The sequence below is a fragment of the Serratia sp. BNK-17 genome, assembly GCF_048684935.1.
Classification (GTDB): Bacteria; Pseudomonadota; Gammaproteobacteria; order Enterobacterales; family Enterobacteriaceae; genus Serratia; species Serratia nematodiphila.
The window spans coordinates 170389-225678 of the sequence record NZ_JBLQTR010000001.1; the positions used below are offsets into that span (position 1 = coordinate 170389).

The window sequence follows — 55290 nt, forward strand, 5'->3', positions numbered from 1 at the left end:
TACAGCGCCATGATCGGCAGCAGAATGCCGAAGGCCCAACGCCAGGCGTGCAGCTCGGCAAAAATGCCGCCCACCGCCGGCCCCACCAGGGTGGCGATGCCCCACATCGCCGAGATAAGCGCCATGGCGCGCGGCCACAATCGCTGCTCGAACACCAGGTTGATCATCGCGTAGGAGAGCGCAAAGATCAGCCCGCCGCCGAAGCCCTGCACCGTGCGGCCGATCAGCATCACCGGCATGCTCGGCGCCAGCGCGCACAGCGCCGCCCCGACAATAAAGAACAGCGAAGCCACCAGATAGGCGCTGCGTGCGCCATAGCCGCTGAGCAACCGGGCCGACAGCGCGGAGCCGAGGATCGACGCCACCACGAACAGCGTGGTGTTCCAGGCATAGAGATCCAGCCCGCCGATATCCTGCACCACCGAGGGCAGAATGGTGGTGGCGACCAGAATATTGATGGCATGCAGCGCCACGCCGAGCGAAAGCGCGATCGCACTGGCCGCATTTTTGCCGGAGAAAAGGTCGCTCCAGCGGCTGTCGTCATGGGTTATCACGGTTGTCGTCCTGTTTTCAGAGGAATGGCATTGAGTTGGTCATAAGATTGCGTTAAATTTAACAAGAGTTATCTTGGAATAAGTTAGGGCGAGGCGGAGAAATATGTCAAGAATAAACTTGGAAAATAGCGGCAGCACCGCACAATCGGTCAGTGACCGCTTGCTGACGTTATTGAAAACCCGCGGCCCGCAGCTAGCTTCTGACGCAGGAAAAGTGCTCGGCACCACCGGTGAGGCGGCACGCCAGCAGTTCGTCAAGCTGGCGAAAGAGGGGTTGGTCGAAGCGGTGGCGGAAACGCGCGGCGTGGGCCGCCCGGTGCAGCTGTGGCATTTGACCTCTGCCGGGAACGCGCGCTTTCCCGATACCCATGCGGATCTGACGGTGCAGCTGCTGCGCACCGTGCGCGACAAGTTGGGCGAACAAGCGATCGACGTGCTGATCGAGACCCGCGAGCAGGAAAACCGCATCAACTACAAGCAGGCGATGATCGGCGCCACCGAGCTGCGCGAACGCGTGGCGCGCCTGACCGAGATCCGCTGCCGCGAAGGGTATATGGCCGAATGGCGCCAGGAGGAGGACGGTTCCTATCTGCTGGTGGAAAACCACTGCCCGATCTGCGCCGCCGCCACCGTCTGCCAGGGCTTCTGCCGGGCGGAATTAAGCATCTTCACCGAAGTGCTGCAGGCGCAGGTGGAGCGCGCCGAACACATTCTGGCCGGCTCGCGCCGCTGCGCCTACCGGATTTCCCGCCTGTAATACCGGTTTTTGCCCACGTTTTCAACCGGTACAGATTATTCTGCTTGTGCACCCCGCACCTTCCCTTCTAAGGTTGAACTAACGAACATTCAGGCAAACAGCGGGCCTCGCGCCCGCTCTGGCAAATCCGTCGGCGCTTGGCGCAGCGGCAGAGTAACCCCACGGGAGTTGAACGATGAAGAAGCCGCATGCCGGATTCTGGCTGGCGACGCTGGGACTGGGCGTTTGCTGGCTGCTGGCGCTGCTGACTCGCGATCGGCTCAACGGCATACTGCTGGCCGGCGCGGCGCTGGCGCTGATCTTTACCCCTGCAGCCCGCCGCAAAGGCGCGGCCCTGGCCGCCCTGGGCGGTATCGGCATGGATGGGCTGTGGAGCTACAGCGGCGTGCTGCACTACAGCGGGCAACACGGCCTGCCGCTCTGGACCATCGCGCTGTGGATCGGCTTCGGCTGCTGGTGGTATTGGTTGCTGGACGTGGTCAGAGCGGCCCCCTGGCCGCTGGCGGTGTTGGGCGCCGCCGTCGGCCCCTTCGCCTACGCCGTGTCCTGGAAGCTGGACGCCTTGTTGCCCGGCGTGCCGCCCGAGTTCATGCTGCTGCTGCTGGCCGTCGGCTGGTCGATTTACCTGCCGGCCGTCAGCTGGCTGCAGTGGAAACAGCAAGGCCATTGAACGGCTTTCAGCAGCCGGAAAAATAATGCCGAAGGCCATTGCTTATCGGTTGCCCGATCGGGTTTACTGAGCGTTCTAATAATAATCATTCCCGCAAAATACAATCCTATGCTTAGCCAACAAAGCCGTAGCGTCCTGCCGTTGATCGGGGCGTTGTTCACGTTATATATCGTTTGGGGTTCCACCTATTTCGTCATTCGCCTCGGCGTCGCGCAGTGGCCGCCGCTGATGATGGCCGGCATTCGCTTTCTGACAGCCGGCATCGTGCTGTTCAGTTTCCTGGCCTGGCGCGGCCACGCCCTGCCGACGCTGAAGCAGTGGCTGGCCGCCGGCGCCATCGGCATTCTGCTGCTGGCGGTGGGCAACGGCCTGGTGACGGTGGCGGAACACCAACATGTGCCCTCCGGCATCGCCGCGGTGATGGTGGCGACGGTGCCGCTGTTCACCCTCTGCTTCAGCCTGCTGTGGGGCATGCGCAACACCAAACTGGAATGGGCCGGCATCGCGCTCGGGTTGGTGGGCATCGTGCTGCTCAACACCGGCAACAACCTGGTGGGCAACCCGACCGGCGCGCTGCTGATTTTGCTGGCTTCGGCCAGCTGGGCCTTTGGGTCGGTGTTGGGATCGCGCATCTCGCTGCCGGCCGGGCCGATGGCCGGCGCGGCGGAGATGCTGGTCGCCGGCGTGGTGTTATTGGCAGCCAGCCAGCTGAGCGGCGAGCGCCTCACTCAGATGCCGAGCACCGGCGGCTTTCTGGCGCTGGGCTATCTGATCGTCTTCGGTTCGATGCTGGCGATCAGCGCCTATATGTTCTTGTTGAAGAACGTGCGCCCGGCGGTCGCCACCAGTTACGCCTACGTCAATCCGGTGGTGGCGGTGCTGCTCGGCATCGGTTTTGCCGGCGAATCGCTGGCGCCGCGCGAGTGGCTGGCGCTGGTGATCATCGTGGCGGCGGTGGTGCTGGTGACGCTGGGAAAATACCTGTTCGCCCGCCCGGCCAACGTGCAGGCCATCGACTGCGAACGGCGATGATCACAAAGGGCGGTCTGCGGGCCGCCGTTAAAAACGATTCTTGTTTCACCCGGCGAAGGGGCTATAATTCCCGCTGTTCCAAGCAACCTGCGAAATTATTCCTATGCTGAAAAAAGCGTTCGTCATCGTCATCGCCCTGTGCGCCTTCGGTTCTCTGGGCGGCGTATTCCTCGCCGGGCTGAACATCTACACCCGTTCCACCACCCCGCACGAAGAAAGCGCGCCTGCCGGGGATACCGCCGCTACGCCGGCGCAAACCGAAACTCTTCAGGCCAAGTGATCGTCCATCCAGCGCTGGCAGCGCTGCTGTAAAAAGCGCTGCAGTTGCCTGACGCGCTCCGACACCTGCGAACGATGCGGGCAGACCAGATTGATCGGCACCGCGTCGCTGCGCCATTCCGGCAACAGCTGCACCAACCGCCCGGCGCGAATATCCGCCGCCACGTCGATCGCCGACTTGCGCACCACGCCGTGCCCGGCCAGCGCCCAGCGCCGCGCCACCTCACCGTCATCGGTAAAATAGCTGCCGTTCAGCGGCAGCTCGACCAGCTCCTCACCGCGCCACAGCCGCCATTCCACCTGCCGTTTGCCGCTGGGCTGATACACCAGAATGCTGTGCCGAACCAGATCGGCCGGCGTTTGTGGCGCGCCATGCCGCCGCAGATAATCCGGGCTGGCGCAGATCAGCCGCCGATGCTGCGGCAGGATCGGCAGCGCCACCAGCGAAGAGTCGGCCAGCGGCCCGAAGCGCAACGCCACATCCACCGGTTCGCGGAACAGATCCGCCTGCCGATCGTTGATCAGAAGCTGCAGCTGAATGTGGGGATGCTGTTGCCGAAACTCGTCCAGCCAGCCGAGCAGCAGATTGCGGCCAAAATCCGACGGCGCGGAAATCTGCAGCACTCCGGACAGCCCCTGATGCTTCTCGCGGATCGCCTGCTCTCCTTCGGCCAACGCCCCCAGCGCCAGGCGCGCGCTGTCGAGATAGCGCGCCCCCTCCTCCGTTAACCTCAGGCTGCGGGTGGAGCGCACCAGCAGCCGCGCGCCCAACTGCTGCTCCAGCCTTTTCACCGCAATGCTGGCCGCCGCCGGAGTGATATCCAGCGCGCGCGCCGCGGCGGAAAAACTGCCGCCGTCCACCGTGCGGACAAACACCTCGAGATCGACAAATGAGGTCATGTATTTCCCTTCTTAGAGAGCCGGATTCATGGCGTATCGGATTGACGATAAAACGCCCAATAGTTATGATTAGATCATAATAAATGAAGCTTTGATCAATGGATGAACACAACGGACTGGACTACATCCTTAGCCTGCATGGCACGCGGGTCAATCGTGAGGATGGCTATTGGTGGAAAATCGAGGCCTGGACGGTGACCCAAACGGCCTTTATCCCTCACGGCATCCGTTACAATTTGACCTTGCATGATAACCACAATACCCGGGTTTTTGGCATAGATAACGCGCATGCCATTAAAACACCCCGCAAAGGTAAATTTTCAGGCCGCGTCGTTTATGATCACCAACATGACTCCCCGACGGACAAAGGCTCACCCTACGAGTTTCATTCCGCCTATCAGTTGGTGGAAGATTTTTTTACCCGGATAGACGAAGTCATACGCAAGAGAGAAAACCGAGGTTGATGATGAAAGCACTGATTGGCGTGATGCCTGAAGAACTGATTCGCAAGCGCACACTGGCGATCGCAAAAGGGGAATACCAGCCACAGGAACGTGAGCCCAAAGTGTGGTTTACGTCGATGATTGCGCTGGCCCAGGTGCTCAGCAACGAGAATATTGCCCTGCTGCGTCTGATCGACACTGCCCGCCCCGAGACCATCAGCCAGTTGGCCGAACTGTCGGGGCGCCAGGTCAGCAATCTGTCCACCACGCTGAAAACGCTGAGCGGGCACGGCCTGGTGGCACTGGAAAAACAGGGGCGTTCAGTGAAACCCCGGGCGCTGTTTACCGATTTCGAAATCATCGTGGATCAGAAGCTAAACGCCCGCTTTAGCGCGGCATGATCTTTAATATTTATTAATAAGTGTTTATCAATAAGGCCGATTGTTAGGTCATTTTCAATCAGGAAAGATAGATCCCGTTGAAACTTACCTAAAAAGAGGCCTTAACATGACGATTCCCGACTCCCCCCTGAAACGACAAAAGCTGGTGATCCTGGGCGGCACCAGCGGCATTGGCGCCGCGGTGGCCTACGCGGCGGCGGCGCGCGGCGCTGAAGTGGTGCTGGCTTCGCGTCGTCTCCCTCACGCCGGGGAGAAGAATGACGCGCTGCGCCTGATGCAGGCCGATCTGACCGATGAGGCGTCGCTGCGCGCGCTGTTCGCCGCCGTCGGCGCTTTCGACCATTTGGTGATCACCGCCGGGCCATTGGTGGACGCGAAGCCGCTGGCGGAGACCGCCCTTGAACAGGCGCTGGCCGACTTCAACGTCAAATTCTGGGGAAGTTTGCGCGCGGTGCAGGCGGCGCTGCCGACGCTGGCGCCGCAGGGCTCGATCACCCTGACCTCCGGCCAGCTGTCGCGCAAATACCTCGGCGGTCAGTTGATCAAAACCGCCATCAACGCCGCGCTGGAAGCGGTCGGCAAACAGCTGGCGAAGGAACTGGCGCCGCGGCGGGTGAACGTGGTCAGCCCCGGCATCACCGCCACCGAAGCCTACGACGGCATGAGCGCCGCACAGCGTCAGGCGCTGTTCGAACGGGTTGGCGTCAGCCTGCCGGTCGGCAGGGTCGGGCAGGCGGCCGACGTCGCGGCGGGGTATCTGCTGGCGATGGAGAATGGCTTCGTCACCGGCAGCGTGATCGACATCGACGGCGGCGGCCTGCTGTAACGGCGGCTAGAGCGCCGTCACGCCCTGCGCGGCGGCCTGCTGTTCCAGCACGGTGATAATCTGGTAGGCCGAACGCGGCACCAGGCTGAAATCGCCGATCAGCAGGCGGTCGCTGACCGCCTCATCCAGCATCGCTCGGGCGCCGGCGCGCAGGATTTCCACCTGTTCCGGCGGCGTGCCGGCTGCGGTGATCAACGGCAGGCCCGGCACCGCCGCCGTGCGGCCGATGATTTTTAGCCCCTCCAGCGCCTGCGGTTGCGCGCGGCGCAGCAGTTCCATGCTGATCGAATCGATGGCGGCGATATCCGCCTGCCCGCTGCGGATCAGCTGCAGCGACTGATAATGCGCGCCGGAGGCGATAGCCGCACCGAAGAATTTCCCGTCCTGCGCCAGCGGCGCGATCAGCGCGCGCAGGCCGTTGTAGCCGGACTGGGAATCGGTGCTGTTATACGCCGCCGTTCGGCCGCGAAAATCCGCCAGCCGCTCGCCGGGGTCGTCCGCGCGCACCACCAGCCAGCTGCGGTAATTCGGCCCGTCGCACCCTTCCACCCGATAATGATAGGTTCCGATCAGCTGCACCTGCGGCAGGCTGCTGACCAACGGATAACCGCAGGTTTGGCTGAGCAAGAGATCCTCGCGTCGCCAGTGCTGCGCCAAATCGTCCGGCCAGCTGAGCCGTTCCGGCGCCGCCGGCAGCCCCAGCCGCAGCAGCTTGTCGCGCAACACCTGCCAGAAGGATTCGGCCTGCTCCCGGCCAACGCCGTACATCGGTAGAGACACCTGCATCATTTCCCCCTTACCCCGCCGGAGTGGCCGCCAGCGTCTGCTGACGCCAGGCGGTGAGATAACGCACCCAACGTTCGAACAGCATATCGGTGATAATAGCCAACAACGCCACAACCGCCGCGCCCTGGATCACATAGGCGGTGTTAAACCCGGTCAGGCCGATAATGATCGGCGAGCCGAGCGTCTTGGTGCCGACGGTAGAAGCGATGGCCGCCGTGCCGATGTTGATGATTACCGAGGTGCGGATCCCGGCGACGATCACCGGCGCCGCCAGCGGCAGTTCAACCCGCCACAGAATTTGCCAGGCGCTCATCCCCACGCCGCGGGCGATCTCGCGCGTGGCGGGCGGCACCGATTCGATGCCCGCCAGCGTGCCCTGCAGGATCGGCAGCAAGCCATACAACACCAGCGCGATGATCGCCGGCTGCTCGCTGAAGCCCATCACCGGCACCGCCACCGCCAACACCGCCACCGGCGGGAAGGTCTGCCCCACCGCCACCACCGTTTCCAGCAGCGAACGAAACTCCCGGCCGCCGCGTCGGGTCACGGCGACGCCCGCCGCCACGCCGAGAGCCACCGCAATCAGGCTGGAGATCGCCACCAGCGACAGGTGCGCCCCCACCAGCGCGATAAAGCTGTCCTGCTGATAAATGGGCCGCTCCAGATCGGGGAACCAGGCGGCGAACAGGCCGCGCAGATGATCCATGCCGAACACCAGCGCCAACAGCAGCGCCAGCGTCCAGGGCAAAGGATCGCGCAGCAGGCGCCCGATGCGCCCGCTCATGACAGCGCCTGCCCGGCGATCAGATCGTGGAAGTGCAACACCCCCAACGCTTCGCCCCGTTCATCCACCACCGGCAGGCAGTCGCTGCCGCGCGCCACGAACACCGACAGCGCCTCGCGCAGGCTCATGGCGGCGGCGATCGGCTCGCCCCCGGCGACACCGGGCCGCACCCGCTCCGCCACCGTCCCCAGCGACAGCAGCTTGATGCCGCGATCGCTGCGCCCGAAGAAATCACGCACGAAATCGTTGGCCGGGGCGGTCAACAGCGTCAGCGGCGTGCCCTGCTGCACCACCCGCCCCTGATCGAGCAGCACCAGACGATCCGCCAGGCCCAGCGCTTCGTCGATGTCGTGCGTCACCAGCACGATAGTGCGGCCGGAGAGCTGATGGATGCGCGCGATCTCCGCCTGCAGCGCCGCGCGGGTGACCGGATCCAGCGCGCCGAACGGTTCGTCCATCAGCAACACCTCGGGATCGGCAGCCAGTGCGCGCGCCACCCCCACCCGCTGCTGCTGCCCGCCGGACAGTTGGTGCGGATAGCGGCGGCGAAACAGATCCGGCTCCAGATGCAGCAGCTCCAACAGTTCGGTCACCCGATCGCGAATGCGCGCGCGCGGCCATTTCAGCAGCTGCGGCACGGTGGCGATATTCTCCTCCACCGTCCAGTGCGGAAACAGGCCGATCGATTGGATCGCATAGCCCATGCGCCGCCGCAGATCCTGCGGTTTGAACGACTGGATCTCTTCGCCGGCAAAGAGAATCTTGCCCTGATCGTGTTCGATCAGGCGATTGATCATTTTTAACGTCGTGGACTTACCGGAACCCGAGGTGCCGATCAACACGGTGAATTCGCCCTCGGCGATGTGCAGCGTGAGATCATCGACCGCCGGCTTGCCCTGAAAAATTTTGCTGACTTGCTCAAAGTGAATCATCGGCGCGATACGTCCAGGATTGAAACCCAAAATTTAAACAGCGAATCGACGATGACCGCCATCATGACCACCGGGATCACCCCCAGCAGAACCAGATCCAGCGCGCTGCTGAGCAGCCCCTGAAATACGATGGCGCCAAAACCGCCGGCGCCGATCAGCGCCGCCACCACCGCCATGCCGACGGTCTGCACCGCCAGAATGCGCACGCCGGTCAGGAACAGCGGCAGCGCCAACGGCAGCTGCACGCGCAGGAAGATCTGCCCGCGCGTCAACCCCATGCCGGTGGCGGACTCAATCACGCCGGCCGGCACGCTTTGCAGCCCCGCCACCACGCTGCGCACCAGCGGCAACAGCGCGTACAGCACCAGCGCCACGATCGCCGGCGCCATGCCGATACCGCTGACGCCGTGTTCCGCCAGCCAGGGCACCGCCACCGCCAACCCCGCCAGCGGCGCGATCAGCAGGCCGAACAGCGCGATCGACGGCACGGTCTGGATAATGTTCAACACGGAGAAGATCGGCCGCTGCCAGCGCTCGGAACGAAAGCACAGCACCCCGAGCGGCACACCGATCGCCAGCGCCGGCGCCATCGTCGCCAGCAGAATGGTCAGGTGCTGCAGCAGCGCGGCGTCAAACACCTCCTGCCGATTATGGTACTCCTTCAGCAGCGACAGCTGATCGAGCTGATGGCCGAACAGCAGCAGCGCCGGCGGCACCAGCACCAGCGCGTTGCCGAGCATCCGCCGCAGGTGCGACGCGGTGAGACGCGCCATGGCGTCGGCGGCGATCAGCAGGCTCAGCGCCATGGTCAACCAGCAGCCGCTGCCCCAGGAGGTGCGTGCCAGGCGCGATCCCTCCTGCGCCAGACGCCCGGCGGCCTGCCCGCTGATCCAGAACGCCAGCGTCAGCACCCCGCAGGCGGCCAGCGCCGCCAGCAGCGCCCGCCCCCGCGTCGGCGGCAGCAGGCTGAGGATCGCCAATGCCGCCAGCGGCAACAGCAGCCACAGCGCCGGGCCGTGCAGCAGGGAGAACAAGGAGAGGCTTTTGCCCGACAACAGGCGATTGGGGGCATAACTGAGGAACGGCAGGCCGAACGCGGCCAGCAGCAACAGCATGAACAGCGTCAACAAGACGCGATGTTTTACGGCGATAGTCAAAGAAACGCTCCGGCTCCCTCGGTTTACCCCCTCTCCCGACGGCAAAGGGGGCACCTCGGCATTATCCCTTAACAAACCCTTTCTCTTTCAGGTAAGCGGCCGCCACCTGTTTGGCGTCCTGGCCTTCCACAGCGATCTGCGCGTTGAGTTTTTGCAGCGTCGGCCCGTCCAGCGAGGCGAACACCGGCTTCAGCAGCTCAGGCAGATTAGCGTGCGCCTTCAGCGCTGCTTCGCGCACGATCGGCGCCGGCGCGTAGATCGGCTGTACGCCTTTCGGATCCGCCAGCGTCTGCAGCCCCAGTGCCGCCACCGGGCCATCGGTGCCGTAGGCCATCGCCGCGTTGACGCCGGAGGTCTGCTCCGCCGCCGCCTTGATGGTCACCGCCGTATCGCCGCCAGCCAGGGACAGCAGCTGATCCTGATTCAGCTTGAAGCCGTAGGCATTCTGGAACGCCGGCAGCGCATCCGGCCGCTCGATAAATTCCGCCGAGGCCGCCAGCTTGAACTTGCCGCCGCCGTTGATCCACTTGCCGAGATCCGCCAGCGTTTTGAGATGGTTGGCGTCCGCCACGTCCTGACGAATGGCGATGGTCCAGGTGTTGTTGGCCGGCGCCGCATCGAGCCAGACGATTTTGTTTTTGTCGTAGTCGAGCTGCTTCACCTTCTCGAAGCCGGCCTGGGCGTTCTTCCACGCCGGGTCTTTCTCATCGGAGAAGAAAAATGCGCCGTTGCCGGTGTATTCCGGGTAGATGTCGATCTCGCCGGAAGTGATGGCGCCACGCAGCACCTTGGTGGTGCCGAGCTGCAGCTTGTTGGTGGTCTTGATGCCGTTGGCTTCCAGCACCTGCACGATGATGTTGCCGAGCAGCGAACCTTCGGTATCGATCTTGGAGCCGACGCGCACCGAGTCGGCCGCCTGCGCCAGACCGCCGACGGCCAGCAGAGCCAGCGCGACGGCAAAGGAACGTCCGCGTGATAAGGTGATTGCCATACTTTTCCTCTGGTTATATGTTTTCCGGCTCATGGGCCAGTTCGGTTGGAAAATCCTGAGAAACGCGCTTCCAGCGCGCAATAAGTTTTTTCTTCGGCAGGACATCGCGTTCCTCCCGCCGCTCGCCGGCGCTCAGCGGATGCACGCCGACGTCGATCGGCGTCAGCGCGTAATCGCGCAGCCACTCGCCATAACCCTGCGCGACGAATCCCTGGCTGCGGCGCTGATACGCCTCGCGTTCCGCCAGATAGACTTCGCGCAGGCCATACCAGGGCAGGCCGGGCAAATCGTGATGCACTAAATGGTAGTTCAGATTGAGAAACAGCAGCCGCCACGGCCAGCCCGCCTCATTAATAATAGAACGTGCCTGCGGTGCGTCCACGGCGCGATGCTCAAAAAACGATCTTACCTTGGTCAGCGCCAGCGCCGGGTAGCTGATGGCCAACAGGTAAAACGCCGTGCCGATGCCCTGCATCTGCAGCCAGTGCAGCAGCGCCGCCAGCAGCGACAGATGCGCCAGCCACATCGCCCAGGCGCGCAGATCGCCCGCTGCAAGCGTCTTCACTGCGCCGAACAGCGTGGTGACGATATCCAGCGCCGGGCCGAGGAGCACCCGGCCGATCAGCGTATTGCGCACCGCGGCCAGCCGCGGCAGCAGGCGGGGATAACGCCGCCACTGCGCGGCGCTGAAGTAGTAACTTTCGGGATCTTCATGCGGATCGGTCAGGTGGTCGTTGCGGTGGTGGCGCAGATGCGAATCCCGATACAGCCCGTAGGGATACCACACCGCCAGCGGCAACAGGCCGAATAGCTGATTGACGCGCGGCCAGCGCGTCGGATGGCCGTGGATCAGCTCGTGTTGCAGCGACATATACCCGGTGGTCAGCAGGATCAGCAGCGGCGCGCCAAGCCACGGGCCCAGCGCCTGCCAATAATGCGCCACGCCGAACCAGCCGCCGTACACTGCCGCCATGATCCCCCAGGTGGGCAACTCCAGCCGCCAGTGCCAGCGCCGATGAAGCCGCCGGATGCGGTCGCGTTGTTCAGGGTGCAAATAGTGGGCGTGGGACATGCTGCGGCTCGCGGTTGGGGATTTTCCCCCAGTATCCGTGAGCCGTACCGGCGTTCAAAATAACGAAAATGGCAAAGCTAAGTGAAAATTCAGCGGGTTGCGTACTCGGCCTGCGGTTCGCACGCCACCGGGAAATTCACCGAGTTGGCGATAAAGCACAGGTGATGTGCCTGCTCGTGCAGCTGTTGCGCCAGCTGCAGATCGTCGCCGTCGCGCACCGTGACCTGCGGCCGCAGCGTCACCGAGGTGAAAAAGCCACCGCGCGCCGCATCTTCGCGCATCACCCCGACGGCGTTGTCCTGATAGGCCAGTACGGAAATGCCCGAGGTAGCGCATAAATGCAGATACCATAATTTGTGACAGGCGCTGAGCGAAGCCACCAGCAAATCCTCCGGGTTCCAACGCGTCGCATCACCGCGAAAGGCCGGATCGGCTGAACCGGCGATGTCTGCCTTGCCCACCGCGCCGATCAGGTGATCGCGCCCATAGGCGCGGTAATCCTCGGTGCCTGCCCCCAAATTCCCCTGCCAGGTGACCGCCACCTGATAATGATGCTCACCTTTCATGCCTTTTTCTCCCGTTGGCCGGCCAATGAAAAATCGCCTTGCTGCATGCCCGGAGAACACTATTGGCGGAAAAGCGCGAAGATGCAAACGGCGAAACGAGAAAAAACGGGCCGCGCAAGCGGCCCGTCGATCACATGCTTTCAGGGAACGAAATCGAGCACCACGGCGTTGAACAGCGCGTATTCGGTAGCGCTGGCCATCGGCGGAAACTGCGCGCGCTGCACCGCAGCGCTCGCCGCTGCGCACAGGGGCGCATCGCCTCTTACGATCTTGCTGCTCGCCAGCTTGCCGTCCGGCTGCAAACGGATAGCAAGGGTGCAACGCTGACCGTGCGCATGTTCCGGCAAGCGCAGCTCACGGCTCACCGCGTTATGCACCCGCTCCGGGTAACTGAGCTGCGCTGCGGCCAATGCCGGGGCCTGCGGCAACGGTATGCCGGCCTCACGCCCGGCGCCGCAGCCGCTCAGCAGCAACAACGCCAACAGGCTTAGTGTCTTTTTCATTCCCGATGTCCTTATTGGGGGATTTATCCTTATCGAGCGGCCCTCACTGCGCCGCCGGGTAGGCCTCGCCGTCGTCCGCGTAGCGCTGCAGCCGTTCGCGCCACCATTTGGCCGCCAGGCCGCTGGCGCTTTCCCGCCAACCGAAATAAGCGATGTCGCTGCAGCGTTCCGATTCAACGCGTTTCGCCACCAGTTCGCCGCTGTTCAGGTAAGGTTCCGCCAAAGAACGCGGCAGATAGCCGCAGCCCAGCCCGGCCAGCTGCGCCTGCAGCTTGGCGTCGAAACCGAAGACCGTCAGCGTATCCTGCTCTTCCAGCAGATTCAGGCTCTGCGGCGCGTTGACGCGCGAAGTGTCGCGCACCACCACCGCCCGGTGCTGACGGATTTCGTCCTTCGGCAAGGGTTCCGGCAATGCCGCCAGCGGATGCTGCGGCGCGACGGCGAACACGTAATCCAGCTGCCCCAGCCTGCTGAACGCATAGCCCACCCGTGACGGCGGCTCGCAGATGGCGCCGATGATAATGTCGGCGCAACCGTAGACCAGCGACTCCCAGGAGCCGGCCAGCACTTCGTGGCTGAAACGCAGCCGGGTATGGTGATGCTGTTGGTAGAACTCTTCTATCAGCGGCAACAGGCGGGCAAACGGGAAGGAGGCGTCAATCCCGAGCGTGATCTCGCTTTCCCAGCCGTTTTCGACATAGCGCGCCTGCTGTTCCAGATCCTGCGCCGCGCGCAGCAGCACCCGCCCTTTTTCCAGCATCAGCTTGCCGGTATCGGTGAACTTCGCCCGATGGCCGGAGCGATCGAGCAGGGTGATGTCGAGATCGTTCTCCAGCTTTTGCACCATATAGCTCAGTGCCGAAGGGGTTTTAAACAGTGCGGCGGCCGCGGCGGCGAAAGATCCGTGCCGGTCCAGCGCGTCCAAAATCAGCAGCGCTTCCAGGTTTAATCTCATGCTTTCTCCCGTGTATAAAAAAACTCAACAAGTCGGCAAAAATTCTGCGGTATCTTTGAAATCGCCCTCTGCCTACCATGGGTTTTATCGGCGTTACACTCATCAGATGTTCAACCGAAATATCACTGGGAAGGTAAATTATGTCCAAGTTTCAACTGCTTGATAAAGACAATTCCGCACTGATTTTTATCGATCATCAACCACAAATGGCCTTCGGCGTGGCTAATATTGATCGTCAGCAACTGAAAAACAACGTTGTTGGTTTGGCGAAGGCAGGCAAGATTTTCAACGTTCCCACCCTTTTCACCTCGGTCGAAACCGAAAGCTTCAGCGGCTATATCTGGCCGGAACTGCTGGCGGTACACCCTGAAATCACCCCGATTGAACGCACCTCGATGAACTCCTGGGAAGACGCGGCCTTCGTTAAAGCCGTGGAAGCCACCGGCCGTAAAAAGCTGGTGATCTCCGCGCTGTGGACCGAGGTGTGCCTGACCTTCCCGGCGCTGATGGCGCTGGAAGCCGGCTATGAAGTGTATGTGGTGACCGACACCTCCGGCGGCACCTCCGTCGATGCGCACGAACGTTCGATCGACCGCATGGTGCAGGCCGGCGCCGTACCGGTGACCTGGCAGCAGGTGCTGCTGGAGTACCAACGCGACTGGGCGCGCAAAGATACCTACGACGCGGTGATGGCGCTGGTGCGCGAACACAGCGGCGCGTACGGCATGGGCGTCGACTACGCTTACACCATGGTGCACCACGCACCGGCCCGCACGGTGAAATAATTCCCCTTGCCCCGGCCTCGCCCGGGGTATTTTCAGGAGTCGGTTTTATGGCCCATCCGCAGCATGTCACGCTGGTGATCACCCACCGTTTGGCGCCGGGGAACGAACAGGCCTATGAGGCCTGGCTGAACCGCATCATGCCCGACGCCGCGGGCTTCACCGGCCATTTAGGCGTCAACGTGATTCGCCCTTCCGGCGACGAACAGGCCTATACGGTGCTGGTCCGCTTCGACAATCTCGACAATCTCTACCGCTGGCTCAACTCGCCGCAGCGCAAGCAATACATCGAAGAAGTCACTCCGCTGTTGCTGGAGAACGACCATATCGAGATCCGCCCCGGCGCAGAGTTCTGGTTTACCCCGCCCAACCCCAGCGTGCGCCAGCCGCCCCAGTGGAAACAATTCATCATTACCCTGCTGGTGATCTTTCCATCCACCAATCTGGTGCCCTGGTTTTGGGGACGGGTGCTGCCGCAGCTGGACGGCTCGCTGCTCGGCCATTTTCTCAATGACGCCACCGTGGTCGCCCTGGTGGTGTACCTGTGGATGCCTATCGTGACTCGCGTTTTTCATCAATGGCTGACCCGCCGCTAGGCGGTTCGCCGGGAGAATGTTATGAACCACCACGCTTCATTGATCATCACCAACGGCAAGTTTCACACCGTCGATCGCCAACACCCCACCGCGCAAGCGGTCGCCATCCGCGACGGCAAGTTTCTGGCGGTCGGCAGCGAAAGCGAAGTCATGCAGCACGCCGGGCCGGAAACCCAGGTGATCGATCTGCACGGCCACACCGCCATTCCGGGCCTGAACGACTCGCACCTGCACCTGATCCGCGGCGGCCTGAACTATAACCTGGAGCTGCGCTGGGAAGGCGTGCCCTCGCTGGCCGACGCGCTGCGCATGTTGAAAGAACAGGCGCTGCGCACCCCGAGCCCGCAATGGGTGCGGGTGGTCGGCGGCTGGACCGAATTCCAGTTCGCCGAGCGCCGCATGCCGACGCTGGACGAAATCAACCAGGCGGCGCCGGACACGCCGGTATTTATTCTGCATCTCTACGATCGCGCGCTGCTCAACCGCGCGGCGTTGAAGGTGGTCGGCTACACCAAAGACACGCCGAACCCGCCGGGCGGCGAGATCCAGCGCGACGCCAACGGCAACCCGACCGGCATGCTGATCGCCAAACCCAACGCCATGATCCTGTACGCCACGCTGGCGAAAGGGCCGAAGCTGCCGCTGGAGCAGCAGGTCAACTCCACCCGCCAGTTCATGCGTGAGCTGAACCGCCTCGGTCTCACCAGCGCCATCGACGCCGGCGGCGGCTTCCAGAACTACCCGGAAGATTATCAGGTGATCGCCGAGCTGCACGAGAAAAAGCAGCTGACCATCCGCATCGCCTATAACCTGTTCACCCAGCGGCCTAAACAGGAGCTGGAAGACTTCGAGCTGTGGACCGATATGCTCAAACCGGGCCAGGGCACCGACTTCTATCGCCACAACGGCGCCGGCGAGATGCTGGTGTTTTCCGCCGCCGACTTCGAAGACTTCCTGCAGCCGCGCCCGGATCTGCCGCCGGGCACCGAAGACGAACTGGAGCGGGTGGTGCACCATCTGGTCGAGCACCGCTGGCCGTTCCGCCTGCACGCCACCTATGACGAATCCATCAGCCGCATGCTGGACGTGTTCGAGAAGGTGAACCGCGACATTCCGTTCAACGGCCTGCACTGGCTGTTCGACCACGCCGAAACCATTACCGAGCGCAATATCGAGCGCGTCAAGGCGCTGGGCGGCGGCATTGCGGTGCAGCACCGCATGGCGTTCCAGGGGGAGTATTTCGCCGACCGTTACGGCATCGAAGCCACCAAACATACGCCGCCGGTGGCGAAAATGCTGGCGGCCGAGCTGCCGGTCGGGCTGGGCACCGACGCCACCCGCGTCGCCAGCTACAACCCGTGGACGGCGCTGTACTGGCTGGTCTCCGGCCGCACCGTCGGCGGCATGGCGATGTACGACGACAGCGCGCGGCTGGATCGAGAAACGGCGCTGATGCTGTGGACGCAAGGCAGCGCCTGGTTCTCCACCGAGCAGGGCAAGAAAGGCCAGATCAAGGTCGGCCAACTGGCGGATTTGGCGGTGCTGTCGCAGGACTATTTCAGCGTGCCGGAAGAGCAGATCAAAGGCATCGAGTCGGTGATGACGGTGGTGGACGGCAAAGTGGTCTACGCCGCCGGCAGCTTCTCGCCGCTGGCGCCGCCGCCGCTGCCGGTGCTGCCGGAGTGGTCGCCGGTCACCCAGGTGCCGGGCCATTACCGCTCAGCACCGCCGTCGGCGGCGGCCCGCGTCGGGGTAGTGAGCCAGGCGCATCAATGCTGCGGCCCGTGCGGCGTGCACGTACACCAGCATGACATCGCGCGCCGCTCCAGCATCCCGGTGTCGGACGAGAATGCCTTCTGGGGCGCGTTCGGCTGTTCGTGTTTCTCGTTCTAAGTTATCAAGCCAATAACTTATTATAAAGTTAACTCAATAAGCTATTAAGCTGGCAACATAATAAATTAATGGCGCTGTCCACGGGAGAGCGCCATTTCATTTTCAATCGCGGTTGATCTCCAGCCAGCGCCGCTGTTCGGCGGAGGCGGCTATCGCGTCCAGCACGCACGACACCTTCCAGCCCTCTTCAAAGTCCGGCCACATGCGATCGCCCGCGGCGATGCCGTTGACCAGATCGCGGATCTCCACCGTCTTCTGATCGTTAAAACCAATGCCGTGCCCGGCGCTGATGCAAAACGCCGCATAGTCCGGGTGCTTCGGCCCCACCAGCAACGTCTTGAACCCCTGCCGCTCCGCCGGTTCATCGTGCCGATACAGCTTCAGCTCCGCCATCCGTTCCTGGGTATAACTCAGCGTGCCTTTGGTGCCGGTAACCACATAGGTCAACCCCATCTTGCGCCCGCAGGCAATGCGCGACGTTTCGATAGTGCCCATCGCGCCGCCGGCGAAACGCAGCAACGCACTGGCCTGATCTTCGTTTTCCACCGGGTGCAGGCGCGTCGGGTCTTGCGGATCCGGGCGCTGTTTGATCACGGTCTGCATATCGCCGGAAACCGCCACGATATCGCCCACCAGGTAGTGCGCCATATTGACGATGTGCGCCGCCAGATCCCCGAGCGCGCCCAGCCCGGCGCTGGCGCGGCGACAGTGCCAGTCGATCGGCGTGCGCGGATCGGCCAGATAATCCTCATTGTGGGTACCGTAAAAATGCACCACCTCGCCGATTTCGCCGTTGGCGATAATTTCGCGCGCCAGTTGGCTGGTGGGGTTTTTCATGTAGTTAAAACCGACCAGCGTTTTCACCCCCTTAGCGCGCGCGGCCTGCACCATCTCCGCCGCGTCGGCGGCGTCCAGCGCCAGCGGCTTTTCCGAATACACGTGCTTGCCGTGGCGGATCGCCGCCAGCGCCATCTCTTTGTGCAAAAAGTTGGGGGCGCAGATGTCCACCACATCGATCGCCGGATCGGCCACCAGCTGCCGCCAGTCGCCGGTCGAGCGCGCAAAGCCGAATTCGGCGGCGCGCTGCGCCGCCAGCTCGGGCGTCACTTCCGCCAGCATCTCCAGCACCAGCTCCCCTTTCAGAGGAAAGACCGTGGCGGCCTGCGCATAGGCGATAGCGTGACAACGCCCGATATAACCGGTGCCGATTAACCCAACGCGTACCTGTTTCATCATTTTCTCCCGTGACCAAAACTCTGCGTAGAACCAGGCGTCGCTCAATGAAACGCGCCGGTTGATAACGGGTTTATATGGAATATAAATTTCAATAACAAGCACACAGGAAAATAAAGTTCATATTCGTGATGCCGTTCATGAAACGTTGACGGGATGATGTAATGAGGAAAGTCCGGACACGGCGGGGCGTATCCGGACAAGATGAAATGAACCGTTTATTTCATATCACGGTAAACCGTTAGCACCGTGCTGCACGTAGCCAGGGCGTTGCAGCAGGCGCTGCTGATAGGCCGCCAGCGCCGCATAATGCGGCCGCTCGAACGGCGTCATCAGCCAACGGTTCAGCGACAGCCCCAGCACCACGTCCGCCAGCGTGAAGGCGGCGCCGGCGGCATAAGGGCCGTGCTGCGCCAGATGTGCGTCCAACAAGCCCATCAGCCGGTTCCATTCGCGCTCGGCGGCTGCCAGGCTGGCGGCATCCTGATAATCCGCATGCCCACGCACCCGCGACATAAACACGTAGCGCCAGGCTCCGTTCAGATCGGTGGCCTGCCAGTCCATCCACATCTCCACCGCCGCGCGCGCGCCGGGTGCCTGCGGCAGCAGATCTTGCCGCCCTTCCCGCCCCGCCAGATAGCGGCAAATGGTATTCGACTCCCACAGCACCCGTGCGCCGTCGATCAGCACCGGCACCAGGCCGTTGGGATTCAGCGCCAAAAACGCCGGCTCCTGCGTGGAGCGATAACCGCTGCCCCAGTCCTCCCGTTCCAGCGTCAGCCCCAACTCCTGACAGGTCCATAACACCTTGCGCACGTTGATCGATGAGGCTTTACCCAATAATTTCAGCATTGACTTTCCTTATTCTCTCCAGAACGGTTTATACCCTTCCCTCCAGGCCTCCGCCCGCGTCAGGCCGATATCCGCCAGCTGCCTGTCGTTCAGCAGCAGTAACTCTCTGCGCGTTCTGCGACGCAACAAATACCAACGCCAGCGTGACCAGCCTACCCGTCGCCACATCGTCATGCCATCAAACAGAGCCATCTTATTATCCCCCCTGATGTTTTCGCCTGGTAGTGATGATGCGCGCCAGGCAAAAAACAATACAGATTCACGCTGGCGCTATTTTTTTCATACAGCTGCGCCAAAAAACCCGCTGAATGGTTTATTTTGAACGTATCTGTACCGGTTTTTTAATCCTGACCACCGATGAGAGGCCTCTGTATGACACGCTACGCCACGCTGGCCGCCATTCTCAGCCAACGCATTCAGCAAGGGTTGTATCCGGCCGGCCATCGCCTGCCTTCGGTGCGCGCGTTGAGCCAGGAGCACGGCGTCAGCATCAGCACGGTGCAGCAAGCCTACCGGTTGCTCGAGGAACAGCGCCTGGTGGAAGCGCGGCCGAAGTCGGGCTACTTCGTGCATACGCGGCGCGCGCAGGCCGAGCTGCCCGCCATGACGGCGCCGGTGCAGCGGCCGGTGGACATTTCGCAATGGGAGCAGGTGCTGGAACTGGTGCGCAGCCGGCCGCGCGAAGGCCTGATCCAGCTGGGGCGCGGCATGCCGGATATCGCCGAACCGACGATGAAACCGCTGATCGTCGCCCTGCGCAACGCCGCCCGCCACGGCGACCTGCGCAGCCTGTATTACGACAGCATTCAGGGCGTGGCCGCGCTGCGCGAACAGGTCGCCCGTCTGCTGCTGGACTCCGGCTGCCAAATCGGCCCCGATCAGCTGCTGATCACCACCGGTTGTCAGGAAGCAATCTCCGCCGGGCTGCGCGCCGTTTGCCAACCCGGCGACATCGTGGCGGTCGATTCGCCCTGCTTCCACGGCACCATGCAGACGCTGAAGGGTCTGGGCATCAAGGCGCTGGAAATCCCCACCGATCCGCTCACCGGCGTCAGCCTGGCCGCGCTGGAGATGGCGCTGGAACAGTGGCCGGTCAAGGCCATCCTGCTGACGCCCAACTGCAATAATCCGCTGGGCTACATCATGCCCGACGCCCACAAACAGCGGCTGCTGACGCTGGCGCAGCGTCACGACGCGGCGATCATCGAAGACGATGTCTACGGCGACATCGCCTATCACTACCCGCGGCCGCGCACCATCAAGTCATTCGACGACGACGGCCGCGTGCTGCTGTGCAGCTCGTTTTCCAAAACGCTGGCGCCGGGGCTGCGCGTGGGCTGGATCGCGCCCGGCCGCTACCTGGAACGGGTGCTGCACATGAAGTTCATCGGCTCCGGCGCCACCGCCACCCAGCCGCAGCTGGCGATCGCCGAATTTATCCGCGGCGGGCATTACCTGCAGCACCTGCGGCGCATGCGCGCACGCTACCAGCAGAACCGCGATCGCATGACCGATCTTATCCTGAAACACTTTCCGGACGGCACCCGCGTCAGCCGGCCACGCGGCGGTTTTATGCTGTGGATCGAACTGGACGAAGCGTTCGACACCCTGCGGCTGAACCGCCATCTTGAACAGCAAGGCATACAAATCGCCGTCGGCAGCATCTTTTCCGCCGCCGGCAAGTACCGCAACTGCCTGCGCATCAACTATGCGCCGACGCTGACGACAGAGATCGAGCTGGCAGTACAGAAGGTCGGCGCCACCATCCAGCGGCTGATGCCGGCCGACAGTTTGGCGCAATCGGATTAAATCTTGACGCGATCGGATTATCGCTGCGCTGCCCGGCGCTCTAAAGTGGCATCACACCCACTCGCAATCAGGAAGGTCATGATGTCTCAGTCACAGGTATGGTTAATCACCGGCAGTTCCCGCGGCCTGGGCCAACAGCTGGCGCAGGCGGTGTTGGCCGCCGGGCACCGTCTGGTCGCCACCGCCCGTCAGCCGCAACAGCTGCAGCCGCTGGTGGAACGCTACGGCGATCGGGTCGCCACGATCGCGCTCGACGTCACCGACGCCGCTGCCGCCGAACGCGCGGTGCGCACGGCGATTGAACGCTTCGGTCGGCTGGACGTGCTGGTCAACAACGCCGGCTACGGCAATATCGCACCGGTGGAGGAAGCCGATGAAGCCGATTTTCGCGCGCAGCTCGAAACCAACTTCTTCGGCGTGTTCAACGTCACCCGCGCGGCGCTGCCGATATTACGCCTGCAGGGCAGCGGCCATATCATCCAGATCGCCACCATCGGCGCTCGCCTCGGCATTGCCGGCCTCAGCGCCTACCATACCGCCAAGTGGGCGGTCGAAGGGTTCTCCGAATCATTGGCCAAAGAGATGGCCCCCTTCGGCGTCAAGGTGACGATGGTCGAACCCGGCGGCTTCCGCACCGACTGGGCCGGTTCTTCAATGACCATTGCGCCGATCGGCGAAGCCTATCAGCCGACGCTGGGGCCAATGCTGGCCTTCCTGCAGCAGCATAACGGCAGCCAAACCGGCGATCCGGCCAAGGCGGCGCAGGCGATCCTGCAGCTGGCGGCGCTGGAAGCCCCTCCGCTACGCCTGCTGCTCGGCAGCGACGCAGTGCATATGGCGGCGCAGGTGTTGGCAGAACGCCAGGCGGAGGACGCCGCGTTTCGCACTCTCAGCCTGAGCACCGACCACGACGACAGCTCGCCGGATCACGCCGCGATGGCGGCGGTGGTGACGGGAAAACCCTAAGGAGCCCGCATTGAGCAGCGATCAAATCCCGGTTTCCGGCGCACTGGCGGTACACCTGGCGGCGCAGGGCGTCGATATCGAGCAGCTCGGCCACCTGGCCGGGCTACCTGCCGGCCTGTTCGGCGCGCGGCGCGACAAGATTAAACTCACCACGCAACAATTCTTCTCTCTTTGGCGCAGTCTGCCGCAGCTGACTGACGATCCCGCCTTCGGCCTGCGCCTGGGCGGCGAGGCGGCGCCGGAACACTATGACATTGCGTTGGTCGCCGCGTTGCATTCCGCCACGCTGGGCGAGGCGTTGCAAAAGGTGGCGCGCTATAAACGACTGGTTTGCCCGGAAGAGCTGATGCTGGAAGAAGACGGCGACAGCATGCGCTTGCATACGCGCTGGACCATGAGCGAAGCCCCTGCGCCGGCGCTGCTGATCGACGCCATGTTCGCCGCCATCACGGCCCTGTGTCGGCGCGGCACCGGCTTGCCCCTGCAGCCGCAGGCGATCGAATTGACCCGGCGGCCGGACGCCGCCTCGCCGCTGGCGCACTATTTCGGCTGCCCGGTGACATTCAACGCCCCGCTGGACGTGCTGGTGTTCGATCGCGCGTTGATGCGTCAACCCTTCGTCACCTACAACCAGGCCATGCTGGCGGTGCTGCTGCCGGGGCTGGAGGCGGAGCTGGCCAAATCGCAGTCGGCGCACGATCTGCCCACGCAGGTGATGGCGATCCTCAGCCGCAGCATGCGCGGCCAGCGCCCCAGCGTCAACAGCGTGGCCGCTGAACTCTATCTCAGCCCGCGCACGCTGCAGCGCCGCTTGCAACAGCACGGCTACAGCTACCAGCAATTGTTGGACAAAACCCGCCACCGCACCGCCTGCCGGCTGTTGGCGGAAACCGACCTTGAACCGGGCGAAATCGCCTTTGTGCTGGGATTCGAAGAGCTGAATTCGTTCAGCCGCGCCTTTATTCAGTGGGAAACGCTGACGCCCAGCCGCTGGCGCACGCAGCGCGCCGCCGGCCAGTGGGAGAACAGAGCATGAAAGTGATTATTTTCGGCGCCAGCGGCATGGTGGGCCAGGGCGCGCTGCGAGAATGCCTGCGCGATCCGCGCGTCAGCGCAGTGCTCAGCATCGGCCGAAGCCCGTTGGCCCAGAGCCACGCCAAACTGCGCCAGCTTTCTGTGCCCGATCTGCGTGATCTGTCGGCGCTGGAGCCGCAGCTCGCTGGCTACGACGCCTGCTTCTTCTGCCTGGGGATTTCGTCCTCCGGCCTGAGTGAAGCTGAATATCGCGCGGTGACTTACGATCTGACGCTGGCCGCCGCCCGCCCGTTGGCGACGCTGAATCCGTCGATGGTCTTCGTCTACGTCTCCGGCCTCGGCACCGACAGCAGCGAACGCGGCCGCAGCATGTGGGCCAGGGTCAAGGGCGCCACCGAAAACGCGCTGCTGGCGCTGCCGTTCCACGCGGTGATGTTCCGCCCCGGCGCCATTGTGCCGCTGCACGGCATTCGCTCCAAAACCCGCCTCTACGATCTGGCCTATCGGCTGTTCAAGCCGCTGTGGCTCGGCGCATTGCGGCTGTTTCCCGCCCGGGTAAGCAGCACCGAACGAATCGGGCGGGCGATGCTGGCGGTGGCGCGACGGGAAAGCGCGCTGCGCATCATCGAACCGGCGCAGATCAACCGGCTGGCGGCATCCTGAACAACGGGGTTAACCGCCCTGCCGCCAATACTCCGCCACCCGGCGGCGCAGGTGTTCGATACCCTGCGGATGGTGAATAAACTGCTCCGCCGGCATCATCCGCCAACGCTGCCCCTCGTCGCCGAAACGTATGGCGGCGATCTGCACCGGAGTGATCATCCCGGCCATGAACCAGGTCGGCGGATAGCCGGGCAAAATGCCGTCGTAGCGCCGCCGCCAGACAACCTGACGTTCGGCGATCGCCACGCCGAACTCTTCCTGCGTCTCCCGCTGCACGCACTGCAGCGGCGTTTCGCCGTTTTCCCGCCCGCCGCCGGGCAGATCCCACAGGCCGGGCCACGGAATGCCCGGTTTATCGTCCCGTTGGTAAACCAGCAGGAAACCATCGCACAGCAGCGCGATCTTGGCCCCGCCAAACGCCTCGTCCGTCATGATTTTTCCGCTCCCTGCCCATTGCCTTTGACTGAACATCATACTTCATCCCCGCGCGGCCTGGTGTATAGTGAAAATCCGTTTTCACAACAGGCGAACAATAACGATGAACTCTCCGTTTCTGGTGACCCCTCAATGGCTTGCGCAACATATCAACGATGAAAATCTGGTGGTGATCGACGTCCGGATGTCGCCGGTGGGGCTAACGCCGAAAAAGGACATGCTTGCCGAGTTCGAACGCGGCCATATCCCCGGCGCGGTCTATTTCGACATCGACGAAGTGGCGGACAAAAACACCGCGCTGCCGCACATGCTGCCGACGGCGGCGGAGTTTGGCGCGGCGGTGGGCAAACTGGGCATCAGCGAGCGCGATACCCTGGTAATTTACGATGAGGGTAACCAGTTCTCCGCGCCGCGCGGCTGGTGGACCTTCCGCAATTTCGGCGCCCAGCATGTTTACGTACTGGACGAAGGGCTGAACGGCTGGACAGCGCAGGGCCAGGCGCTGGCCACCGGCCCGGCGCAGCCTGAACCGCAGGCGTTCAACGCCCGGTTCAACGCCGACGCGGTGGTGGATATGCGGCAAGTGGAACAGGCGTTAGGCACACCGGTGCAAATTCTCGACGCGCGCGCCGCGCCGCGCTTTTATGCCGAAGCGCCGGAGCCGCGCCCCGGCCTGCACCGCGGCCACATTCCCGGCAGCATCAACATTCCGTACGGCGAGCTGCTGGAAAACGGCCGCTTCAAATCGCTGGAGGCGCTGCGCCAAACCTTCAGCGACAAGGGCGTGGATATCAACGGCCCGATCATCACCAGCTGCGGCTCCGGCGTGACGGCGGCGGTGCTGGCGTTCGGCCTGCTGTCGCTCGGCGCCCCGCAGGTCAAGCTGTATGACGGCGCCTGGAGCGAATGGGGCCAGCTGAGCGGCAAACAGCCCATCGCCAAAGATTAGGTTTCGATCCGCTCGACCACGATCTGCGCCAGCCGCTGCACGGCCGCCGAGGGCTGATCCTCGGCGCGGTGCAGCACCACGCCGAGCTGGCCGAGAACGGGCAGCAGTTCGGGCGCCAACGGTGACAGGCCGGGCGGCAAACCCGCCGCCGTGCGCACCGTGACGCCCAACCCGGCGCTCACCGCCGCCCAAACGCCGTTCAGGCTGCGGCTGCTAAAGGCGATGCGCCAGGGAATGCCGGCGCGATCCAGCGCCTGCGTCGCCGCGCTGCGCATCAGGCAGGGCACGTCGAACATCACCAACGGCAAGGGTTCGTCCCCTTCTCGCCACGGCGCCAGCGCGAAGCCGGGCGACGCGATCCAGTGCAACTGCCGCTGCCCCAGCGCCTGATGAAACGGCGTGCTCAAACCGCCGTCCCACGCCAGCGACAGATCCAGCTGGCCTTTCAGCACCCAGTCGATCAGCTCGGCATTGCGGGCGATGCGCGCCTCGATGCGCACCTTCGGATTGGCGCGCGCGAAGCTGCCCAACACCTGCGGCAGAAACGTCTCGCCGAAATCTTCCTGCAGCCCCAGCCGCACCGTGCCCTGCAGATCCAACCCGCGCACCGCGGCGGCGGCTTCGTCATTGAGCTCCAGCAGGCGGCGCGCGTAACCGAGCAGGGTTTCCCCCGCCTCGGTCATCACCATGCCGCGTCCGGCCTTGCGCAGGATCGGCGCGCCGACCTGCTGCTCCAGCTTTTTCAGGTGAGCGCTGACCGCCGACGTCGAACGCCCCAGCCGTTCCGCCGCCTTGGCGAAGCTGCCCAGCTCGACGCCGGTGACGAAGCTGCGCAAATCCTCGAGATCGAACGTGATTCGCCCCATGCTGACCATCCTGATTTTCTGAACCATCAATCAAAATAATACCGATTTTACTGATAAAGATGGCGTGTCACGCTCTCCCGGTCAATGTCTTTGCGGAGAATCCTTATGCTCGCGATGCAATACCGTTTCACCCTGCCCGCCGATTACGACATGGCGATCGTCCGCCGCCGCATCGCCGATTTCGGCCATCGGCTCGACGCCTGCCCGCAGCTGATCGTCAAAGCCTATCTGTACGCGCAGCGCAGCGAAGGCAGCGCCGAAAATCTCTACGCTCCCTTCTACCTGTGGAACAGCAGCGCCGGCATGAACGATTTCCTGGCCGGCGAAGGTTTCAGAGGCCTCAGCCAGGCGTTCGGCTGGCCGCGCGTCAATCATTGGCTGCCGTGGCTGACGCATTTCGATCGCCCTCATCTGGCCGAGGCCGCCTGGGCAACCTGTCAGGAACAGGCCATCATCCCCTACAGCGATCTCCCTGCGCTGCGTCGGCAACAGCAGGCGGCGCCCGGCGCGCTGGCCTCCATCGTGGCGTTCGACCCCGCCGAGTGGCGGTTAGTGCGGCTGGATTTATGGCGTGAACCGCCGCAGGCACGGCCGCAAAACGGCCAGCTGTTCCGCGTCGGCCATCTGTCCATCCCCTTTGACCACACTGCGCCGCGGGTTGACAGTCAAACTTGATATTGATAATCATTATCAACATCAAACATTCACTTGCGGCTCGCGGGATGCGTGCCGCTCTCCGGGGTCAACCGTCATGCCGTCATCACCGATCACACCTTACGCCACCACCTGCTGCATCGTGGGGGGCGGCCCCGCCGGGCTGATGCTCGGCTATCTGCTGGCGCGGGCGGGGATCGACGTGACGGTACTGGAGAAGCACGCCGACTTTCTGCGTGATTTTCGCGGTGACACCATTCACCCGTCGACGCTGGAAGTCATGCATCAGCTGGGTCTGCTCGACGAACTGCTGACGTTGCCGCACCAACGCGCGGAATCCCTGCATGCCGAAGTCGCCGGCCGCGACATCAAGCTGGCGGATTTCAGCCGCCTGCCGACGCGCTGCAAATTTATCGCCTTTATGCCGCAGTGGGAGTTCCTCAACTTTTTGGCGCAGCAGGCCGCCGCCTTCCCCCATTTCAGGCTGCTCACCTCGACGCAGGTTCATGAGCTGCTGTATGACCGCGGCCAGGTGTGCGGCGTGCTGGCCGACGCGCCGGAGGGTCCGATCCGCGTGCGCAGCCGGCTGGTGATCGGCACCGACGGCCGCAACTCGGTGGTGCGCGAGCAGGCGGCGCTCAGCAGCCGCTCCTTCGGCGCCCCGCGCGACGTCTTGTGGATGAAGCTCAGCAAGCAGCCGGGCGATCCGGCCTGGTCGATGGGCCACACCGGGCCGAAGCAAAACTTCATCATGATCGATCGCGGCGACTACTGGCAGTGCGGCTATTCGATCGACAAAGGTAGCTTCGACGCGATCCGCCGCAGCGGGCTGGAGAAATTTTTGCTGCACCTCGCCGAGGTGGCGCCATTCCAGGACGATCGCCTGCAGGAGATCGTCGAGTGGGATCAGGTAAAACTGCTGAGCATTCGCATCGATCGTCTGGATCGCTGGGCCAAACCGGGCGTGCTGTGCATCGGCGACGCCGCGCACGCCATGTCGCCGATCGGCGGCGTGGGCGTCAACCTGGCGATTCAGGACGCGGTGGCCGCCGCCAACGCCCTGATCCCGCCGCTGCGCCAGCATCGTCTGCAGCTGAAGCATCTGCTGAGCGTGCAGCGCCGGCGCGAATTTCCCACCCGGGCCATCCAGTTTTTGCAGATCAAAATGAGTCAGCGTAAGCCGGGTCAGCGCCGCGCCGCCGCCGGCTCGCGCCTGATCGCCCGCGTCGGCAACAGCCGCTGGCTGCCGCGCCTGTTCGGCCGCATCATCGGCCTGGGCTTTCGCCGCGAAACGCCGCGGCATCTTGAAAATTAACCCGCTATACTCATCGGTTCTCGCTTCGATGAGGTTCACTCATGTTCACCGTCCGTCAGGCATTGCTGGAAGATTTAACCCTGGTGCGCGATATCGGCATCCGCACCTATCGCGCCCACTTCGGTGAGCTGTGGCGCTACCCGCACGAGCTGGAGGCCTTTCTGGCGGAGGATTTTTCCGTCTCCGCGCTGGAACAGACGCTGCGCCAGCCAGACGTGTGCTGGCTGTTGGCCTATGAGGATGACGCCCTGGTCGGCTATGCGCGGGTGAACTTCGACAGCCTGCTGGCACCAACCGAACAAATCGGCGCAGAGCTGCAGAAAATCTATTTCCTGCCGGGCCATGCCGGCAACGGCTATGGCCAGCGCCTGTTCGAACAGGTGCAGCAGCGGGCCATCGAGCGCCAGCAGAAGACGCTGTGGCTGGAGGTGCTGCAACGCAACACCGGCGCCCAACGTTTTTATCAGCGCCAGGGATTGAGCATGTGTGGCGAGACCTGCTACACCAGCGCCCAGGGCTCGATAGGCATCTGGTATATGAGCAAGGCGCTGTAACCGCGCCCCGCTCCGCCGCCGTTTAACGCGGCTCCCGCTGCAGCATCAGGAACAGCAAGGCAAACGCATTGGGCGCCAGGTAGATCAGCGCCCCCAGCTGCACCGCCAGCGGGTTCTCTTTGGCCTGCCAGGCCATAAACCAGTCGCCGGCGACCACCATAAAGCCGACGCCCCACACCGTTATCGCGCAAAGCGCCCCCAGCATCGCCCAGGCTTTGCCCTTGGCGAAAGCGGCGTAAGGGCCTTTCAATCGCCCGATCATCAGCACCACGCCCGCGGCCGCGAATAGGCCGGCCAGCGTTTCCAGCGCGGTGATGACCGCCAACCCCAACATGCAGGCCCAGTCGGCGCGGATCGCGCGCCACATCAGCCCCGGCGTTTGATAGGTATCCTGCATGGCAAGCAGCGGCCCGACCGCATTGCGCGCGGTGCCGGCGAAATCCGCCGTATTGTTCAACAGGCTGAACAGCCCCCACAGGGCCGGAAACAGAGACAGGACGATGCAACCGAGGCGTGACACAGTGATTTCGTTCATGATGATGTTAGCTATCCATGGCAAGGGATTAATAAAGAACGTCTTTTAGATTAATCCATAACATCAGCAAGGAAAAACAACGGCACGACTTTCAGACATGCGGCTCCCATTTTTTCGTTCAAATCGCCACCAGCCCGCGTACGCCGTCCTGTTCCATATTGCTGCCGGCGCCGCGCTGCACGATGCTGCCGCGCGACATCACCAGATAGCTGTCCGCCAGATCGGCGGCGAAGTCATAGAACTGCTCCACCAGCAGGATCGCCATATCGCCGCGCGCCGCCAGCTGTTTGACCACTGCGCCAATCTCCTTGATCACCGAAGGTTGGATCCCTTCCGTCGGTTCGTCGAGGATCAACAGCTGCGGCCGGCAGGCCAGCGCCCGACCGATCGCCAGCTGCTGTTGCTGCCCGCCGGAAAGATCGCCGCCGCGCCGATCCTTCATTTGCCGCAGCACCGGAAACAAATCATAGATCGGATCCGGCACCGCGCGCGCGTCGGCGCCGGAAAAGCGCGCCAGCCCCATCAGCAGATTTTCCTCCACCGTCAGGCGCGGGAAAATCTCCCGCCCCTGCGGCACATAGGCGATGCCCGCCTGCACCCGCTGATGCGGCTTTTTACCGGTGATGGTTTCGCCCTGCCAACGGACGCTGCCGCTGCGCGCCGGGATCAGCCCCATCAGGCATTTCAGCAGCGTGGTCTTGCCCACGCCGTTGCGCCCCAGCAGGCAGGTCACCTCGCCGATGCGCGCCTCGAACGACAGGCCGCGCAGAATGTGGCTGCCGCCGTAATACTGATTCAATTCTTCTACCTGCAGCATGATTACGCCTCCTCAGCGCCCCAGATATACCTCAATCACCCGTTCATCGGCCTGAACCTGCGCCAGCGATCCTTCCGCCAGCACCTGTCCCTGATGCAGCACCGTCACGCGATCGGCAATGGTTTCCACAAACCCCATGTCGTGCTCCACCACCATCAGCGAATGCTTGCCCGCCAGCTCGCGGAACAGTTCGGCGGTGTAGTCGGTTTCGGCGTCGGTCATGCCGGCCGCCGGTTCGTCCAGCAGCAGCAGGTGCGGCTCCTGCACCAGCAGCATGCCGATCTCGAGAAACTGTTTCTGCCCGTGGGACAGCAACCCGGCGGGCCGGTGGCGCTCATGCCCCAGCCGCAGGGTCTTCAGCATCTCGTCGATGCGGTCGCGCTGCTCGCTGCTCAGGCGAGCGCGCAGGCAGGCCCACACCGACTTGCGGGTTTTCTGGGCGATCTCCAGATTTTCGAACACCGTCAGCGCCTCGAACACCGTCGGTTTTTGAAACTTGCGGCCAATGCCGGCGTGGGCGATCTGCATCGGCGCCAGCCGGGTCAGATCGACGGTCTGATCGTAAAACACCCTGCCGCTGTCCGGCCGGGTTTTGCCGGTGATCACATCCATCAGCGTGGTCTTGCCGGCGCCGTTGGGGCCGATCACGCAGCGCAGTTCGCCGACGCCAATGCGCAGCGACAGATCGGTCAGCGCGCGAAAACCGTCGAAGCTGACGTTGACGTTGTCGAGCTGCAGCACCGGATCGGTTTGCTGCCGGTATTTGTCCGCCGGCAGCGGATGGGTAAACAGTTCGTCGGTCACTTGCATCGCCTTCATAAGCTTTTCCTCCGCCGCAGCAGGCCGATCACCCCTTTCGGGAGAAACAGCGTGACGACGATAAACATCAGGCCGAGGAAGAACTGCCAGTATTCGGGAATGGCCATGGTGAACCAGCTCTTGGCGCCGTTGACGATGCCGGCGCCGAGCAGCGGCCCCACCAGCGTGCCGCGCCCGCCGAGGGCTACCCAAATGGCGGCCTCGATCGAGTTGGTCGGCGACATTTCGCCGGGGTTGATGATGCCGACCTGCGGCACATAGAGCGCGCCGGCCAGCCCGCACAGCACCGCCGACAGCGTCCAGACGAACAGCTTGAAGCCCTTCGGGTCGTAGCCGCAGAAGGTCAGGCGGTTTTCCGCATCGCGCACCGCGGTCAGCACCCGGCCGAACTTGCTGCGCGCCAGGGCAAAGCCGATGGCCAGGCTGGCGGCCAGCAGCAGCACCGTCGCCAGGAACAGCGCCACCCGCGTGCCGGCGGCGGTGATGGGAAAGCCGAGCAGCGTGGTGAAACCGGTAAAGCCGTTATTGCCGCCGAAGCCGGTTTCGTTGCGAAAGAACAGCAGCATGCCGGCATAGGTCAGCGCCTGGGTCATGATCGAGAAATACACCCCTTTGATTTTCGAGCGAAAGGCGAAGTAGCCGAACAGAAAGGCCAGCAGGCCCGGCACCAGCACGATCAGACACAGCGCCCAGGCGAAATGCTGGGTGCCGCTCCAGAACCACGGCAGCTCAGTCCAGGAAAGGAACGCCATAAACGCCGGCAGCCCGTCGCCCGCCGCCTGCCGCATCAGGTACATGCCCATGGCGTAGCCGCCGAGCGCGAAGAACAGCCCGTGGCCGAGCGACAGCAGCCCGGCATAGCCCCACACCAGATCGAGCGCCACCGCCACCACCGCGTAGCACAGGATCTTGCCCGCCAGCGTCAGGGTATAGGTGGACACCGCCAGCGGATGATCCGCCGGCAACAGCGTCATGAACGGCATCACCAGCAGCGCCAGCAACGCCAACCCGCCGATGCTCAACGCCAGCCGGGGCGCTTTCTGCACGCCGGTTACGGTCAATGGTTGGCTCATCAGTCAATCACCCTGCCCTTAAGGGCGAACAGCCCCTGCGGACGCTTTTGAATAAACAGAACGATCAGCACCAGGATCAGGATCTTGCCCAGCACGGCGCCGATCTGCGGTTCGAGGATCTTATTGACGATGCCGAGGCCAAAGGCCGCCGCCACCGTCCCCGCCAGCTGGCCGACGCCGCCGAGCACCACCACCAGGAACGAGTCGATGATGTAACCTTGCCCCAGCTCCGGCCCGACGTTGCCCAACTGCGACAGCGCCACCCCGCCGAGCCCGGCGATGCCGGATCCCAGCCCGAAGGCCAGCATGTCCACCCGGCCGGTGGGCACGCCGCAGCAGGCGGCCATCGCGCGGTTTTGCGTCACCGCGCGCACGTTCATGCCGAGCCGGGTCTTGTTCAGCAACAGCCAGGTCAACGCCAGCACCAGCAGCACGAACGCGATCACCGCGATGCGGTTCCACGGCAACACCAGATTCGGCAACAGCTGCACGCCACCCGACAGCCACGCCGGGTTGGCGACCTCGACGTTCTGCGCGCCGAACAGCACCCGCACCAGCTGGATCAGCACCAGGCTGATGCCCCAGGTGGCCAGCAGGGTTTCCAGCGGCCGGCCGTACAGGTGACGGATCACCGTGCGCTCCAGCGCCATGCCGATCCCGGCGGTGATGGCGAACGCCACCGGCAGCGCCGCCAGCGGATAGAGCGCCAGCCACTGCGGCGCAAACTGTTGAAACAGCCCCTGCACCAGATAGGCCGAATAGGCGCCGAGCATCAGCATTTCGCCGTGCGCCATATTGATGACGCCGAGCAAGCCGTAGGTGATCGCCAGACCGAGCGCCGCCAGCAGCAGGATCGAACCGAGCGACAGGCCGCTGAACGCCTGGCCGAGCAGATCGCCGATCATCAGGCGGTGCTGCACGCGCTGCAGGCTGCGTTGCGCCTCGGCGCGCACCGCGGCGTCCGGCTCATTGGCCGCGTCGGTCAACGCTTGCAGGCGCGCGCGGGTTTCCGGCTCGCCCGATCCCCCCAGCAGCCGCACCGCATTGAAGCGCACCTGCGGGCTGGCGTCGGCCAATTGCAGGTTCGCCAGCGCAATGCTCAGCGCGTCACGTACCTGCGGGTCTTTCTCCTGCGCCAGCCGCCGGGTCAACAGCGGCAGCTGCTCGGCCTGCGCCTCGCGCTGCAGTGAGGTCGCCGCCTGCAGCCGCACCGCCGCGTCCGCGCTGACCAACCGCTGCGCCGACAATGCGTTGGCGATCAGAATGCGCAGCCGGTTGTTCAGCCACACCCTCTTCGGTTCGCCAACCGGGGCCGCCTCACCTTCAAGCGGCAGATAGCGATCGCCCTGGCGGATAAAGGCGCGCTTCGCCCCGTCGATCGCCACGGTTTCCTGCTGCAGCCCCTGCAGCAACGGCAGACGCGCAGGATCCGGCTCGGTCGCCCACGCCTGCAGCAGTTTGGCCTGCTGCGCGCGAGTGGCCGCCGCGAACTCATCGGCCGGCCCGGCCTGCGCCAGCAGGGGCCAGGCGCACAGCAACCACAGCCCGGCGCGCAGAGAGGATAAAAACGGAGATTGCATCAGCTGCCTCTTCTGTTGGGCCGGCGGGCGTTGGGCCGCGCCGGCGCTGAGTGACGTTACTTGCCGCCTTTCACCGGGTAATCCGGTTTTTTGTCGTTACCGGCGATATAGGGACTCCACGGCTGCGCGCGCACCGGCGCTTCGGTCTGCCACACCACGTTGAACTGGCCGTTGCCCTCGATTTCACCAATCATCACCGGTTTGTGCAGGTGGTGATTGGTCTTGTCCATGGTCAGCGTGAAGCCCGACGGCGCGGCGAAGGTTTGCCCGGCCATCGCGGCGCGCACCTTATCGACGTCGGTGGTGCCGGCTTTTTCCACCGCCTGCGCCCACATGTGGAGGCCGACGTAAGTGGCTTCCATCGGATCGTTGGTCACCGCGGTGGCGTAATTCGGCAGATTGTGCGCCTTGGCGTAGGCTTTCCACTGGCTGACAAACTGTTTATTGGTCGGGTTATCCAGCGATTCGAAGTAGTTCCAGGCCGCCAGGTTGCCCACCAGCGGTTTGGTGTCGATGCCGCGCAGCTCTTCCTCGCCGACCGAGAAGGCGATCACCGGCACGTCGGTGGCCTTGACGCCCTGGTTGGCCAGCTCTTTGTAGAACGGCACGTTGGAATCGCCGTTGATGGTGGAGATCACCGCGGTGTTGCCGCCGGCGGCGAACTTCTTGATGTTGGCGACGATGGTCTGGTAATCGCTGTAGCCGAACGGCGTATAGACCTCTTCGATATCCTTGTCCTGCACGCCTTTGCTGTGCAGGAAGGCGCGCAGGATCTTGTTGGTGGTGCGCGGATAGACGTAATCGGTGCCCAACAGGAAGAAGCGCTTGGCGCCGCCGCCGTCCTCGCTCAGCAGGTATTCCACCGCCGGGATCGCCTGCTGGTTCGGCGCCGCGCCGGTGTAGAACACGTTCGGCGACATCTCTTCGCCTTCGTATTGCACCGGGTAGAACAGCAGCCCGTTCAGCTCCTCAAACACCGGCAGCACCGACTTGCGCGACACCGACGTCCAGCAGCCGAACACCGCCGCCACCTTGTCCTGGCTCAGCAGCTGACGCGCCTTTTCGGCGAACAGCGGCCAGTTGGAGGCCGGATCCACCACCACCGGCTCCAGCTTTTTGCCGAGCACCCCGCCTTTGGCGTTGATCTCGTCGATGGTCATCAGCGCCACATCCTTCAGCGGCGTCTCGGAAATCGCCATGGTGCCGGAGAGCGAACTCAGAATGCCGACCTTGATGGTGTCGGCGGCCTGCGCGCTCCAGGCCAGGCCCATGCCGATCGCGGCGGCGGACAGCGCAAAAGCTTTGATAAAACGACGACGTTGCATAGTTCAAACTCCTGATGTGTGTGAAATCAAAATCGTTACGCCGAGCGCGCAGGCTGCTGAGCCCGCGCCTGGTGCAACATGTGCAGCGTTATTTTTCGTACCTCTGCCTTGCTGACGGCGATGTGCTCGCCGAGCAGCGTTTGCGCCGCCCCGCTTTGCCGCTGCAGGATCGCCTGCAAAATGGCGGCGTGTTCGCGGTAGGTGGCGTCCACCCGCGCCTGCTGGGTGAAATCCAGCCGGCGAATGATGCGGATTTTTTCGGTCAGTTCGCGGTGAATGCGCGCCATTTCGCCGTTGCCCGCCGCGGCCACCAACGCCTGATGAAACTGCTCATCGTGCTGCGACACCGCCTTGCCGTCCGCCAGGCGCGGCGCTTCGGCCCAAAAACGGCTCAGCGCCGCCAGCGCGCCTGGCGTTTCCCCGGCCGGGCGTTCGCACAGCCGTTTCACCGCCTCTTGTTCCAGCACGATGCGCAGGTCGTACAGCTCTTCGAAGTAGGCGAAATCGAACGGCCGCACCTGCCAGCCGCTGCGAAACAACACCTCGACATAGCCTTCGCGCTCCAGCCGAAACAGCGCCTGGCGCACCGGCGTGCGGCTGGCCGCCATGCGCTGCGCCACCTCGCTTTCGCTGAAGCGATCGCCCGGCAGCAGGCGAAACTCGAAGATGTCGGCCTTGAGCTGCAGATAAATGCGCTCCGCCAGCCCCTCCGGGCGCGCCTTGTGCTCTCCGTTGGTGATTTGCATCATCGCTCCTCCGTTCAGACCGCCTTTTCCAGCCACAGCAGGGCGTCGCCCGGCCCGACCGGCCGCCCCTGCCGGCAGCTGATGCGCTTAACGATCCCGGCGCGCGGCGCGGTGACCGCCAGTTCCATCTTCATCGCCTCGACCACGATCAGCGGCTGCCCGGCCGCCACCGCCTGCCCCGGTTCCACCAGGATCTTCCACACGCTGCCGTTCAGATCGGCGCTGACCAGATCGCCATCGACGGCGTCTTCTTCCTCCGGCGGCAACAGCTGCGCCTCGGCCTCGTCGTCATCGCTGCGCCAGCGCGCCACTTCGGCGCTGAACGCCTGCTGCTGACGATGCTGGAAATCGGCGATCGCCCCGGCGTTGTCGGCCAGGAAACGGGTGTAGGCGGCGAAGTCGAACTCGCTCTCTTCGATGCGCACCTGCATGCGCCCTTCGCGGAACGCTTCGCGCTGCTCGTCCAACTCTTGCTCGCTGACCGGGTAGAAGCGCACCTGATCGAAAAAGCGCAGCAGCCAGGGTTCACCGGCGGTGAACTGCGGGTTTTTGAGAAATTTGTTCCAGATCGGCAGCGTGCGCCCCACCAGCTGGTAACCGCCCGGCGAATCCATGCCGTAGATGCACATGTACATGCCGCCGATGCCGACCGTCCCTTCGGCGGTGTGGGTGCGCGCCGGGTTGTATTTGGAGCTCAGCAGGCGATGGCGCGGATCGAGCGGCACCGCGCAGGGCGCGCCGAGGTAGACGTCGCCCAGCCCGAGGATCAGGTAGCTGGCGTCGAACAGAATGTCGCGTACCTGCTCGCGTCGGCTTAGGCCGTTGATGCGCTGAATGAAATCGACGTTGTTCGGCAGCCAGGGCGCCGAGGCGCGCACCGTCTGCTGATAGCGATCCACCGCCCCCAGCGTGGCCGAATCCTCGAACGCCATCGGCAGCCAGACGGTGCGCGTCGGCACCTTCAGCCGGCTGACGTCCCCCAGCGCCCGTTCGCGCGCCAGCAGGCGCTGCAGCAGGTCGGCCTGGCTAATCTGCCGGCTGTCGTAGCGGATCTGCAGCGAACGCACGCCCGGAGCCAGCTCCGCCACGCCCGGTATCGCCTCCTCACGCAGCGACTGCATCAGCAGATGAATGCGCAGGCGCAGCGCCAGATCGAGCACGTTGTCGCCGTACTCCATCAGAATGTAGCCGTCCCCCGCCTGGCGATACGCCACCGCCGGGCGCCCCTCCGCCGCCGGCAGCGCCGCCAGCACCGCGGCGGAAACGGTCTCCGCCGGGGCCAGCTCCGGCGGCGGCAGGGTGATGGCCTTCACCGCCGCCAGCGCTTCGATGCTGCCGAGCTGCGCCTGCTCCAGCGACTGCGCCTGCCGGAAGCCGATCGGATGGAAACGGATGCGGTCGCCCGGCTTCACCTGCCCCACTTTCCACAGTTCGGCCTTGGCGATGGTCACCGGGCAGACGAAGCCGCCGAGGCTCGGCCCGTCGCGGGTCAGGATCACCGGGAAGTCGCCGGTGAAGTTGATCGCGCCGATGGCGTACTCGCAGTCGTGCACGTTGGAAGGGTGCAAACCGGCTTCGCCGCCGTCCTCCCGCGCCCACTCGGGCTTCGGCCCCGCCAGGCGCACGCCGAGGCGGTTGGAGTTGTAATGCACCTGCCAGTCGGTGGCGAAGAAGGCCTCTATCGATTCAGCGGTGAAAAAGTCCGGCGCGCCGTGCGGCCCGTACAGCACGCCGATGTGCCATTGATCGCCGTAGTGCGGGATCAGGCTGTCGTCCATCGCCTGCGGCGCGGCGATCGGCGCCGGGGTGGTGCTGGCCGCCAGCGCCGGTTGGGCGATCGCCAGCATGTCCGCCACGCGCAAGGTGCGCCCGGCGTGGCCGCCGAACTGCCCGAGCGCGAAGGTGGAGCGGCTGCCGAGATATACCGGCACGTCGAAGCCGTTACGCACCGCCAGATAGGTGCGGCAGCCGTGCGTAGCGCGCCCCAGCGTCAGCACCTGCCCGGCCCGCACCGTAATCGGCCGCCAATACGCAACCGCCTCGCCGTCCAGATCGGCCGGGCAGCTGGCGCCCGTCAGCGCGATGGTGGCGTCGCAGTGAAAGCGCAGCGTCGGCCCCTGCAGGGTAAACTCCAGCCCGGCCGCCGCCGGGTGGTTGCCGACGATGCGGTTGGCCAGCCGAAACGCGAAGTCGTCCATCGGGCCGGACGGCGGCACGCCGATGTCCCAATAGCCGAGGCGGCCGGGATAATCCTGCACGCTGCTGTAGGTGCCGGGTTGCAGCACTTCGAGGCAGTGCGGCTGGAAACGCAAATCGTCCAGCAGGCGCGTCCAGACGTCGCCGCGCTGAAATTGCGGCGTGGCGATCACCTGCCGCAGATAGTCGAGGTTGGTGGCGATGCCGTGCAAACGGGTCGCCGCCAGCGCCACGCGCAGTTTTTCCAGCGCCTGCGCCCGGTCAGCGCCGTGCACGATCAGCTTGGCGATCATCGGGTCGTAAAACGCCGAAACTTCGCTGCCGGTCGCCACCCAGCCGTCGAGGCGCACGTCGTCAGGGAAATGCACCTCGGTCAGCACGCCGGGGCTGGGCTGGAAGTTTTTCAGCGGATCTTCGGCGTAGAGGCGCACCTCGATCGCCGCGCCCTGCGGCGCGCGTTGCAGCGCCGCCCAATCCAGCGCGTCGCCCGCCGCCACCTGCAGCATGCATGCGATCAAATCCAGGCCAGTGACCATTTCGGTAACCGGGTGCTCGACCTGTAAGCGGGTGTTCACTTCCAGGAAATAAAACTCGTCGCGCGCGGCGTCGTAAATGAACTCCACCGTGCCGGCGCTGCGGTAATTCACCGACTCGCCCAGCGCCACCGCCGCCCGATGCAGCGCCTGGCGGGTCGCCGCCGGCAGATGCGGCGCCGGGGTTTCCTCCACCACCTTTTGGTTGCGGCGCTGCAGCGAACAGTCGCGCTCGCCGAGCGCCGCCACCCGCCCCTGGCCATCGCCGAAAATCTGCACCTCGACGTGGCGCGCCCGATCGACGAAGCGTTCGATAAAGGCGCCGGCGTCGCGGAAGAACTGCTCCCCCAGCCGTTTGACGCTGTCGTACGCGTCGCGCAGCGCCGCCTCGTCGTCACAGCGCGTCAGGCCGATGCCGCCGCCGCCGGCGGTGCTTTTCAGCATCACCGGGTAGCCGATGCGCGCAGCGGCGGCGACCGCCTGCTCAACGCTCTCCAGCAAGCCGGTGCCCGGCGTCATCGGCACCCCGGCCAACGCCGCCAGCTCGCGCGCCCGGTGCTTGAGGCCGAACTCGCGCATCTGCGCCGCCGTCGGGCCGATAAAGGCGATGCCGGCCGCCTCGCAGGCTTCGGCAAACTCGGCGCTCTCGGACAAAAAGCCGTAGCCGGGGTAGATCGCCTGCGCGCCGGTGGCCGCTGCGGCCGCGAGGATCTTGTCGATGCGCAGGTAACTGTCGGCGGCCTTGTCGCCGCCGAGCGCCACCGCCCTGTCGGCCTCGGTGACGTGCGGCGCATTGCGGTCGGCGTCGGAATAGACCGCCACGCTGGTGACGCCCAGGCGTTTCAGGGTGCGAATGGCGCGGCAGGCAATTTCGCCGCGGTTAGCGATCAGTACGGTAGTAAACATGTTCATGCCCCCTTAACGCTGGCGAGATAGTCGCGCCAGCCGCCAAACTCAGTGATATCCGTGGCGCCTTCCAGCGCCCAGGCTTCGCAGATAAATCCCTTCACCCGCCGGCCGTCCGCCAGCAGCAGCGTGCCGATGCCCAATGGCGCCGGGATTTCCGCCACAAACTCGCCGAAACGGGCCAGCGGGATGTCCCACAGCTCTACGCGGATCGCCGCCCCCTGCGCCGCGCGCGCCAGCCCCGGCTTCGGCGGATCGGTATCGGCCAGCGCGTAGAGGCGATAACAGGGGGCGGTGACGGTTTGCTCTACCCACATCGCGTCGCGCTGCGTCAGCTGGGCGTTGAGCGGCATGCCGCTAAGGTGAGCGCCTACTACCGCCAGACGCACGTGTCCCGAAGACGGGGCCGGCGCCGGCTGCGGCGGCAATGCCCGGCCGATAGCGCCGAGCGGCAAGGCGCTTTGCCGTTGCCAGCGCAGGCCAAACGCCGCCAGCGCCCGGTCATGCCAGGCGGGCGCAATCAGGGTGATGCCCGCCGGCAGACCGTCTTCGCGCAGCGGTCCCGGCAGCGCCAGCGCGCTCAGATCGGCCAGATTGGTGAAATTGGTGTAAGTGCCGAACTGCGAATTGAACAGCACCGGTTCCTGCGCCATCTCCGCCAGGGTGCGGATAGTGGGCGCGGTCGGCACCACCAGCGCGTCGAACGGCGCCAGCCGCTGGGCGATCTGCCGCGCCAGCTCGGCGCGCAGGTATTCCGCCTTGTAGGCGTCGCAGGCGCTGTAGCCGAGGCCGTTACCAACGATGCCGCGCACCACCGGATCGATAGCCTGCGGGTTCGCTTCCAGCACCTGCTCAATGGCTACCGTGCGCTCCGCTACCCAGGGGCCGTAATACAGCTGTTCCGCCAGAGTGCGAAACGGCGCGAAATCGAGGGGTTCCAGCGTGGCGCCGCCCGCCTGCAGCTGCGCCAGCGCTCGGTGAAACGCCCGCTCGGCCTGCACGTCGCCGAAAAACTCCAGCTGGGCGGGAACGGCGAAACGCGGCGCGGCGGGGATATCCGCCGGCGCGGTATGCGGATCGGCGCGGGAATACGGATCTGCCGCGTCAAAGCCGCTCGCCAGCTCCGCCACCTGCGCGGCATCGGCCACCGTCAGCGCGAAGATCGAAACGGTGTCGTTCAACCGGCAGGCCGGCACCACGCCGCGATTGGACAACCGCCCTTTGGTCGGCTTCAGCCCGACGACGTTGTTGAACCCGGCGGGCACGCGCCCCGAACCGGCGGTATCGGTGCCCAGCGCGAACGGCACCAGGCCGCGCGCCACCACCGAAGCGGAGCCGGAACTGGAACCGCCGCTGACGTAGCGGCTGTCGAAGCTGTTGACCACCGCGCCATAAGGTGAGCGGGTGCCCACCAACCCGGTAGCGAACTGGTCGAGGTTGGTTTTACCGAGGGCGATCGCCCCGGCGGCGCGCAGGTGGGCGACCACGGTGGCGTCCGCCGCGGCCTGATAGGTGAACGCCGGGCAGGCGGCGCTGGTCGGCCAGCCGCCGACGTCGATATTGTCTTTGATGGCGAAGGGCACGCCGAACAGCGGCAGGCGGCTGAGATCGCCGGCGACAGCCTCGAGCCTCTGTGCCAACTGCCGATACTGCTGCTCGCGCTGCGCCGGCGTGGCGAGATACAGCCAGGCGTTATCGTCCGGGTTCAGGCCGGCGACCAGCGTTTCGATCGTCGCACTGACGCAGGCAAGGCGCTCGCCCGCCGGGCGGGTTTGATAATGGTGCTGCCATTCACTGAGGGTAAAACCGCACGCTTCAACAGGTTCGCTCATCGGCTGAATTCCATCTGGTACACAAGATGGGATCCAACAGAGCAACCGTCGTGCCAATTTTTAATCTCATGATTTCAATAAATTATAATTAAAACTTATGACAGCGGCGGCAAACGGGCTGCACCAGCGGTGCGCAGCGGGGGAACAAAAAGAGTGCAATGGCGGGATGACGCAGAGGAAAAAACGGGGCGGCGACACTCGCCGCCCCGGAAGGATGATATGGATAGGTCAGCCATCAGCCGCAAGTTCAGTACCTACCATGTGGTGAGCGCCACCCTTCTCCAGGTATTGGCCGCCGTGCAAACATAAAAGAATGCGGAGTCTGCCGACCATTGGCCTATTTTACCGGGCGCAACGGCCGAAGCGGGGACGGCAACTCTGACACCTACGGGATCTCCGTTCACATTCGCTGAATCATAAATATTCAACACTTTTATGTGGCCAGAGGAGAATTGGTTATTCGGCCCACCAATAGGGTAAGCGCCGTTACCGGCAGGATAAACGCCATTGTCAGCGACCGTTAACTGCTTAGTGTACAACCCGCTCCATTTGAATGAGGGCTGTCCTAAGGCGGTCGCGATATCCTTCTGCGGCGAAAAATCAGCAGGGGAGATGGATACGCCGCTGCTGGTCGTATTGTTATTCGCGCCAAGCGTAAACTTAGGTGCAAAACTAATGAAAGAAGCCCCGTCCTGAGCCAACCTGACGCCCGGTTCAAACCCCTGAAGGTTATTGCCTGGAGAAATACCGCCAAAGTAATGATAGTTGGTGCTTCCCCCTCTGGCTGCATAGAACAGGTTATCGGAGTCGCCCTTGATGCCATGGAAAATCGCCGGATAAGCGCCATTACTGGCCCTGTCCGCCAAGGACCACGGAAGCTGCCTTGGAGCCATATCGGCGATTGCCGCGTTGGCGAATCTTGTCGTATTGCTCATCATGTTATCAAACACAAATGCCGCCGCAATGCCGTTTACCGGTTCTGTCGCCACATTGTAAGTGGTAGTACTCACGTTATAGAAACCGCCTCGACATTCAAAAGTGCTTCCATCACTCTGAAGAATGGTTTCACCTTCGCAAGTAAACTGCCCCAGGATGTTATCGGTGTTGGTCCGGGTGAGTTTGATCGCCGTTGCGCCGACGCCGCCGAACAGGTGGATATAGCAGAAACCGTTGTACCAGGTTGCTCTGTTGGCGTTTCCTCTCAGCTCCAGCCCCACGCCGGCATCCATATTTGTGCCGCCATCGCCCGGATTGCCGGAAACTTTGATCTGACATTGAATTTCATGGAACCCCACGCCGTGGAAGGAGCTATCCCCGCCATTGCTTTCCATCAAGATGTTCGACAAGCCACGGTGGAACCGGCAAGAGTGAAAACTGACGAACTCGGTAAACGCACCGGCATAGCCGTTCAACAGATGTAGGTTCACAAAAAACTTCATAATAAGCAATCTTTCATGCCGCATGAAGCAGGAACCATTAATCCGATAGCCGGTGCCCGTATATAACGCGCCCTTGGCCGGCGTAATCGTCACGTCGCTGATATATCTGTTGGTATGGATCCCGGAACCGCCTTTCGACTCAAAACACGCATGATCATTAGACGTCGGCTTAAAGAAGAATCTTGTACTAATCCAATTTTCACCCTCTATCGCAATGCCTTTATCTCCGGTGTAGTTTTCCCCCCTAAATTTAACGTATCCGTAATGTAATAGTTGCCGGCAGGCACATAGAGCTTCTTGCAGCCTTGGCTAATCGCATAAGCGATAGCCTGTTTAAACGCCTGCGTATCATCCGTACCAACGCCAGCGGTATCATTCCAATCACCCTTCGCGCCGAACATCTGCGGGGTAATGTGGGCCACGCCTTCATTCGGGAAGGTATACTGAATAAGTTGATTGCCCGTCACCCCAGCAATCGTAGAGAGAATAGGTTTAAAAGCGCAATCCCAGGCGTTCTTGCCAATGAGGGTCGTTTCGTCAAATTCCCCGCCTAACTCCAGCGCCCGAGCAGGCGCAGCCAGTTTAATCACATTCCCTTCAATAATGGCGTTTTTCCCATTCAAGAAACGGATATAACCAAACCCAGAGTCCGTCACCCGATTGCCGGAAAACACCGTACGGTCGCCATACAACTTGATCCATACCTGACTGGCGCCCCATCCGGAGTTGGTTATCTTATTGCCGGTCATCACGCAGCTATTAGCGAACAGGGCAACCTTGCAGTTATTGATAATATTGCCTGAAAGGGTCGCCTCCGTTGCGGCAATGCCATTGAAGGCCGACGTCGTGGAGGTACCACAGAAATTTAAAAAGTTATCTGCGATAACAGACTCCGTGACAGAAATATCATTGTTACCATGATAATCGATGCCATTCTCAACGGTATCTTCAACGTGATTCCCGATAATTCGGGAGTTATTCGTAGGAATTTTGGTGGGGTTATTTACTAAGGAATAGTCTATCTGAATGCCGAACCTTTCGATCGTCTTGATGTAGTTATTAGAGATATTAATGTCACTGATTCCACCCAGCGCGATGCCATAGCTGGTATTAACAATATGGTTATTGGCAACGGTCAGGTTAGTAAATGAATGAGGCGTGCCGGTCACCTCGTTATTGAGCGTCACCCCGCCCCCTCTTTGCGTGTGCCCCGCCCCTGCCGGTTTCGCAGGCTTGTGCCCATCGTGAATATGATTGTTCACGATTAAGATGTCATAAGCCTCTCTGTTCACACCCGTTTTAAGCAGGATCCCATCACCCTGGTGATTCGTCAGCTCGTTATTCTGGATCGTAATATGGCGGCCGCCACGAACCGCGATAGGTTCCTCTCCCAAATCTTTAAGTAAATTGTTCTCAAGGGTAACTGACGAACAGTCAGAAAGGCCCAAAGCATCAGTATGCATACTGATGACACAATTTCTCACGGTGAAGTTTTCACAACGGGTGAAAGCCATGCCGGTACACGCGCGTGTGGCATACCACCAAATAGGATCTGTATCTTTCTGAGTCACCTTTCTCGTAATCCTCAGATCTTCCACGATGAAATTCGACTGTTCAACGGTATTAAAAATGTTGATTTGAGGCGTATCGTCATCCAGGTGAATTTCACCACCGCCATAAATATGGCAGTTGCTGGGGATCTGCAGAGGCTGCCAAGCCGAACCCAACGTCAACCGATAGATATTCGCCATTCTGACCTGGCGTTTTTTCATCGATTTAGCGGCGTCAATCGCCACTTTAGCGAACATGGCGCTAACAGCATCTCGATCATCGGCCAGGCCATCGCCTACGGCGCCGAACTGTTCAGGGGTATATTCAGCGAATTCGCCGCCGTCATTGACCTGAGCTGCGGCATTTTTTGTGTTGAACTGCGGATCTTCTTTTGACATTTGAGCCATTGAATTACTCCTCTGGATTTTACGTTTCAATCGACATTGAACGAACCCTGGAAAAGTAACCGGATAGGCGGCACGCCCTCCATCGATGACGGATGGCTGAGGGCCTGTACAACAACGGCGGGCGGGAGAGCGGCAATAAAAAAGGCGCAACCTTGCGATTGCGCCTGATGTTCGGTGAACGCTGCGCGTTACTCGCCGCGAACGCGCTGCGCCAGCCCTTTGAGGAAGTAGCGCAGCATCTGATCGCCGCACGGGCGGTAGTTCTTGGTGCCCTCTTTGCGGAACAGCGCGCTCAGCTCCGGCTTGGAGATGCGGAAGTCCACCGCGGTGAAGATCTGGTGCATGTCGGTGTCTTTCAGCTCGAACGCCACGCGCAGCTTTTTCAGCACCAGGTTGTTGGTGATTGGCAGCTCAACCGCCGGCGCCGGGAACTTGTCGTCCTTGCCGCGTTTGAAGAACACCAGGCCGTTGAGGAAGTGCGCCATCACTTCGTCCGGGCACTTCTCGTAGCCCGGCTCGCCTTCTTTGATCACGTAAGCGTCCATCGCCGACACCGCCACCTCGAAATCGTCCAGTTTGATAATCTCGACCATTTTGGCGTTGTTAATGCTCAGCATATAGCGCACGCTGCGCAGCACGTCGTTGTTCATCATGGGATTGCATTGCCTTATTTGTCTAACGGGGACGTGCGCACATTGCGAAACGAAATGACTGCCACACACCTTGAATGTGCGGCAGTATAGGGATCGGCAAGGGGTTTCTCAATCGATTTGGCTTTTTTGCTGATATAGCGGGATGTCTTCGCCGATGATGTACTTGTTGCGCAGCAGCGACGAGACCTTGTCCATGATCATCACCACCACCACCAGGATCAGGGTGATGAACATCACCACGTCCCAGTTCCACAGCCGCATGTTCTCCGCGTACACCAGGCCGATGCCGCCGGCGCCGACGAAGCCCAGCACCGCCGCAGAGCGGGTGTTGGATTCGATCTGGTACAGGCTGAGCGCCAGGAAGGTGGGGAACGACTGGGTGAAGATGCCGTAGCGGTGCTTCTGCAACCCGTTGGCGCCCACCGCCGTCAGGCCGCGGCTCGGGGACTTGTCCACCGCCTCGTGCCCTTCGGCGTACAGTTTGCCCAGCAGCCCGACGTCCTGCATCACGATAGCCAACACCCCGGCCAGCGGCCCCATGCCGACGGCGCGCACGAAGATCAGCCCCCAGATCGCCATATCGATGCCGCGCAGCACGTCCAGCAAGCGGCGCACCAGCACGGAGATCGGCCGCAGCAATGGCGTCGACATCACGTTGCGCGCGGCGAAGAACGACAGCGGCAGCGCGATCAGCGACGCGGTGATGGTGCCGGCGAACACGATGGCGATGGTGATGCCAATCTGCTGGAAGTAGTACATGAACGGCCAGTTGGCGAAGTCATGCCAGACGAACATGCGCAGGAAATAGCGCCCCAGCTGCTGGCAGCCGTTGATAAACTGCGGCCAGCTAATGCCGAAGACCAGGAAGAAGAACACGTAGTACAGCACGATCGCCAAGGCGATCAGGCCGACGGTGCGCAGGTAGCGCCCCTGCTGCGCGAAGATCGCCGGATGCTGCTGTTTTAGCTGGCGCAGCGTTTCCGCCGACGCCGGAGTGCCCGCTGTCATTTTGCCCCCTCCACCACGCGCTTGCGCAGCTCGCCCGACACATAGTCGAGCACGGAAACCACCACGATGATCAGCAGCAGCGTCATGCTGACCTGATCGTAGCGGTCGAGTTTAATGTTGGTCATCAGCTCCTGGCCGATGCCGCCCGCCCCCACCAGCCCCAAAATGGTCGACTGGCGAAAGTTGATCTCCAGCCGCATGAAGCTGTAGGAGAGAAACACCGGCTTCACCTGCGGCCACAGGCCAAAGCGCATGCGCTGCAGCGGCGTGGCGCCGCAGGCCGCCAGCCCGCGCACCGGTTTGTTGGAGGCGGTTTCGATCGACTCGTAGAACAGCTTGGTCAGGCTGCCGATGGTGTGCAGCGCCAGCGCCAGGAAGCCGGGAATGGCGCCGATGCCGAACGCCATCACGAACATCACCGCCCACGCCAGCTCAGGCATGGTGCGCAGAAACGCCACCAGCGTGCGGATCGCCAGCCGCACCGAGGCCGGGGTATAGGTGTTGCCGGCCGCCAGAAACGCCAGCACGGTCGCCACCAGCACCGAAAAAATGGTCGCCGCCAGCGCCAGCTGCAGGGTCTCCCAGATCAGCGGCAACTGGATGTTCAGGCGATAGCCCCAATAGGCCAGCGAGCCTTCGGTGCGCCCGTCGGCGAACAGCAGGTGCCAGTGCAGCGTCGGAACGGTTTCGGCCAGATAGTCGAAGAAGTGCGGAATAGACACCCAGACGGTGTGCAGGTTGAACTCGGCGAGGTTGCCGGCGCCCAGGTACAGCACCACCAGCCCGAGCGACCACAGCAGCGCTTCGCGCTTTTGCTTGCTGCGGATCCGTTGGTAATAGTGTGCGAAATCGGTATTCAAAACAGGTCTTCCATCGTTATGGAACAAGGGGTTCAGCATGCTGAACCCCTTCATTCGGGCGGCCGAGGCAGCCGGGAATCAACGCTCGCCTTTGGTCAGCTCGCGCTTCATATCGATGATGGTCTGGTATTCCGCCAGGGTGGTGTCGCCGATGTGCTGTTTGCCGCCCATCGCTTTGATAAAGCACGCGTGATCGTCTTTATCCAGCTTCTTGATGGCGGTGACCACTTTGGCCTTGAAGTCGGCCGGCAGCGAGTTGCTCACCAGGATCGGGCCGTTCGGGATCAGCGGCGACTGCCAGATGATGCGGATCTGCTTCATCAGGTCCGGGTGATCCATGCGGATCATGCGGGTGAACGCGCCGCTGGTGTAGCCGGTGTTGTAGTCGCCGATCATCGACGCCCAGGTCACCGCGCCTTCAAACTGGCCGTTCAGCACGCCGAGGATGTCCTGCTCGTGGCCGCCGGAGAAGGTGACGCTGGAGAAGGTGTTGTTGTATTTGTTGTCGACCGTGCCGCCGAACAGCTTTTTAAACGCCTGGTTCGGGATCAGGAAGCCGGAGGTGGAATCCGGATCGGCGAAGCCGATGGCTTTGCCCTTCAGGTCTTCCAGTTTCTGGTATGGGCTGCCGGCCTTCACCACCACCACCGAGTGGTAGCCGCGCGACTGGTCGACGTCATCGACCGCGATGCCGACGATGTCCACCGCTTTCGGATCCTTGATGTAGACCGAGGCGAACGACGACGGCGACATGCTCAGCACCAGGTCAATCTTGCCGCCCAGCAGGCCCTGGATCACGCCGGAATAGTCGGACGAGTTGCGCAGCTTGGTATCGACGTTCAACTCTTTATCCAGGAACTGCTTCACGCACTGGTTATCGCCGATCTGCTGGGTGGCGTTCTGGCCGCCGAGAATGCCCAGGTTCAGCTCTTTCGGCGCATCCGCTGCGGCAGCATTAAATACCATCATCGCGCCGGCCATCAGGGTGGTCAGACTCAATACTTTTTTCATTAGGTGTGCCTTGTGTGTAAAGGGTAAAGGTCAAAAGTGCTTCAATGGATCTGATTGGCTTCTTCGCCATACAGCTGGTGCAGGATCCGCTCGTTCAGTTGCGAAGGATGCCCGTCAAACACGATCTTCCCGTGGGCGATGCCGATCACCCGCGAGCAATACTCTTTCACCAGTTCGACCGAGTGCAGGTTCACCATCACCGCGATGCCGTCTTCGCTGATTTTCTGCAGCGCGTCCATGATGCGGCGGGTGTTTTTCGGATCGAGCGACGCCACCGGCTCATCGGCCAGCAGGATTTGCGGGTTTTGCATCAGCGCGCGGCAGATGGCGACGCGCTGCATCTGGCCGCCGGAGAGATGCTCGGCGCGCTGCAGCGCGTGCGGCAGCATGTTGAGCCACTGCAACAGCTCGATGGCGCGAGCGCGGTCGGCGTCATCGAACAGTTTGAAGAAGGATTTCAGGGTGGAGGTGTGGCTCAGGCGCCCCAGCAGCACGTTGGTCATCACGTCCAGCCGCGGCACCAGGCAGAAGTCCTGGAAGATCATGCCGCAGCGCGCGCGCCACTGGCGCATCTGGCGGCCGGCAAGCTGGGCGATATCCTGCGCCACGCCATCGTCTTCGAAGTGCAGCATCTCGCCGCAGCTGGAAGGAATGGTGCCGTTGAGGGTGTGCAACAGCGTGGACTTGCCCGCGCCGGAACGGCCGATCACCGCCACGAACTCGCCGGCGTGCAGATCGAAATTGATGTCATCCAGCACGCGCTGCTGCGCTTTGTAGGCCTTGCCGAGCCCCTTTACCGATAACACTTTGCGGGATGCGGCGGCGTGCTGCCCTGGGAACTCGTGCTGCGCCAATTTTAACAGTGCCTGAGCCATATGATTTCTCTGATTTCAGTGGCTAATCATTATGGGCACCTATTAACGAATAAGTTTATGACAGTGGGATGATGGTTTTATGGCCGGGGCGTGACGCGTGCCGCCCCGGCGTGCGCATCATTCCAGGCTAAAGAAGTCCAGCCCCAGCGCCGCCTTGACCTGCTGCAGCGTCTGCTGGCTGACCTGATGCGCGCGGCGGGTGCCGTGCTGCAGGATGCGCGTCAGCTCGCCTTTATCGGCGATGAATTCGGCGCGGCGGGTGCGGATCGGTTCGAGCAGGCTCTGCAGGCAATCCTCCAGCAGCCGTTTGATCTTCACGTCCCCCAACCCGCCGCGCCGGTAGTGCGCCTTCAGCTCCGCCACCAGCGCGGCGTCGTCGCAGAAGGCGTCCAGATAGGTGAACACCATGTTGCCCTCCACCCGGCCGGGATCGCTGACGTTGAGATGACCGGGATCGGTGAACATGCTCATCACCGCCTTGTGCACCTCGTCGGCGCCGGCGCCAAGCGGGATGGCGTTGCCGCGCGATTTCGACATTTTGCCCTGCCCGTCCAGCCCCGGCAGACGCCCGACGTTGCTCAACAGCGGCTGGCACTCCGTCAGCACCGGTTGGCCGACGATGTGGTTGAAGCGCCGCACGATCTCGTTGGTTTGCTCCAGCATCGGCAACTGATCCTCGCCGACCGGCACGTGGGTGGCGCCAAAGGCGGTGATGTCCGCCGCCTGGCTGACCGGATAGATCAAAAAGCCGGCCGGCAGGCTGCGGGCGAAATCCTTCTCGGCGATTTCACTTTTCACCGTCGGGTTGCGTTCCAGCCGCGCCACGCTGACCAGATTGAGGTAGTACATCGTCAGCTCGGCCAACGCCGGCAGCGCCGACTGCAGGCAAATGGTGGTCTTGTGCGGATCGATGCCGACCGCCAGATAGTCAGCCACTACGTTGAGCACGTTGGTGCTGATTTTTTGCGGATTGTTGCCGTTATCGGTCAGGCCCTGCAGATCCGCCACCATCACCGTTTGGTTATGCTGGTGCTGCAGTTCCACGCGCTGGCGCAGCGAGCCGACGAAGTGGCCTAAATGCAGTGGGCCGGTGGCGCGATCGCCGGTAAGAATGGTGTAGCTCATGACAGTGCTCCTGAAGGTCTGTAGACCGCCGGATCAACGCCACAAAAAATAATGCCGCCAAACCGGCGGCATTAAAAAGAGATGTGAATACTCGTGCCGCCTCAGAAGAGGCGCCACCATGACTGGTTGTGGGTGGAGTGCATCGATATATTCATGGCATCAAGGTATACCCGCTGCGGCAGCGCGTCAATAACCCGCCGCCGATGCGTAAGACGACGTTACATTCCGGCATTTGCGTTCCTGGCCCGGCGCGCTAGGGTAAAACCTTCAACCTGAAAAAGGAGCGCATGATGAAGATCGGATTTGCCGGACTGGGTGGGATGGGCAGCGCCATGGCGGCCAACCTGTTGCAGGCGGGATTCGCCTTAACGGTATGGAACCGCTCGCCGCAGGCGGCGCAGCCGCTGGTGAGCGCCGGCGCGCGGCAGGCCGAGCGGCCGGAACAGTTGGCCGATGCCGACGTGCTGATCACCATGCTGGCCGACGATGCCGCCACGCAACAGGTGGTGGTGGACAGCGGATTGCTGCAACAGATGAAACCGGGCGCGCTGCATATCAATATGGCGACCATCTCGGTCGAACTCGCCAAACGCCTGACGACGCTGCATGCGGAACACGGCATCGGCTATCTCGCCGCGCCGGTGCTGGGCCGGGTCGACGTGGCCGCCGCCGGCAAGCTGAATATTCTGGCGGCCGGCGATAGCGAGCGGCTGAAGCAAGCGCAGCCGCTGTTCGATGCCCTTGGCCAGAAAACCTGGCACTTCGGCGCCGATCCGGCGCAGGCCAACGTGGTCAAGATCGCCACCAACTTTACGCTGGCCAGCGCCATTGAAGCGATGGCGGAAGGCAGCGCGCTGGTGCGCAACTACGGCGTATCCGGCGCCGACTACCTGCAGATGCTGAGCAGCACCGTCTTCGCCGCCCCGGCCTATCAGGGCTATGGCGCGCTGATCGCCGCCGAGAAATATTCACCCGCCGGATTCCGGCTGGCGCTGGGGCTGAAGGACGTCGGGCTGGCGCTGGCCGCCGGCGCCGACAGCCATACGCCGATGCCGTTCGCCGGGGTGCTGAAAGACAACTTCCTCGACGCGATGGCGCAGGGGGATGCGGATCTGGACTGGGCGGCGCTGGCCAAGGTGGCGGCGCGGCGGGCGGGCCTGAAATAACGAACGGGGGCGTTGGCCCCCGTTTTCCGTTCTCAGAACACGATGTCCGCCGCGGGCACCGCGCGGATCGGCACGCCGAAGCTGTCGATGTTCGACAGCGTCTCGTTATGGTGGGTGCGGATCAGCAGGCCATCGGCATAGGATTTGTCGTGGCAGGTATGCGCATCCGCCGCCAGCGTCACCGGATAGCCGCGCGCCGCCGCGCTGCGCACCGTGGTATCGATGCAAAACGGCGTGGAGTAGCCGCACACCACCAGCTGCGATACGCCGTTGGCGATCAGTAACGCGCCGAGCGAGGTGCGCAGGAAGGAGTCCGGCGTGGTTTTCTCCACCCGATGGTCGCCCGGCGCCACCGTCAGCGCCGCGAGCACTTGCCAGGCGGCGCTGCCGTGCGGCAGTTCATCGTCCGGCGTATGGTGCTGAATGACGACAACCGGCGCACCGGCCCGGCGGGCGCGCTCGCTCAGCTGATTGATGCGCGCAACGGTGCCCGCGGCATCCGCCGGCGGCGGCGTAAACAACCCTTCCTGCACATCGATAATCAACAGCGCGGTGGTCATGGCGGCTCCTGAAGAAAAGATAAGCGCGTCAGCACACCGGCTGGCGCGGGCGGAAAATATGGTCGACGCCCTGCTCGCGCAGCCTGTGCACCAGATCGTGCCCGCCGTTCGGCGTGGCGTGCGCCAGCTGGCGCTCGGCGGTAAACACCGGGCTGGCCCAGAACAGGTTAACCGGATCGCCATACTGCTGCGGCAGAGCCAGGTGCGCGTGATGCGGGTAGAAGGACGACGATAAAATATAGCCCTCATAGCCCAGCGGCGCCACGTCGGACTCCAGCGTATGCCCTTCGCCGATCCAGGTCAGCCGCGCCCACGGCGCATGAGCGAAACCGGCCAGCGCGCTGGCCATCTGCACCGCGTTGTCTTCGGTCATGTATTGACTGTCGATGGCGATCGCCATCTCCATGCGGCGATAGCGCGAAGCCTCGTCGTTGAACAGGATCTCCACCCACGGCATCGGCCGGATGCTGACCCCCATGGTGAGGAAGTAATAGATGCCGTCGCGTTCGTGCTGGGTGATAGCCATCGGCGGCCACTTGCCCTGATCGATGGCGTAGTATTTTACCGAAGGGCCGAAATGCGGCTCATAGCGCGCCTGAAAATCGCGCTGCATCTTCGGCCACGGATTGCCCTCTTCACGCTGCCAGCTGCGCCAAAACTGGCGGGTGCTTTCCGCCAGCGCATATTGGGTGTTGGTCGAGGCCGAACCGAGCGGATAGGCCAGTGGGCTCTCCTTGATGCAGCTGGCCGAATAGCACACCGAATGATCGATATACAGGCTCCAGCCGGGGATCACCGCCAACAGTTGGCCGTAATACCACAGGGCCGCGCCGTCGTCGCTTTCACTCCACACCACCATCAGCCCTTCCGGGTTCAGCGGCGCTTCCCCTTCCAGGTTGCGGCAAAACTCCGCCGCCAGCATCGGCGGCTGCCCTTGTTCCAGCGCGGCGCGATCCTCCTGCAGCGGCGCGGCGGCCAGATTGCGCAGCCAACAGGCGCGCACCTGATAGCGATCGCTGTAGGCTTCGGCGGGATAGATGTAAAAATAGGCTGCCCGGTGATCTTGCTGAACCACCGCGACCAGCGTCTGGTTCTCATTGCTGACTTCAGCAAGTACGTATGACTCGTTCATATCACCTCAATAGGGTCAGGGCGCGGCAGAATCGGCTGCGCGCCAAAAATGGAATGTGGCTTTGCCCCAAGTGTAAAACGCATTACTGGCCGGATCACCCGTAAAAGTCTCAAAAACGGCCGTAAACGAAGATAAACAAAGGCTAATTATAGCGGCTGCGGCTCATGACGGCTGAGTGATGCGCCGCACCGCACGCTGATAGGAACCGTTGCGCATCGACGCGCCCAGCACCTTGCCCAAACCGGCGGCGCCCGTTCGCACCAGCCGCCGCCGCAGCGCGCCCGGATGAAAACCGAACTGCCGCTGCGCCCAATCGGGTAACAGATCAATGCCCGCCTGCATCACCACCCCACCGAGGGGGCGCGCCAATGCGCTCGGCGCCGGCGCCTTCAGCAGAATGCGCGCCACCTCTTGCGTGCGTTCATCGCACACCAGCTGCGGCCGCATCGCCTGCAGGTATTCTTCGACCTCCGCGCAGGACTGAGGAATTGCCGTCGCCCCCAGCGCGGCGGCCACGCGCGCCGCTTCACGATAGTATTGATCCTGCAAATCGCGGGAAAGGTGCGGGTTGCGGTAGCGCAGGTGGCTGGCCAGAAAACGGCTGCTCTCCGCCACGTGCACCCAGGTCAGCAGCGCCGGATCGCTGGCGGCATAAGGCGTGCCGTCGCTGCCGACGCCGGTCACCCGCAGATGGATGGCTTTGACTTTGGCGATCAGCCGCTGCGCCTCGGCGGTCGGGCCGAAGGTGGTGACCGAAACGAACTGGCTGGTGCGGCGCAGGCGGCCGATCATATCTTCGCGAAAATTGGAGTGATCCCACACTCCGGCCAGCGCCAGCGGGTGCAGCATTTGCAGCAGCAAGGCGCTGACGCCGCCGCACAGCATCGGGGTGAAGTCGCGATGTACCTGCCAGATGACAGACTGCGGGCCGAACAAGCCCGGATCGCCCGGCGGGTTCTCAAAATCGACGCCGCCGAGCGCCAGCCCGGTCAGGCTGAGCACCTGTTTTTCTATCGCTGCGCGTACCGCTTCCATCCTGCCGCCCTCTTGCTGGTTCAGCGGCCAGTGTATCACGCGACGGGCGCCTCATTGCGCCCTGCGGCGGTTGAAAGCATTAACTTGCTGAATTACAGTTGTTATACCGCTTGCGAGAAGGCGGGCCTATTCGATCCACTGCAGAGGCGCTTTGCAGGGCGTTAACCCACGTTAATTCGGCACTAACCCCACAAAACCTCTATCTAGTTTCTTTTCCTTCAACTTAGATAGCAGAGAGTTCGATGATTACCATCAGAGCACGCGCGGCGGAAGACAACGCGCAATTGGCAGATATCTGGCTGCGTTCGGTGCGCGCCACCCACCATTTTTTAACCGAAGACAACATCGCGCAGCTGTTCCCGCTGGTGCTGAACGACTACCTGCCGGCGGTCAACGTTTGGGTGGCCGAAGACCGACCGGGGCATCCCTGCGGCTTTATCGGCCTGAACGGCAACAAGGTGGAGATGCTGTTTATCGACGCCGAACAGCGCGGCCAAGGCGTGGGCAAAGCGCTGTTGACCCACGCGGAAACGCTGCACGATGAGCTGCAGCTGGACGTGAACGAGCAAAATCCGCAGGCCAGCGGCTTCTACCGCCACTACGGGTTTGTCATCACCGGCCGCTCGCCGCTCGACGGCCAGGGCAACCCGTTCCCGCTGCTGCACATGAAGCTGGACAAACGTTAACCCTCCGCCGGCCGCCCTGCGGCTGGTCAGTCTATTGACAAAGAGGGGAAAAAGCGTGGTTTTTCCCCTCTTTGTGGTGATCAGCCGAAAATCAATAAATTGATTTTCCTTGTTTTTTATTCGGTGCTCTCTGCCAACCCGGCAAGGGTATAAGGTTTGTCATCAATCTCGCCGGCCGCCCTGCGGCCGGTTTTCTTCCCCCCGCCTCCCCGGCCGCCTTATATATCAAATCAGAATAAGTAATAGATTTTACATTCTTCCTGTCACTATCAACCCTCGGTAGGATTGCCCGGTATTCACCCGCAACAGAGGTTCCGTCAGCCGAAAAGCCGAACGATCTCTGTCCGGCGCACCGCGCTCTGGACGGAATGCTGTGATGTATCGATAAGGATCCGCTTCGCTATGATCGTTCTTTCGAACGTTTGCAAAACTTTTGACAGCACACAGGGCCGCGTCGTAGCGGTAGACAACGTCAGCCTGGCGGTAGAGGCCGGGCAAATTTACGGCATCATCGGCTACAGCGGCGCCGGCAAAAGCACCCTCATCCGCCTGCTCAACGGCCTGGAAACGCCCACCAGCGGCCGCATCGACGTCGGCGGTTTCGATATCGCCCGCGCCAAAGGCAGCCATCTGCGCCAGGCGCGGCTGAAAATCAGCATGGTGTTTCAGCACTTCAATCTGCTGTGGTCGCGCACCGTCAGCCAGAACATCGCGTTTTCCATGCAGATCGCCGGCGTGCCCAAGGCGCGGATTGCGCCGCGCGTGGCGGAACTGATCGCGCTGGTCGGCCTGCAGGGGCGCGAAAACGCCTACCCGTCGCAGCTCAGCGGCGGCCAAAAGCAGCGCGTCGGCATCGCCCGCGCGCTGGCCAATAACCCGAGCGTGCTGCTGTGCGACGAGGCCACCTCGGCGCTCGATCCGCAGACCACCGACGCCATTCTCGACCTGCTGTTGGACATCAACCGTCAGCTGAAATTGACCATCGTGCTGATCACTCACGAGATGCACGTGGTGCGCAAAATCTGCCACCGCGTGGCGGTGATGGAAAACGGCCGCATCGTCGAAGAAGGCCCGGTGCTCGATGTGTTCACCCGGCCGCAGCAGCCGATCACCCGGCAGTTCGTCAAACAGGTGTCGCAGTATGCGGACACCGAAGAGAGCTTCAACCCGCAGCTCACCGCCCACCTGCCGGGGGCGATTTTCAAGTTGA

The 55290-nt window shown here is 62.9% G+C and carries 57 protein-coding genes (2 of these 57 cut by a window edge); 21 read left to right on the top strand and 36 right to left on the bottom strand.

The window, feature by feature from the left end; all coding sequences use genetic code 11:
- Positions 1–554 carry the start of an MFS transporter gene (locus tag ACMGF7_RS00800; RefSeq protein ID WP_015377130.1) on the bottom strand. Its footprint begins 901 nt before the window's first position, so the window shows 554 of its 1455 coding nt (coding positions 1–554); the start codon lies at positions 552–554; the stop codon falls past the left edge of the window.
- Between the two features lie 103 nt (positions 555–657).
- Between ACMGF7_RS00800 and ACMGF7_RS00805 the strand changes: the two genes are divergently transcribed.
- The 4 genes from ACMGF7_RS00805 to ACMGF7_RS00820 all read left to right on the top strand — a co-directional run bounded on the left by ACMGF7_RS00805 (position 658) and on the right by ACMGF7_RS00820 (position 3293).
- Positions 658–1311 (top strand): helix-turn-helix transcriptional regulator, encoded by a 654-nt coding sequence (locus ACMGF7_RS00805; protein ID WP_015377129.1) that lies wholly within the window; start codon positions 658–660, stop codon positions 1309–1311.
- 175 nt (positions 1312–1486) lie between these two features.
- A complete protein-coding gene (locus tag ACMGF7_RS00810; protein WP_015377128.1) occupies positions 1487–1981 on the top strand; it encodes a DUF2878 domain-containing protein in 495 nt (164 codons plus the stop codon).
- 108 nt (positions 1982–2089) lie between these two features.
- Entirely contained in the window at positions 2090–3013 is a 924-nt protein-coding gene (yedA, locus tag ACMGF7_RS00815; RefSeq protein WP_015377127.1) for a drug/metabolite exporter YedA, read from the top strand.
- A 103-nt stretch (positions 3014–3116) separates the two neighbouring features.
- Positions 3117–3293 carry a hypothetical protein gene (locus ACMGF7_RS00820; RefSeq protein WP_004939348.1) on the top strand — a complete coding sequence of 59 codons (177 nt, stop codon included), beginning with the start codon at positions 3117–3119 and terminating at the stop codon, positions 3291–3293.
- Here the strand turns inward: ACMGF7_RS00820 and ACMGF7_RS00825 are convergent.
- Positions 3281–4192, bottom strand: coding sequence for a LysR family transcriptional regulator (locus ACMGF7_RS00825; protein ID WP_015377126.1), 912 nt, complete (start codon positions 4190–4192; stop codon positions 3281–3283). The genes ACMGF7_RS00820 and ACMGF7_RS00825 overlap by 13 nt on opposite strands.
- 98 nt (positions 4193–4290) lie before the next feature.
- Here ACMGF7_RS00825 and ACMGF7_RS00830 point away from each other — a divergent pair, with 98 nt between their 5' ends.
- From ACMGF7_RS00830 to ACMGF7_RS00840, 3 genes are all read left to right on the top strand, one after another.
- The gene (locus ACMGF7_RS00830) at positions 4291–4656 is read left to right on the top strand and encodes a DUF6516 family protein (RefSeq protein ID WP_004939355.1); all 366 of its coding nucleotides are present in this window, start codon (positions 4291–4293) and stop codon (positions 4654–4656) included.
- The gene (locus ACMGF7_RS00835; protein WP_004939357.1) at positions 4656–5036 is read left to right on the top strand and encodes a MarR family transcriptional regulator; all 381 of its coding nucleotides are present in this window, start codon (positions 4656–4658) and stop codon (positions 5034–5036) included. Before ACMGF7_RS00830 ends, ACMGF7_RS00835 begins: the two co-directional genes overlap by 1 nt.
- A 106-nt stretch (positions 5037–5142) precedes the next feature.
- The gene (locus ACMGF7_RS00840) at positions 5143–5862 is read left to right on the top strand and encodes an SDR family oxidoreductase (RefSeq protein WP_273875105.1); all 720 of its coding nucleotides are present in this window, start codon (positions 5143–5145) and stop codon (positions 5860–5862) included.
- Between the two features lie 6 nt (positions 5863–5868).
- Here ACMGF7_RS00840 and ACMGF7_RS00845 read toward each other — a convergent pair whose 3' ends face one another.
- From ACMGF7_RS00845 to ACMGF7_RS00885, 9 genes are all read right to left on the bottom strand, one after another.
- Positions 5869–6651, bottom strand: coding sequence for a phosphate/phosphite/phosphonate ABC transporter substrate-binding protein (locus ACMGF7_RS00845; protein WP_031299702.1), 783 nt, complete (start codon positions 6649–6651; stop codon positions 5869–5871).
- A gap of 7 nt (positions 6652–6658) precedes the next feature.
- A complete protein-coding gene (locus ACMGF7_RS00850) occupies positions 6659–7432 on the bottom strand; it encodes an ABC transporter permease (RefSeq protein ID WP_088381381.1) in 774 nt (257 codons plus the stop codon).
- Complete coding sequence (locus tag ACMGF7_RS00855; protein WP_273890310.1) at positions 7429–8364, bottom strand: ABC transporter ATP-binding protein; 936 nt, start codon at positions 8362–8364, stop codon at positions 7429–7431. Before ACMGF7_RS00855 ends, ACMGF7_RS00850 begins: the two co-directional genes overlap by 4 nt.
- A complete protein-coding gene (locus ACMGF7_RS00860; protein WP_015377121.1) occupies positions 8361–9521 on the bottom strand; it encodes an ABC transporter permease in 1161 nt (386 codons plus the stop codon). Before ACMGF7_RS00860 ends, ACMGF7_RS00855 begins: the two co-directional genes overlap by 4 nt.
- A gap of 61 nt (positions 9522–9582) precedes the next feature.
- Positions 9583–10512, bottom strand: a complete 930-nt coding sequence (gene osmF / locus ACMGF7_RS00865; RefSeq protein WP_004939374.1) for an ABC transporter substrate-binding protein — start codon at positions 10510–10512, stop codon at positions 9583–9585.
- Positions 10513–10525: 13 nt separating this feature from the next.
- Positions 10526–11584: a fatty acid desaturase gene (locus ACMGF7_RS00870; RefSeq protein WP_197763649.1), complete on the bottom strand. Its 1059-nt coding sequence runs from the start codon at positions 11582–11584 to the stop codon at positions 10526–10528.
- 89 nt (positions 11585–11673) lie between these two features.
- On the bottom strand, positions 11674–12150 hold the full coding sequence (locus ACMGF7_RS00875; protein ID WP_004939379.1) for an OsmC family protein: 477 nt from the start codon (positions 12148–12150) through the stop codon (positions 11674–11676).
- Positions 12151–12290: 140 nt separating this feature from the next.
- Positions 12291–12653, bottom strand: a complete 363-nt coding sequence (locus tag ACMGF7_RS00880; protein ID WP_164095296.1) for a cell envelope integrity TolA C-terminal domain-containing protein — start codon at positions 12651–12653, stop codon at positions 12291–12293.
- A gap of 43 nt (positions 12654–12696) precedes the next feature.
- Positions 12697–13608, bottom strand: coding sequence for a LysR substrate-binding domain-containing protein (locus ACMGF7_RS00885; RefSeq protein WP_044031667.1), 912 nt, complete (start codon positions 13606–13608; stop codon positions 12697–12699).
- 140 nt (positions 13609–13748) lie between these two features.
- Between ACMGF7_RS00885 and ACMGF7_RS00890 the strand changes: the two genes are divergently transcribed.
- Genes ACMGF7_RS00890 through ACMGF7_RS00900 form a run of 3 tightly spaced genes read left to right on the top strand, consistent with a single transcriptional unit; the run spans position 13749 to position 16879 of the window.
- Entirely contained in the window at positions 13749–14393 is a 645-nt protein-coding gene (locus ACMGF7_RS00890; RefSeq protein ID WP_004939390.1) for a hydrolase, read from the top strand.
- A gap of 47 nt (positions 14394–14440) precedes the next feature.
- Complete coding sequence (locus ACMGF7_RS00895; RefSeq protein WP_004939393.1) at positions 14441–14986, top strand: antibiotic biosynthesis monooxygenase; 546 nt, start codon at positions 14441–14443, stop codon at positions 14984–14986.
- 21 nt (positions 14987–15007) lie between these two features.
- On the top strand, positions 15008–16879 hold the full coding sequence (locus tag ACMGF7_RS00900) for an amidohydrolase (RefSeq protein WP_273890309.1): 1872 nt from the start codon (positions 15008–15010) through the stop codon (positions 16877–16879).
- 102 nt (positions 16880–16981) lie between these two features.
- On the opposite strand, the gene ACMGF7_RS00905 is transcribed toward ACMGF7_RS00900, so the two are convergent.
- The 3 genes from ACMGF7_RS00905 to ACMGF7_RS00915 form a co-directional block, all read right to left on the bottom strand.
- Positions 16982–18112: a Gfo/Idh/MocA family protein gene (locus ACMGF7_RS00905; RefSeq protein ID WP_033640958.1), complete on the bottom strand. Its 1131-nt coding sequence runs from the start codon at positions 18110–18112 to the stop codon at positions 16982–16984.
- A 228-nt stretch (positions 18113–18340) separates the two neighbouring features.
- Positions 18341–18964, bottom strand: coding sequence for a glutathione S-transferase family protein (locus ACMGF7_RS00910; protein WP_049239852.1), 624 nt, complete (start codon positions 18962–18964; stop codon positions 18341–18343).
- Between the two features lie 9 nt (positions 18965–18973).
- Positions 18974–19156, bottom strand: coding sequence for a DUF1127 domain-containing protein (locus ACMGF7_RS00915; RefSeq protein ID WP_004939404.1), 183 nt, complete (start codon positions 19154–19156; stop codon positions 18974–18976).
- 180 nt (positions 19157–19336) lie between these two features.
- Here ACMGF7_RS00915 and ACMGF7_RS00920 point away from each other — a divergent pair, with 180 nt between their 5' ends.
- The 4 genes from ACMGF7_RS00920 to ACMGF7_RS00935 all read left to right on the top strand — a co-directional run bounded on the left by ACMGF7_RS00920 (position 19337) and on the right by ACMGF7_RS00935 (position 23437).
- Positions 19337–20773 (top strand): PLP-dependent aminotransferase family protein, encoded by a 1437-nt coding sequence (locus tag ACMGF7_RS00920; RefSeq protein ID WP_049239851.1) that lies wholly within the window; start codon positions 19337–19339, stop codon positions 20771–20773.
- A 78-nt stretch (positions 20774–20851) separates the two neighbouring features.
- On the top strand, positions 20852–21739 hold the full coding sequence (locus tag ACMGF7_RS00925; protein ID WP_230857977.1) for an oxidoreductase: 888 nt from the start codon (positions 20852–20854) through the stop codon (positions 21737–21739).
- Positions 21740–21749: 10 nt separating this feature from the next.
- Positions 21750–22775, top strand: a complete 1026-nt coding sequence (locus tag ACMGF7_RS00930; protein ID WP_197843047.1) for an AraC family transcriptional regulator — start codon at positions 21750–21752, stop codon at positions 22773–22775.
- Positions 22772–23437 carry an epimerase gene (locus ACMGF7_RS00935; RefSeq protein WP_049239848.1) on the top strand — a complete coding sequence of 222 codons (666 nt, stop codon included), beginning with the start codon at positions 22772–22774 and terminating at the stop codon, positions 23435–23437. Before ACMGF7_RS00930 ends, ACMGF7_RS00935 begins: the two co-directional genes overlap by 4 nt.
- A gap of 9 nt (positions 23438–23446) precedes the next feature.
- Here ACMGF7_RS00935 and ACMGF7_RS00940 read toward each other — a convergent pair whose 3' ends face one another.
- Complete coding sequence (locus ACMGF7_RS00940; RefSeq protein WP_049239847.1) at positions 23447–23869, bottom strand: NUDIX hydrolase; 423 nt, start codon at positions 23867–23869, stop codon at positions 23447–23449.
- A gap of 106 nt (positions 23870–23975) precedes the next feature.
- Between ACMGF7_RS00940 and sseA the strand changes: the two genes are divergently transcribed.
- Positions 23976–24821 carry a 3-mercaptopyruvate sulfurtransferase gene (gene sseA / locus ACMGF7_RS00945; protein WP_015377110.1) on the top strand — a complete coding sequence of 282 codons (846 nt, stop codon included), beginning with the start codon at positions 23976–23978 and terminating at the stop codon, positions 24819–24821.
- On the opposite strand, the gene ACMGF7_RS00950 is transcribed toward sseA, so the two are convergent.
- Entirely contained in the window at positions 24818–25687 is an 870-nt protein-coding gene (locus tag ACMGF7_RS00950) for a LysR substrate-binding domain-containing protein (RefSeq protein WP_420286333.1), read from the bottom strand. The two genes, sseA and ACMGF7_RS00950, sit on opposite strands and share 4 nt — an antisense overlap.
- Positions 25688–25792: 105 nt before the next feature.
- Between ACMGF7_RS00950 and ACMGF7_RS00955 the strand changes: the two genes are divergently transcribed.
- The 3 genes from ACMGF7_RS00955 (at position 25793) to ACMGF7_RS00965 (ending at position 28210) form a co-directional block, all read left to right on the top strand.
- Positions 25793–26362, top strand: a complete 570-nt coding sequence (locus ACMGF7_RS00955) for a DUF4865 family protein (protein ID WP_160125234.1) — start codon at positions 25793–25795, stop codon at positions 26360–26362.
- Positions 26363–26438: 76 nt separating this feature from the next.
- Positions 26439–27656, top strand: a complete 1218-nt coding sequence (locus tag ACMGF7_RS00960; RefSeq protein ID WP_049239844.1) for an FAD-dependent oxidoreductase — start codon at positions 26439–26441, stop codon at positions 27654–27656.
- Positions 27657–27697: 41 nt separating this feature from the next.
- Positions 27698–28210, top strand: coding sequence for a GNAT family N-acetyltransferase (locus ACMGF7_RS00965; RefSeq protein ID WP_021503945.1), 513 nt, complete (start codon positions 27698–27700; stop codon positions 28208–28210).
- A 22-nt stretch (positions 28211–28232) separates the two neighbouring features.
- Here ACMGF7_RS00965 and ACMGF7_RS00970 read toward each other — a convergent pair whose 3' ends face one another.
- The 17 genes from ACMGF7_RS00970 to trpS all read right to left on the bottom strand — a co-directional run bounded on the left by ACMGF7_RS00970 (position 28233) and on the right by trpS (position 49501).
- Positions 28233–28745, bottom strand: coding sequence for a DUF2165 family protein (locus ACMGF7_RS00970; RefSeq protein WP_049239843.1), 513 nt, complete (start codon positions 28743–28745; stop codon positions 28233–28235).
- 118 nt (positions 28746–28863) lie between these two features.
- Entirely contained in the window at positions 28864–29562 is a 699-nt protein-coding gene (urtE, locus tag ACMGF7_RS00975) for an urea ABC transporter ATP-binding subunit UrtE (protein ID WP_049239842.1), read from the bottom strand.
- Positions 29563–29574: 12 nt separating this feature from the next.
- Complete coding sequence (gene urtD / locus ACMGF7_RS00980) at positions 29575–30381, bottom strand: urea ABC transporter ATP-binding protein UrtD (protein WP_015377102.1); 807 nt, start codon at positions 30379–30381, stop codon at positions 29575–29577.
- Positions 30378–31454, bottom strand: a complete 1077-nt coding sequence (urtC, locus tag ACMGF7_RS00985) for an urea ABC transporter permease subunit UrtC (RefSeq protein WP_049239840.1) — start codon at positions 31452–31454, stop codon at positions 30378–30380. The genes urtD and urtC overlap by 4 nt, the downstream gene beginning before the upstream one ends.
- Positions 31454–33034 (bottom strand): urea ABC transporter permease subunit UrtB, encoded by a 1581-nt coding sequence (gene urtB, locus ACMGF7_RS00990; RefSeq protein WP_197763651.1) that lies wholly within the window; start codon positions 33032–33034, stop codon positions 31454–31456. The genes urtC and urtB overlap by 1 nt, the downstream gene beginning before the upstream one ends.
- 56 nt (positions 33035–33090) lie before the next feature.
- On the bottom strand, positions 33091–34359 hold the full coding sequence (urtA, locus tag ACMGF7_RS00995; RefSeq protein WP_033640971.1) for an urea ABC transporter substrate-binding protein: 1269 nt from the start codon (positions 34357–34359) through the stop codon (positions 33091–33093).
- A gap of 35 nt (positions 34360–34394) precedes the next feature.
- Complete coding sequence (locus ACMGF7_RS01000; protein ID WP_033634128.1) at positions 34395–35105, bottom strand: GntR family transcriptional regulator; 711 nt, start codon at positions 35103–35105, stop codon at positions 34395–34397.
- 14 nt (positions 35106–35119) lie between these two features.
- Entirely contained in the window at positions 35120–38740 is a 3621-nt protein-coding gene (gene uca, locus ACMGF7_RS01005) for an urea carboxylase (protein ID WP_273890307.1), read from the bottom strand.
- A 2-nt stretch (positions 38741–38742) separates the two neighbouring features.
- Positions 38743–40572 (bottom strand): allophanate hydrolase, encoded by a 1830-nt coding sequence (gene atzF / locus ACMGF7_RS01010; RefSeq protein WP_420286334.1) that lies wholly within the window; start codon positions 40570–40572, stop codon positions 38743–38745.
- Positions 40573–40826: 254 nt separating this feature from the next.
- Positions 40827–42104, bottom strand: coding sequence for a hypothetical protein (locus ACMGF7_RS01015; RefSeq protein ID WP_420286335.1), 1278 nt, complete (start codon positions 42102–42104; stop codon positions 40827–40829).
- 113 nt (positions 42105–42217) lie between these two features.
- Positions 42218–43969, bottom strand: coding sequence for a right-handed parallel beta-helix repeat-containing protein (locus tag ACMGF7_RS01020; RefSeq protein ID WP_420286336.1), 1752 nt, complete (start codon positions 43967–43969; stop codon positions 42218–42220).
- A 188-nt stretch (positions 43970–44157) separates the two neighbouring features.
- Positions 44158–44622, bottom strand: a complete 465-nt coding sequence (locus ACMGF7_RS01025) for a DUF1456 family protein (protein ID WP_004939471.1) — start codon at positions 44620–44622, stop codon at positions 44158–44160.
- Positions 44623–44730: 108 nt separating this feature from the next.
- Positions 44731–45630, bottom strand: coding sequence for a phosphonate ABC transporter, permease protein PhnE (phnE, locus tag ACMGF7_RS01030; RefSeq protein WP_033633798.1), 900 nt, complete (start codon positions 45628–45630; stop codon positions 44731–44733).
- Positions 45627–46490, bottom strand: a complete 864-nt coding sequence (gene phnE, locus ACMGF7_RS01035) for a phosphonate ABC transporter, permease protein PhnE (RefSeq protein ID WP_021503954.1) — start codon at positions 46488–46490, stop codon at positions 45627–45629. The genes phnE (ACMGF7_RS01030) and phnE (ACMGF7_RS01035) overlap by 4 nt, the downstream gene beginning before the upstream one ends.
- A 78-nt stretch (positions 46491–46568) precedes the next feature.
- Entirely contained in the window at positions 46569–47501 is a 933-nt protein-coding gene (gene phnD / locus ACMGF7_RS01040) for a phosphonate ABC transporter substrate-binding protein (protein ID WP_049239835.1), read from the bottom strand.
- 41 nt (positions 47502–47542) lie between these two features.
- Positions 47543–48376 carry a phosphonate ABC transporter ATP-binding protein gene (gene phnC, locus ACMGF7_RS01045; protein WP_004939485.1) on the bottom strand — a complete coding sequence of 278 codons (834 nt, stop codon included), beginning with the start codon at positions 48374–48376 and terminating at the stop codon, positions 47543–47545.
- A 117-nt stretch (positions 48377–48493) separates the two neighbouring features.
- Positions 48494–49501 carry a tryptophan--tRNA ligase gene (trpS, locus tag ACMGF7_RS01050; RefSeq protein WP_049239834.1) on the bottom strand — a complete coding sequence of 336 codons (1008 nt, stop codon included), beginning with the start codon at positions 49499–49501 and terminating at the stop codon, positions 48494–48496.
- Between the two features lie 290 nt (positions 49502–49791).
- On the opposite strand from trpS, the gene ACMGF7_RS01055 reads away from it, so the two are divergent.
- On the top strand, positions 49792–50667 hold the full coding sequence (locus tag ACMGF7_RS01055) for an NAD(P)-dependent oxidoreductase (RefSeq protein ID WP_049239833.1): 876 nt from the start codon (positions 49792–49794) through the stop codon (positions 50665–50667).
- A gap of 32 nt (positions 50668–50699) precedes the next feature.
- On the opposite strand, the gene ACMGF7_RS01060 is transcribed toward ACMGF7_RS01055, so the two are convergent.
- From ACMGF7_RS01060 to ACMGF7_RS01070, 3 genes are all read right to left on the bottom strand, one after another.
- On the bottom strand, positions 50700–51227 hold the full coding sequence (locus ACMGF7_RS01060) for a cysteine hydrolase family protein (RefSeq protein ID WP_015377091.1): 528 nt from the start codon (positions 51225–51227) through the stop codon (positions 50700–50702).
- A gap of 28 nt (positions 51228–51255) precedes the next feature.
- Complete coding sequence (locus ACMGF7_RS01065; RefSeq protein ID WP_021503957.1) at positions 51256–52359, bottom strand: suppressor of fused domain protein; 1104 nt, start codon at positions 52357–52359, stop codon at positions 51256–51258.
- Between the two features lie 162 nt (positions 52360–52521).
- Positions 52522–53394 (bottom strand): oxygenase MpaB family protein, encoded by an 873-nt coding sequence (locus ACMGF7_RS01070; RefSeq protein ID WP_004939498.1) that lies wholly within the window; start codon positions 53392–53394, stop codon positions 52522–52524.
- Between the two features lie 242 nt (positions 53395–53636).
- On the opposite strand from ACMGF7_RS01070, the gene ACMGF7_RS01075 reads away from it, so the two are divergent.
- Both ACMGF7_RS01075 and ACMGF7_RS01080 read left to right on the top strand, forming a co-directional pair.
- Entirely contained in the window at positions 53637–54080 is a 444-nt protein-coding gene (locus tag ACMGF7_RS01075; RefSeq protein WP_049239832.1) for an acetyltransferase, read from the top strand.
- Positions 54081–54482: 402 nt separating this feature from the next.
- A protein-coding gene (locus ACMGF7_RS01080; RefSeq protein WP_049239922.1) for a methionine ABC transporter ATP-binding protein crosses the window boundary here: on the top strand, positions 54483–55290 show its 5' portion. Its footprint extends 218 nt past the window's final position; 808 of the gene's 1026 nt are visible here — the first part of the coding sequence; the start codon lies at positions 54483–54485; the stop codon falls past the right edge of the window.

Bases quoted from the DNA above. Each gene is read 5' to 3' on its own strand.
- ACMGF7_RS00920 (WP_049239851.1), top strand. From the start codon at position 19,337: ATGACACGCTACGCCACGCTGGCCGCCATTCTCAGCCAACGCATTCAG.
- urtC (WP_049239840.1), bottom strand. From the start codon at position 31,454: ATGAGCCAACCATTGACCGTAACCGGCGTGCAGAAAGCGCCCCGGCTG.
- ACMGF7_RS00910 (WP_049239852.1), bottom strand. From the start codon at position 18,964: ATGCTGAAATTATTGGGTAAAGCCTCATCGATCAACGTGCGCAAGGTG.
- ACMGF7_RS00950 (WP_420286333.1), bottom strand. From the start codon at position 25,687: ATGGGGCGAATCACGTTCGATCTCGAGGATTTGCGCAGCTTCGTCACC.
- ACMGF7_RS00915 (WP_004939404.1), bottom strand. From the start codon at position 19,156: ATGGCTCTGTTTGATGGCATGACGATGTGGCGACGGGTAGGCTGGTCA.
- phnD (WP_049239835.1), bottom strand. From the start codon at position 47,501: ATGAAAAAAGTATTGAGTCTGACCACCCTGATGGCCGGCGCGATGATG.
- urtE (WP_049239842.1), bottom strand. From the start codon at position 29,562: ATGCTGCAGGTAGAAGAATTGAATCAGTATTACGGCGGCAGCCACATT.
- ACMGF7_RS00840 (WP_273875105.1), top strand. From the start codon at position 5,143: ATGACGATTCCCGACTCCCCCCTGAAACGACAAAAGCTGGTGATCCTG.
- ACMGF7_RS00955 (WP_160125234.1), top strand. From the start codon at position 25,793: ATGCTCGCGATGCAATACCGTTTCACCCTGCCCGCCGATTACGACATG.
- sseA (WP_015377110.1), top strand. From the start codon at position 23,976: ATGAACTCTCCGTTTCTGGTGACCCCTCAATGGCTTGCGCAACATATC.
- ACMGF7_RS00810 (WP_015377128.1), top strand. From the start codon at position 1,487: ATGAAGAAGCCGCATGCCGGATTCTGGCTGGCGACGCTGGGACTGGGC.
- ACMGF7_RS00925 (WP_230857977.1), top strand. From the start codon at position 20,852: ATGATGTCTCAGTCACAGGTATGGTTAATCACCGGCAGTTCCCGCGGC.
- ACMGF7_RS00890 (WP_004939390.1), top strand. From the start codon at position 13,749: ATGTCCAAGTTTCAACTGCTTGATAAAGACAATTCCGCACTGATTTTT.
- ACMGF7_RS00805 (WP_015377129.1), top strand. From the start codon at position 658: ATGTCAAGAATAAACTTGGAAAATAGCGGCAGCACCGCACAATCGGTC.
- ACMGF7_RS00885 (WP_044031667.1), bottom strand. From the start codon at position 13,608: ATGAGATTAAACCTGGAAGCGCTGCTGATTTTGGACGCGCTGGACCGG.
- yedA (WP_015377127.1), top strand. From the start codon at position 2,090: ATGCTTAGCCAACAAAGCCGTAGCGTCCTGCCGTTGATCGGGGCGTTG.
- ACMGF7_RS00855 (WP_273890310.1), bottom strand. From the start codon at position 8,364: ATGATTCACTTTGAGCAAGTCAGCAAAATTTTTCAGGGCAAGCCGGCG.
- ACMGF7_RS00820 (WP_004939348.1), top strand. From the start codon at position 3,117: ATGCTGAAAAAAGCGTTCGTCATCGTCATCGCCCTGTGCGCCTTCGGT.
- ACMGF7_RS00900 (WP_273890309.1), top strand. From the start codon at position 15,008: ATGAACCACCACGCTTCATTGATCATCACCAACGGCAAGTTTCACACC.
- ACMGF7_RS00830 (WP_004939355.1), top strand. From the start codon at position 4,291: ATGGATGAACACAACGGACTGGACTACATCCTTAGCCTGCATGGCACG.
- ACMGF7_RS00870 (WP_197763649.1), bottom strand. From the start codon at position 11,584: ATGTCCCACGCCCACTATTTGCACCCTGAACAACGCGACCGCATCCGG.
- trpS (WP_049239834.1), bottom strand. From the start codon at position 49,501: ATGAGCTACACCATTCTTACCGGCGATCGCGCCACCGGCCCACTGCAT.
- phnC (WP_004939485.1), bottom strand. From the start codon at position 48,376: ATGGCTCAGGCACTGTTAAAATTGGCGCAGCACGAGTTCCCAGGGCAG.
- ACMGF7_RS00845 (WP_031299702.1), bottom strand. From the start codon at position 6,651: ATGATGCAGGTGTCTCTACCGATGTACGGCGTTGGCCGGGAGCAGGCC.
- osmF (WP_004939374.1), bottom strand. From the start codon at position 10,512: ATGGCAATCACCTTATCACGCGGACGTTCCTTTGCCGTCGCGCTGGCT.
- ACMGF7_RS00905 (WP_033640958.1), bottom strand. From the start codon at position 18,112: ATGAAACAGGTACGCGTTGGGTTAATCGGCACCGGTTATATCGGGCGT.
- ACMGF7_RS01025 (WP_004939471.1), bottom strand. From the start codon at position 44,622: ATGATGAACAACGACGTGCTGCGCAGCGTGCGCTATATGCTGAGCATT.
- ACMGF7_RS01020 (WP_420286336.1), bottom strand. From the start codon at position 43,969: ATGGCTCAAATGTCAAAAGAAGATCCGCAGTTCAACACAAAAAATGCC.
- ACMGF7_RS00850 (WP_088381381.1), bottom strand. From the start codon at position 7,432: ATGAGCGGGCGCATCGGGCGCCTGCTGCGCGATCCTTTGCCCTGGACG.
- ACMGF7_RS01000 (WP_033634128.1), bottom strand. From the start codon at position 35,105: ATGCAAATCACCAACGGAGAGCACAAGGCGCGCCCGGAGGGGCTGGCG.
- ACMGF7_RS01075 (WP_049239832.1), top strand. From the start codon at position 53,637: ATGATTACCATCAGAGCACGCGCGGCGGAAGACAACGCGCAATTGGCA.
- ACMGF7_RS00835 (WP_004939357.1), top strand. From the start codon at position 4,656: ATGATGAAAGCACTGATTGGCGTGATGCCTGAAGAACTGATTCGCAAG.
- ACMGF7_RS00960 (WP_049239844.1), top strand. From the start codon at position 26,439: ATGCCGTCATCACCGATCACACCTTACGCCACCACCTGCTGCATCGTG.
- urtA (WP_033640971.1), bottom strand. From the start codon at position 34,359: ATGCAACGTCGTCGTTTTATCAAAGCTTTTGCGCTGTCCGCCGCCGCG.
- ACMGF7_RS00965 (WP_021503945.1), top strand. From the start codon at position 27,698: ATGTTCACCGTCCGTCAGGCATTGCTGGAAGATTTAACCCTGGTGCGC.
- atzF (WP_420286334.1), bottom strand. From the start codon at position 40,572: ATGAGCGAACCTGTTGAAGCGTGCGGTTTTACCCTCAGTGAATGGCAG.
- urtB (WP_197763651.1), bottom strand. From the start codon at position 33,034: ATGCAATCTCCGTTTTTATCCTCTCTGCGCGCCGGGCTGTGGTTGCTG.
- ACMGF7_RS00940 (WP_049239847.1), bottom strand. From the start codon at position 23,869: ATGACGGACGAGGCGTTTGGCGGGGCCAAGATCGCGCTGCTGTGCGAT.
- urtD (WP_015377102.1), bottom strand. From the start codon at position 30,381: ATGAAGGCGATGCAAGTGACCGACGAACTGTTTACCCATCCGCTGCCG.
- ACMGF7_RS00825 (WP_015377126.1), bottom strand. From the start codon at position 4,192: ATGACCTCATTTGTCGATCTCGAGGTGTTTGTCCGCACGGTGGACGGC.
- ACMGF7_RS01070 (WP_004939498.1), bottom strand. From the start codon at position 53,394: ATGGAAGCGGTACGCGCAGCGATAGAAAAACAGGTGCTCAGCCTGACC.
- ACMGF7_RS01060 (WP_015377091.1), bottom strand. From the start codon at position 51,227: ATGACCACCGCGCTGTTGATTATCGATGTGCAGGAAGGGTTGTTTACG.
- ACMGF7_RS01065 (WP_021503957.1), bottom strand. From the start codon at position 52,359: ATGAACGAGTCATACGTACTTGCTGAAGTCAGCAATGAGAACCAGACG.
- ACMGF7_RS01055 (WP_049239833.1), top strand. From the start codon at position 49,792: ATGAAGATCGGATTTGCCGGACTGGGTGGGATGGGCAGCGCCATGGCG.
- ACMGF7_RS00970 (WP_049239843.1), bottom strand. From the start codon at position 28,745: ATGAACGAAATCACTGTGTCACGCCTCGGTTGCATCGTCCTGTCTCTG.
- ACMGF7_RS00875 (WP_004939379.1), bottom strand. From the start codon at position 12,150: ATGAAAGGTGAGCATCATTATCAGGTGGCGGTCACCTGGCAGGGGAAT.
- ACMGF7_RS00895 (WP_004939393.1), top strand. From the start codon at position 14,441: ATGGCCCATCCGCAGCATGTCACGCTGGTGATCACCCACCGTTTGGCG.
- phnE (WP_033633798.1), bottom strand. From the start codon at position 45,630: ATGACAGCGGGCACTCCGGCGTCGGCGGAAACGCTGCGCCAGCTAAAA.
- ACMGF7_RS00935 (WP_049239848.1), top strand. From the start codon at position 22,772: ATGAAAGTGATTATTTTCGGCGCCAGCGGCATGGTGGGCCAGGGCGCG.
- ACMGF7_RS00880 (WP_164095296.1), bottom strand. From the start codon at position 12,653: ATGAAAAAGACACTAAGCCTGTTGGCGTTGTTGCTGCTGAGCGGCTGC.
- uca (WP_273890307.1), bottom strand. From the start codon at position 38,740: ATGTTTACTACCGTACTGATCGCTAACCGCGGCGAAATTGCCTGCCGC.